Here is a 40,457-nt window from a genome sequence, read left to right as displayed (position 1 = left end):
CCTGAGCCAGGATCAAACTCTCCAATAAAGATGAATTTCGTCAGCGACGTTAGGCGCTGTGGAACTCATCGGGGTATTGAAAAGAGCGATAAGCTCATTTTGAATCTGACGATTCATTGTAAATCAAAAGTTACTATCCATTTGTTCAGTTTTCAAGGAACTTGTTCACCTTATCTTGCGACAACTTACGTCAACCAGACAGGAAATTTATCATATCATGTTAACTTAGTTTCTGTCAACAATCTTTTTCGTCATTCTTCAAAGCTACTCGATTATCTTCTGTTTGAAGCGACAAGAAATAATATATCATGCTGTCATTTTTTTAGCAAGTATTTTATTTAACTTTTATCATATTGCAAATTGCTTGAGTGTGAGTAATCGAAAACGAACGACTTTGGGCTTTGGAAGAAAAACAAGGGAAGTAACAGCTCCAAAAAGAACAAATTTGAAGTAAGTGATCCAAAAACTTTATAATAAGGTATCTTTAATTAGAAGGAAGTACTTCAAGGTTTTTAGCAGTTCCAACTGTGCAATAGCACGATCGCATTTACATGCCTCTTCCTACATCCATCTGAGATCCGCTTTTGAATTTTTGAATATCAATCTATTACGATTTTGCTTTTAGCCTAAGATTTCGTTTTCTAGTTCAAATCCGTGACTCGAGGTGATAACACTTGAAACAGTGGTTAAAAATGGTGCGTAAAGGTTATGGCAAAAAGCTCGTTTCCATTCATGCCTGGAATGCCTGGATCGTTGTGATCCTTGCTATTACTGGTCTCATATTAATCGGTGGCTTCTGGCGTGAAACTCTGGGTATCGGACGTGTTTGGTTAAAATGGTTACATATCGCCGTGGGCATCGCCATGCTTGTGCCTGTCGTGTATTACTTATTTTTAGCCAGTAAGCATTGGAAGCAACTTCGTAACAAGCCGTGGCAAAAAGCAAATACCATCATCGTTCTTGCACTTTTGATCGGATGGCTATTATCCGGCATCGTCTTATGGCAGTTCAAGCTGGTAGGTCCACGATGGTCCAATGCCGCGCTTCTGATACATGATTTGCTCACATGGGTTGGTCTACCGTATATCATCTACCACTCCATCACACGTACGCGTTGGTTAAAAGACCCTGCACGTCGTACGATCCAAACCAATGAAACACCCGTACAGAAACCAAGTATGAAAAATGCCGGCAGTCTACATACCAAGGAAGAGGAACTGGACACGGATAACATGCCAGCAGCCTCATCTGTTCTCCATGCAGACAAAGACTCTGGTAGAAATAACGTCCCAAACATGGAGAAACCGCAACCGGTATATACCCGTCGAGCCTTCATCCGTTCTGCTGTAGGCATAGGACTCGCCGTTACTCTTGGACCTACATTTGTATCATGGGTAGGTAAAAACCTCAAGTTTGATAATAGCATAGACAGCATGCTTGAAACTGACCCCAATCGGATGGTTCCACTTCCGCAACCTTCATCATCATCACTTCCGCCGATTGGCGGGGGTGCCGAGGGACACTTTCGCGTATATACGGTCACACCCATTCCATCCTTCTCCAATGCAAACTGGTCATTTCGGATAGATGGTCTTGTGGAACGTGCTCAAATCTGGAATTGGGAGCAGTTCGTCAAACTAGCACGCACCGTGCAAGTCAGTGATTTCCACTGCGTTACTGGCTGGTCCGTGTACAAGAATACATGGGAAGGCATTCCTCTGAAGCATTTTCTGGAGAACGCCGGTATAAAGCCTGGAGCGCACAGCGTCAAATTTTATTCCGGAGACGGGGTATATACCGATGCGATCACACTAGAGCAGGCACAAATGGATGATATTATGATTGCGGTCATGCATGACGGCAAACCTATCCCTGCCGATCTTGGTGGACCTGTACGACTCGTTATTCCGCAGATGTACGCCTACAAATCGGTCAAGTGGTTGAACCGTATTGAAGTCATCGACAGCGAGCATATCGGGTATTGGGAAGAACGAGGATACGACAAAGATGCATGGTTATCAGGTGCTTCTCAGCGTTTTCCAAATATAACGGGTTCATAACAGATCGCCAGCGTATACAAAAGAAGCCTCCTGACACGACATTTGCGTGTTTTGGGAGGCCTCTTTCTTTACAAGCTGCTTGTATCACGTACCTAATTAATGCCTATGACACGTGCTGACTCAAAGCTGTAGATATTAACGTTCTACGGATTCAGCAAGCGTACCAATTCGTCCTCATCTTCGATGGTCGGAATACCGAGATCATGAGCTTTCGTTAATTTGCTGCCTGCCTTCTCTCCAGCTATGACAAGGTCTGTTTTTTTCGATACACTCCCTGTGACCTTCGCACCAAGCGCTTCGAGTCTCTGCGTTGCTTCTTCACGCGTCAATTGATGCAGGGTTCCTGTAAGCACGACCGTTTTACCACTGAAGAAGGAATCCTCCACTATAACAGCTGGCGCTTCAGGTGCCTCTGCTTTCACACCCAGATTCAGCATCTTCTCAATAGCAGCTTGTGTGAACGGATCGGCAAAGAAATTCACAATGCTCTCCGCAACAATACCTCCTACATCGGGAAGTTCAACCAATTCCTCTACCGTAGCATTCATGATGGCATGTAGATCGCGGTAATGATCGGCCAGCATACGCGTGGTGGATTTGCCAGTGTTCGGGATACCCAAGGAATAGAGGAAAGAAGCCAGGTCTCGGTCTTTACTCTGCTCGAGCGCAGCAAGAAGGTTGTTTGCTTTCTTTTCGCCAAATCGCTCCAGCTTCACAAGATCATCGAACTGCAATGTATACAGATCAGCGGGTTCACGCACATTCAATTCGTCATATAACTGAATCGCTGTTTTCTCACTGAAGGTCTCAATGTCCATCGCGTCTCTGGAGGCAAAATGAGAGATACGAGCAACTGTCTGCGGTTTGCATGCCAGTTTGTTATTACAGAACAAGTGCGCTCCACGTTGCTCCAACGGGAATCCGCATGCCGGGCATTGCTCCGGATATTTGATCTCTTCGCCGTCATTTTCTTCGGTCACTTTGCCGAGAATCTCAGGAATGACATCATTGGAACGACGAATAAAGACACGTGAACCGAGCGCATATTTCAAATTTTTACGTTCAATATCGCCCACATTGTTGAGCGTGCAGTTCTGCACGGTAACTCCAGCGAGTTCAACCGGTTCTACTCGCGCCAGCGGCGTTACTTTACCCGTTCTGCCGACATTCCACACGACTTCGTTCAGTACTGTGGTTGTCTCTTCCGCTTCGAATTTATAAGCAACCGCCCAGCGTGGGAACTTGTCCGTGTAGCCTAACACTTCACGAGTCCGCATGTCCGTGAGCTTAATGACCGCTCCATCAATCAGGTAATCCAGTTGCCCCCGATTTTCCTGAATTGCTTCAAGTTGCTCCATAACGTCATCGAATTCATGGAAGTAGGTGAGGGATGGATTAACTTTAAAACGGTTCTCGCGCAAGAAATCCATCATTTCCTGATGGTTGGCAAATTGAATGTCATCGGAGTATCCAATGTTATAAAAATAAGCATTCAACCGACGCTCAGCGGTCGTTTTCGGATTCAGGTTACGCAGTGCTCCTGCGGCTGCATTCCGTGCATTTTTGAGTGGCTCGGCAGCCGTTTCGTTATATCGATTCAGTACAGAAAGGTTCATTATGCCCTCGCCCTGCACTTCAATCGTACCTCCGGTATACGGAATTTTGAGCGGAACAGATTTGATGGTTTTCACTTGTGCCAAAATGCCCTCGCCCACCGTTCCGTTTCCGCGCGTAGAAGCCTGCACCAACTCACCGTTGGTATATGTCAGGTTCAAGGTCAGTCCATCGAACTTCAGCTCAATGACATATCCCGGGTCGGGCAACGGATTATCCGGGTTTTTGCTGTTATAGTCATTCACCAGCTTTAATACACGTGTATTCCAATTGCGAAGCTGTTCAATGTTCTGCGCCTTGTCCAAACTCCATAATGGGGATAAATGACGATGCGGGGTAAATCCCTTGAGCAGTTCGCCCCCTACACGTTGTGTGGGAGAATCCGGTAATACCATACCGCTCTCCTGTTCCAGCGTAACCAGTTCATCGTATAAAAGGTCATACTCCTTATCACTGATCTGCGGCTGATCCATCGTGTAGTACTGATAGTTGTGCTGATTCAGCTCGGCAACGAGTTGCTCCATCCTGTGCATCGGGTCCATATCGGGCCATCCCTCCGTATAATTAATATATGTAGAACGAACATGCCTATTGCAACAAACGAACATAAAAGACTCTGTTTCCTGGCAGTTCGGTAAGATGCAATAGGCTATTTCATTCTTATTCCACTTTGGTAATCGGGGCAAATCCAGCGAGTAGACGTTTCACGCCAACCGGAGCCGGGAATGCAATCTGCAGTTCGGTATCATTACCGCTGCCTTTGACTGCAACGATGGTACCTGTCCCCCATTTGCCGTGTTGCACTTTGTCGCCTGCCTTAAATCCAGCCGCACTTTCGGATGAGGCCGATTTCGAAGCCGATGTTGGTGCCGCAAAGGTCGGACGAGAGGTACTCGTCGTTACCCGGGAAGTTGGCCCAGATGAAGCCGTTGCGGATGAACCACTTCGGCTTTGTTGTGCAAACAGCTTGGACGCACTTGCGGCACCGCCGAAATTGCTTCCACCGCTGGAGCCTAAACCGCGTCCTCCATAAGAACCTCCGCCTGTGCTGGTTCCACGGCGGTAACGGTCGCGTGCAATGGAAGTATCTTCTTTAAGCTCATCCGGGATTTCATCGAGAAAACGGGATGGCGGATTGGCCGTTGTACGCCCAAACAAGGTCCGCATCTGCGCACAAGAGAGGAATAACTGCTCCTCAGCCCGTGTAATCCCCACGTAAGCCAGACGACGTTCTTCTTCCAACTCTTCGTTATCCATAAAAGCCCGGCTGTGTGGGAAGACGCCTTCTTCCATACCCACGATAAAGACTACCGGGAATTCCAGACCTTTGGCACTGTGCATCGTCATCAACGTGACCGCATCGCTCTGATCCTCTTCATCATCGTTCATGCTGTCGATGTCTGCAATGAGTGCCAGATCGGTGAGAAACGAAACAAGCGTTTTGTCTTCATTGTTTTTCTCAAACTCCATCGTCACCGATAGAAACTCTTCGATATTTTCGAGCCTTGCGCGAGATTCAATCGTATTCTCCTTCTGCATCTCGTCACGATACTGGCTCATCTCCAGAATCTTCTCGGTCAGCTCAGTCACGGACAGATATTCAACCATCTGGTGCAGAGCAGCGATCATATCATAGAACTCCACCAGTGCATTACGCGTGCGACCAGCGAAGCCGAGATCATCAACCACTTGCAGTACACGGAAAATGGAGACCCCGCGTTCTCCAGCTGCTGCAGCCAGTTTGGCTACTGTAGTATCCCCGATGCTACGCTTCGGCACATTAATAATCCGGGTCAAACTGATATCATCATCCGGGTTGGACAGCAGGCGCAGATAAGCCAAAATGTCCTTGATCTCTTTCCGATCATAGAACTTGATGCCGCCGACAATCTGATACGGAATATCAGACTTGATCAAAATTTCCTCGATAACCCGGGACTGAGCATTGGTACGGTACAGAATCGCATGATGCTGATAGGATTTGCCATTCTTCACATTTTTACTAATCTCGGAGGTTACAAAATACCCCTCATCATGCTCGGAATCGGCACGGTATACCTTGATCTTTGATCCGCCTTCTTTATCCGTCCACAGCTTCTTCGGTTTACGGCCGGTATTCAGGCCGATGACTTCATTCGCTGCATTCAGAATGTTGGAAGTCGAACGATAATTCTGCTCGAGCAGGATCGTCTGCGCTTCCGGGTAATCTTTTTCAAAGTTAAGGATGTTGGTAATATCCGCCCCACGCCAGCGATAGATCGACTGGTCACTATCCCCTACGACGCAGATACGGTGGTGGCTGTCAGCCAGCATACGGCACAGCATGTACTGTGCACGGTTCGTATCCTGATACTCATCGACGTGAATGTATTGGAACTTCTTTTGGTAAAAATCGAGCACTTCCGGCACTTCTTTGAACAGTTGAATGGTTGCCATGATCAGGTCGTCGAAGTCGAGTGAGTTGTTGGCTCTGAGACGTTTCTGGTACATCGTATATACCTTGGCTACAATGCCTTCAAAATAGTCGCCCGCCTGTTTCTCGTATTGCTCTGGACTGATCAGTTCATTTTTGGCCGTGCTCATCATCGCCTGAACAGCTTTGGGTTCGAACTTTTTCGTATCGATGTTCTGATCTTTCATACAGCTACGAATAACAGATAACTGGTCGGATGAGTCCAAAATACTAAAGTTGGATGTAAAACCGATCCGTTCAATGTCGCGGCGCAAGATGCGCACACACATGGAGTGAAACGTGGATACCCAAATATCGCGGCCTTGAGATCCGCCTACCAGTTGGGATACCCGATCCTGCATCTCCCGAGCAGCTTTATTCGTAAACGTAATCGCCAAAATGCCCCACGGAGGTGCTTTCCGTGTTGCGATCAGATAGGCAATCCGGTGTGTCAGCACTCTGGTTTTGCCCGAGCCCGCACCAGCCATAATAAGCAATGGCCCATCCGTTGCCTCAACAGCTTGCCGCTGAGGCGTGTTCAGCCGTGCTACGGCGTCATGTATATTTACAGGTTGCATGCATGCATGCTCCTTTCGTTAGTTGGATATCGGTATAAGAGTACTAGGGGTTACACTGGTCACTCCGAGGACAGAGTAAGCTTTCAATCGCTGTTATTCCCGGATTTTTTAAAACTATTTCCTAGAGGTGAATATCCGGTAATAAAGGCGAACGCTCCGCTTCTCCAGCTTATCTCTGTCCTCTCCGTTCATGTGTAAACGTAGTCTGCTTATACTGTGTGGGTAGGGTAGGAAATTCAGAAAATCCGAAAGCAATATTACTTAAATGAAATGAAATCAATAAAGGGTCAAAGTTCTATTTTAACAGATTCTAAAGGAGATATGGGGGAATGGTAAACTAAACCGGTCAGGTGTTACTCCGATCGTCGTTCACTGCTTGTTACTTCGATCGTCTTTCACAGCTTGTACCGTTTCCAGTGCTTGGCTCAAATGGCTGTACACAATATTCCCAACAACAATGGTATCCGCAGCTTGGGCAGCTTGACTTGCTTTCTCTGCTGTATCGATTCCACCGCCATAAATGAGATGTGCTTTCTCCAATTGTCTGTGCGTCTCGCCAACCAGCTCCATATCCCCGAAAGTTCCGCTGTACTCCATATATATAATGGGCAGGTTCAGTAAACGTTCTCCAGCTTGAGCGTAAGCAGCCGCAGACTCTGTCGTCAGTTCCGTATCTGCTCCGGTTAACCTCGCCACAGTTGAGTCCGCATGAAGCACAATATACCCCTCGGTAATTAGCAAATCCCACGGGATCAAATAGCCATAGCGCTCGATAGCTTGCTGGTGATGTCCGATAATCCACCTGCTGTCCGTTGTGTTCAGCACCATCGGGATCAGATACCCGTCAAACCCAGGCACAACTGCTTCCAGATCGGATACTTCCAACACACATGGCAGTTCGTAGCGACGCACCCGGGACATCAAATCTACCGTATTATCATACGTAATACCTGATGATCCACCCACGATAATCGCATCCGTTCCAGACATGCATACCTGATCCAATGCCTCATCCGTAATTTCCCTGTCGGGGTCCAGCTTAAATACGTGTCTCCACTGCCTAATCATGTCTATCAACGAACATTCCTCCAGAGGTTCTTCTGCATCCTAAAAAGCTTGTAAACTAAGTCTAAGTCAGCAGACAGTAGGTGTCAATGTTCGTATAAAAGGCGAACAGAAAAAACACAGACTTTTTTGCTGTTTCCATCCCTAAAAAGTCTATGTCTTAAAATTTGATTCTCTTACAAATGTTTTTTAGCATATATTGAGTCTCTTCTGGGTCTTGAATGATTTAAGGTTTCCAAGCAAACCTTGTATTCATTTCTTCCATTTCCTGCTCTGTCAGGACATCGGAGTACACCCCATACACACCCCATTTTTCATAATTGGCCGCCTGCTGGGTATCATTAATGGTATGCACATAGGTGACTGCCCCGGCCTTCTTCAGCTTAGCGACAAAGTTCTGATTTACTTTATATTCCGGCATCGTTACAGCATCAATATCGTTATTTTGCACAAAATCAACAACTTGGCTCTCTGTATCTTGTGTAGCGTATAACGTGTAGATAATGGACGGGAAGTTGTAAACCTCCTTTACTTTTTCAAGCATAGGTTCATTATAAATCTGTACCACGACTCGGCTTAGAGCGGACGGATCATGCTTCTTTCCAGCATCCACCAACGATTGAAGTACCTTCTGGATATCTTCGTCCTTCTGTTCTTTGGTATCCGTTACGATATACATATCCGGGTACTTGGATAATACATTCATAATTCCATCGGCATCCATTGGCTGGTACATGCCAAGAATCGGTGTGTTCATGAATTCATCGTGAGTGAGTGCTCCGGCCTGCTTATGCTCTGGCAATTCCTCATCCTGTCCGAGCATTTTGCTCATGTTAGCTGTCCACTCATGTCTGGCTACAGCTACGCGATCCGAAGTGAGCATGAAATCTATTTCGAATACCCGTGTACCTTTTTCATAATTGGCAATCATCGCTTCATATGCGTTCGTGTAAGCTTGTTCCCGAATACTCCCCATGGCATGGGCGATTAATCGATAGTTTGCAAATCCATCACGTTGCTCCTCACTTTGACTGTCATGTGCCCAAAAGAGTGTACCCACAGTAACGAGCAACAGTATCAAAACGGCGGCAATACGTTTCATATCATTTACACATCCTTTGCAGACGTATTAGTTCGAATAGGATTGAGGTATCATTAATTTTTTTGATCGCATTTTATTCATATTAAAACCCTAAAAGGGATTAAAGCATGATTTTCCACCCTGTTTATGTTGCGCTAAGATGGGGGTAGTTGCACTACTACGGTACACGTTGTGTAATATTGCATTTTGGTAACTAACTACCCGAATTGGACATAAGCAAAACAAAAAAGCCGCCCGAAGGCGACTTTCATTGGTGTAAGACTAACATAAAACTCAATATGCATTTTTCAAACCATTGCGAATGGTTTCCCATATAATTTTAATATCAAATAATAAAGACCAGTTTTCAATATAAAAAATATCCTGTTCAATCCGATCCTCAATAGAGGTATCTCCACGTAACCCCTTACTCTGGGCTAATCCTGTAATGCCTGGGCGAACATGATGTTTAATCATATACTTAGGGATCTCATCCCGAAACTGGTTGACATAATACGGTCGTTCCGGTCTTGGACCCACCACGCTCATATGCCCAAACAACACATTGAAAAATTGAGGCAATTCATCTAAACTCGTACGTCTTATAAACGTTCCAAAGGCGGTACGACGTGGATCATTTTGAGTTGACCATCCTGTATCTTCAACACCTTCGGGCATCGCCTTCATAGAACGGAACTTATACATCATGAAATTACGTCTGTTAAGTCCGACACGCTCCTGTTTAAAGATAATCGGCCCTGCAGAGGTCAAACGCACCCCCAACGCTACAATGAGCATAATAGGCGATGTGAATACGATTGCTGCGAGCGAGAACACAATATCAAACGCACGTTTCATAAGACGATTAATGGTAATGTCGAGCGGAATATCACGCACATTAATCATCGGCATACCTGCAAAGTTATCAAAGTGAGGGCGTGCCGGCAGATAATCAAAGAAATCCGGAATAATCAGTGTGCGCACTCCAGCCTTCTCACACACATTGATAATATGCGAATATTTATCATGTGCATCCAGCGGTAAAGCCAGAATAACCTCATCTACATAGTGCGTAGACAAAAATTCTTCCAGTTCGTCGATTTTCCCTAAAATAGGGCTGTATCTCTTTTGTTCCACTTGATCCCAATGTCGATAATCATCCAGAAAACCCGTAACTTCATACCCGAGTTCAGGATAACTTTTGAGATTGTCATAGAAACGTTTCCCAAGCGAGCCTGCCCCAAGAATCAGCACGAACTGACGGTTGAAGCCTTTTTTGCGCAGGTGTTTTAATTGCAGCTTCACCATATAACGATACATCAACGTGAAGGACACGTTACCGATCATATACATCGCAAGATATGCGCGCGAGATATTTACTTCTTTGAAAAAGAACATCAGACTCATCAGCATGAAGAAGGCTATGCCGTGAGATTGGATTATTTTCCAAAGTTCATCAACAAAGCGCTTTTTGCGTTTAGGTACATAAAGTGAAGATAAAAGACCTGCCAATATAGCAAGCACCGCATATACCAGGCTCCACATCAAATACTTTTCTATAGGTAGCGGGCTCTGGTTTATCAAGAGATCACTCTCAAATTTCAACCACCACGCCAGCAAAAATGATACTTGAATAACACCGAAGTCCGATGCGATATACAATTGAGTTAAAAACCGTTGATTACGCCGAATCATGATTTCACCTCGGATGATACTTCGTTTTCCGTTCTCGTCGGTGTAACAGTTCTCTTCGAACGAGAAGGCAGAGATACCCAGCTGCGCAGGAGGGATAACGTAAACTTTAAAGATATGCCCATCCATACGGCTCCGTTCATCAATGGATTATATTTCTTTACGTAGTGCTTGCGGTGGAACACCCACATTGCTCTATGAAACTCATACGTAATTTTCAAAGGTTTGCGACGGGCACTACCACCCTTATAATGCACAATATATGTACGCGGATAGTAATAAATGCCCCATCCTGCCTCTTTGATACGATAACACCAGTCGATATCTTCACCATACATAAAAAACGTCTCGTCTAATCCACCAATCTGCTCAATGGTCTCACGACGTACCAACATAAAGGCACCAACCAGACAATCTACTGGATATTCATCGTCTGGACTAAGATGCCCCAATTGATATTGATTAAACTTCGGCCGATCCGGGAAAAGCCGTGAAAGCCCAAACGCATAGTAGAATGATGCAGATGGTGTGGGAAATCCTCTTTTGCAAGCTTTATCCAGTGAGCCGTCCGGAAGAATGACTTTACAACCGGAGGCCCCCATTTCGGGATGGCGATCCATAAAATAGACCATCGTATGGAGCGTATCTGGCTGAACGACCGTGTCAGAATTAAGGAGCAGAATGTAGCGTCCGCCGGCAATGTCCATTCCTTGATTATTGGCTACGGCAAAGCCGGTGTTGGCAGAGTTGGCGATCATCCGCACATTCGGATAAGCATGTTGAATGGCCTGAACCGAATCGTCCCGTGAAGCATTATCTACGACAATAATCTCATATTGGTAACAGGTCTGAGACGCATAAACTGATGCCAGACAATCCATTGTCAGTTGACGTGTATTGTAGTTAACGATGATGATGCTAACGTCAACCTTATCATTTTTATTTATATGTGATACTTCGCTTAGTGAAGCATCGGTTGTATGAATCATTTTGAAAAACTCCTGACTTCGTCTCATGTTTAACTATTGAAAGTATAGCATATGTTGGCATCAGAAGGGACTAAAAGTATATCCAAGATACAACTTCAAACCTTCTTCATTACATATATGAGTTTGAGAACAAGGTTATCCAGAGAGGCTTGGCGGTAGAAAGGCATATTCAGGGCATAACTGATTCTATTATGCAAACTACGATCCCTCTGATACAAAAAATGTTGTATGTCTTCTTGCTGTTGTGTAGATAACCGATCCTTATATATCTCAAAAAATGCACTCGCCTGTTTACTTAAAATAAAATGATTCTTTCCATTCATAAAACGATTCCATCTGTTCTTCCATTTTGTAAAAAGTTTATCATTGCTGCCACCAAGGACATTTCCTTGATGCTGTCGATACAATATCATCGGCTCCTTATCGAAGATTACTTCACCAAAAGAGGCAACGATAAGATATATCCACCAATCATGCATAATGATACTTGTTTGATCGGAGGGGAGATTCATTCTGAGATGCTCGAATGTAACTGAATTCAGAACCATGGTACAACCCACACAACAATTTTCGACCAAAGCATTGCGCATACTGAGGGGTTTCGGAGGAAGCTGTGGCCATATGTTTAAATGATTCAACTCTTGATCCACCATTTGGGTAGAAGAACAATACATCAGTGGAATATCAGATGACCTTGATTGAAGTTGTTCAACAGCCCTACTAAGTTTGTCCGGCTTCCACACATCGTCCTGATCACAAAAGGCGTAAAAATCATATTTGGGTTGCGTTAAACGCATCAGTTCAAAGAAGCTTCCGATTACACCTACATTCTCACCTTCAAAAACATGGATTCCGATCTCCTGGGGAATAGATTCAGCAAATTTATGGATTTTCAGGAGAGTTCCATCGGAAGACCCATCATCCCGGATGTAAATATCCATCTCGATGTGGCGTTGCGCGATCAAACTTTCAAGTTGTTCCTCAATATACTTTGCACCGTTATATGTAGAAAGCATGACACATACTTTAGATTGATTCACTCTGCACCTCAAATTTAAACTTTTCTTTTCATTATATACGAAAACTCCCGCCCGGAAATACAAGAGCGAGAGTTCATTATTGAGTAATAGATTTGTTTTGGTTATGACATAGAACGGATAAAATCACGTAAACCTTCCCGCCACGGGCGGAGATCTGTTAAACCGTTAGTTCGAATGGACATGTGATCCATTACTGAATTAACAGGTCTAGGAGCCGGCCTTGGGAACTGCTCTGTTGTACAAGGTTCCAATTCAGCTTGAATGGAAACCCCGACAACTGTTTGAGCTTCCTCAAATATAGCTTGGGTAAACTCATACCAAGTACAATCTCCACAGTTAGAAGCATGATATATCCCATACATCTCTGTTCCCATTAGTTCGATAAGGAACAAAGCCAAGTCCACAGTATGTGTGGGCGACCCTTTTTGATCATGAACAACCTGAAGTTTCGGTTTCTCCTGACCCAGCTTCAACATGGTTTTGACAAAATTATTACCGTGAAGGCCATACACCCAAGATGTTCGTACTACAAACCATTTAGAACATAATGATTGTACCAGCCACTCTCCGGCTCGTTTAGATTTGCCATACACGCTTTGAGGATTTGTATCATCGTATTCCTGATAAGGAGTAGCGGACTGACCATCGAAGACGTAATCTGTACTGATGTAAATCAGCTTGGCTCCGACTTTCTCTGCAGCTACAGCCACGTTACGTGTGCCTACTGCATTCACCTTGTATGCACCATCCGTATCGGTCTCTGCTGCATCCACCGCAGTATATGCTGCACAATGTATAATGACCTCTGGATGATATGAAGATATAACCTCGTTACATTGAGCTTGATTGGTTATATCCATCTGATCCCGATCACAAGCGAGAATGTCATGCCCCTCTTTTTCTAAAAGAAGCACTACATCCCGTCCAAGCTGGCCACTTGCACCTGTTACGAGAACCTTCATGCCTTATCGTCTCCTAAACGAGCTCCATACTGTTTCTCATAGTACTCCTGATAGGCACCAGATTGAATACGAGTCCACCAATCCTTGTTATCCAAATACCACTGAATTGTTTCCTTAATTCCTGTCTCGAAGTTATGCTTAGGCTTCCAGCCAAGCTCGGTCATCGTTTTGGTTGGGTCGATGCCATAACGCCGGTCATGTCCCAGACGATCCTGTACATATTGGATTAGAGACTCAGGTTTTCCTAGCTGCTCCAAGATGGTCTTCACAATGTGTATGTTCGTCCGCTCGTTGTTACCGCCAATATTATAGACTTCACCATTACGTCCCTTGTGAATAACAAGATCAATCGCACTGCAATGGTCCTCTACATAAAGCCAATCCCGAATGTTCAAGCCATCTCCGTATACAGGCAAAGCTTCATCATTCAGCGCACGTGAGATCATAAGCGGAATGAGCTTCTCCGGGAACTGAAGCGGGCCATAGTTGTTAGAGCAACGGGTAATATTTACAGGCAAACCAAAGGTTTCGTGGTAAGCACGCACCAGCATATCTCCCCCTGCTTTGGAAGCAGAGTAAGGGCTGTTTGGTTGAAGAGGAGTATCCTCTGTAAACAAACCGGTTGGACCTAAAGAACCATACACCTCATCCGTCGATACTTGAACGAACTTGGTGATATTGTGTTTTTTAGCCGCTTCGAGCAGTGCCTGGGTTCCATTCACATTCGTACGCACAAAAACATCTGGTTCCAGTATGCTGCGATCGACATGTGATTCTGCCGCGAAGTTAACAACAACGTCTACGCCTTGACCGATCAGGCGGTCCATCTCAGCAACATCCGTAATATCTGCTTTGATAAAGGTATGTCGCTTGTTACCCTCAAGAGATTTTAAATTCTCCAAATTCCCCGCATAGGTAAGTGCATCTACATTGACGATTTCATAGTCCGGGTACTGCTCCAACATATACATAACAAAATTACTTCCAATAAATCCGGCGCCGCCGGTAACGAGCAGTTTCACGGGCCCCCCCCATTACTTATCAAATATGCTTACTTTTAAGAAGAAGAGATAGTTTCAAGGAAAAATACCACCTAAGCATTCTAAAAAGTCAATTAAACATTTACAATCTACTTACCTACATCTTTCTTTTAAGAACTTTTCCATTTTTCTAAGAGCTTACAAAACTATATATATGCTGAACACAGACAATGTGTCCCCCCACATTCCAACAAAAGAAAATCTAAGCACAGGTACAAACTAACTTTATCAGTTCAGGGTTACTTGTTTATTGATGTTTTGAAGTATTTATCAAATTCAAATTTTAAGTTTCAAAAATCAATAAAAAAAGAACAATTCCAAAAAATAGGAATTGTTCTTTAATCGATTCATTTTTTTAAATTTTGATCGAATTTAATTTTGTAATTTACTGGAGGATATTGAAATGATAAATCCTTGGAAATAACTATCACTTGAAAATTTCCAACAATTTCTAACTGATGTTTGTTAACTGAAGCAAGGAATCCTGAATTTAAATAATTCGGGTTATTTAACGTATATGCTACTGAGTCCCTTTTAATACCACTTTGGGCCGGTATAACTCGATCTCCGATTTTAAGAAAAACCCTCCCTGCTGATTCATTACTATTAACATCAATAGCCCAACCTGAAATATTAACAAATTCACCATTGTCTAAAATTTCTAATTGATCCTGACTCGATACTATTTTGTTATCAAAATAATCTAACCATACGTTAGGATTAGCAGAAATATTGGATTTAACCGGCAACACAGAGAATTTGTTATATTCTTCATAATCTCCATACTTCTCATCTGATTGACTAAGGATATCCATAGAGTGCTCAAAGGTTCTCTCAACCGTTTCGTAAACAACCACATCAGGCCTAACAATATTCACTAGACTCTCAATCTTATCCACATTTTCGTTATGAACAAACACTAATTTAGAAAAACTTTCAGCCAGATCGGGAAGATTATATTGATATAGATAACTATCTCCGATGATCAATCCAACAGGTAAATCTTTTTTCTTATTAATATACTCGTGTGTAGTTTCACTGTATATTAAATTCAATTGTTGGAGTTCGTTTGAATCAGATTCAACAGCTGTTCTATCTTTTTTATAGATAAGGTTATAATCTTTTTCTGAAAATGGAACAGTATTGTATACTTTAGATTCTCTTTGATATGGACTTATTGTGAAATCTTCTAAAGAAAGTGAATCAATTTCAGGAATAAACTTTCTTATTTGTTTCATTAACTCCATATAGCCAATAAAAGATCCATAATAGTTCCAATGAGCGTTATCATAATTTTGAGAATATACTATTTCATTTTTTTTAGCTTTTAATAAAGCTTCTTTGGGAGTAAAAAAACTAAATTCTCCATTATCATTAAAATACTTTGATATCATCTCAGTTCTAGAAATATCTCCAACTTTTTTAATACTTTCTGGATAGTATTCGGGATATATTGTTTTCTTATCCATATTAAGCATAACAATGAAAGGAATATTCTTTTTATCTAGAAACTTATTCACTCGATTTAGAGATGTGTTCCATTCTTCAAGACGACCATCTGAGGGTAAGTTTAAATTCTGATAATCCTTAATAATTTCCGGAGTTACGTAATAAAGCCAATTATTCTTACCTACTAGAGTATCTGTCTTTGTTAACTTCTCGAACAATTGATATTCAGCTGCTGTATTTGCCATTACCAATTTATCTCTTAATCCTAGATTATCATTGAACCAGCTCTCGAATTGAGAAATAAAATGAGTGTTAATTTTTCCGTTAATAGATAAATCAGGGAAAGGGGCCAAAACTCTATTTTCTGCTGTAGAAACGAGTCCTGACGTTTTATTTACCGCTAACAAGGGGACAGAAATTATTAACATAAACATCGTTAATAGGAAAAAATTAACCAATCTAGAACGTTGTTTCATTAAAATTAACTCCTTAGAATCGGAAATAGATAAATGGATTATAAGTTAAAGTAGCAAGAAACATCATACACACTATTAATACAAATAGAGCATACATATTTTGAATTAGTAAACTTAAGCTACTATGAGCATTATAATCTCCGACTTTATCTCTTATATACTTTGTAATTGGTATAGTACAAATACATGCTAACACTAATGTAGTTAGAACCATAGAATCTGCAAAATACCATACGGTAAATCCAATATGATCTGATCTATCTACCCCAAACATAGTTTTCAGATAATTTATTGCATACTCTAAACTTGGAGAACGGAAAAGAACCCAGCCTACTAAGACTACAATCATAGAGTATAGCCAAAATATAATGTTTGGAATTTTAATATTCAGATTAAAATTTCTAAATAATCGCTCAATTATAATAAACGTTCCATGCCATAGTCCCCAAACTACAAAATTCCAAGCAGCTCCATGCCATAAACCAGTTACAATAAATACAACAAGTAAATTAATATATACATTTCCTTTTCTGTTTCCACCAAGAGGAATATATAAATAGTCCCTAAACCAGGAAGATAAAGAAATGTGCCACCTTCTCCAAAACTCAGTTATGCTTCTGGATATATAGGGAAAGTTAAAGTTCTCTTTGAACTTAAATCCAAACATTTGTGCCAGACCAATTGCCATATCTGAATATCCAGAGAAGTCATAATAAATCTGAAATGCATAACATATTGCTCCCAACCAAGCAATACTTAATGATATTTGATCATTTGGAAGCATAAATATGTTATCTGTCACTTGCCCCAGTGTGTTAGCGATTATAAGTTTTTTCCCTAAACCTAAAACAAAGCGTCTGACACCATACGCGAAGCTGTCTACTGTAACTTCTCTCTTCTCAATTTGATCATGAACATCAGCATATCTTACGATAGGCCCAGCAATTAACTGCGGAAATAACGATTTAAACAGAGCAAAATTTATAATATTTTTCTGTACTGAAACTCTCTGTAAGTAAACATCTATAATGTAGGATAATCCCTGAAAAGTGAAAAAGGAAATTCCGATTGGTAAGATGATCTCTCTCAAAGGAAACTCTGTTCCAGCTGCCCAATTTACACTAGTTATGAAAAAATCGAAATACTTAAAGTAAAACAATAATGCGCAATTCGCCCCCACTCCCAGCAACATTAAAACTTTACTCAATACTCCAACTTTCGAATTCTGAGCCCAGAATATGAGAAATCCAAAAATATAGTTAATTAGGATGGATATGATAATAATTGCAACAAATTTGGGCTCCCCCCAAGCATAGAACAATAAACTACTTAAAAGTAAGAACAAGTTCCTATATTCGACCCTAATTAGATAATAGCCCAAGAGTATAAGAGGTAAAAAGCAAAATAAAAATATGTTTGAACTAAATACCATTAAGCAAACCTCTTTCTTTATCTGACAAGTTTTTTAAACTTTTTCAGCATATCAATAGCTACAGGTGGTAAGTATCTTTTCAAAATTTGTTTAGTTTGATACTTTCTTGACACCTTCACACTTTTATTAATATTAGAAACCATTTCATAGTGGGCTGTGGGTCCAAATTTTGAGAAATAGGCCCTATTGATTTGTCTCAACATGTAATATAAATTTGTGGTTTCAATTCTTGCAAAGGTATCCGCCATCACCCAAGCAGGAAAATAACCCTCTTGTTGAGAAATGTAAGGATAAATCCGTTCAATGGCATGTAGCATCGTTCCATCAACATTGTTTGGTTCTTCTGGGAAATCTTCATATTTCCATTCGTATTCTAATAGAGGCTTCAGCGCTTGAGGCCTAAACCAAAACATAGTTCCCAGAGGAGAAATCGGCTCCTTGTGTCCTACCATATCAACTGTTAGGTTGAGTTTTTCAGATATTTTTTTGGTATTATCCAAATTTATGCTCCACTCATTCCCAATTGTGAAATAAAAATCTGCATGATTTGGTGGTGGTGGAGATAGGATCCCCAGTCGAGGATTTTCATTAAACGTCTCAATGATGTTATTTACAAAGTGACTGTTCTTCAACGTATTTTCAAAGCATTTATAAGAGAACGACTCTCCTTTAACGTAGGGATGTAATTGTTTTGTTTTTTTATCATGAGCAAAACAAACATAATCATAATTCATAAGATATTGTCGAACTCCTACTAATAGAGAGCTAACATCCCGTCCCCTATTTTTAATAACTATTACTTCAAGCTTAGAACATTTTAATGTCTTAAACTCCTCTAAGATCAACTTCTTATTTGCCTCACTTCCCGTAGTTACATAAACGTCCGTTTCTGGGGGCATTGATTTAGCATAATTTAAGCAATAACTGATTTTATCTTCAAAATAAATATGTAGCACTAAAGCAACTTTGCTTATGTGTGAATTCCCATTTGAAGATTTACTGGAAAGAATAAAATTATGGTTCATAGCATTTTTTATATCCGCTTGGTTATTAGTTCGCAGAATGTTATCCCATATCATGGAGGTATCGTAAGGAAGGTTAGCTTGAATGTATTCGTAAGCTTCCATTGTTTGTTCACCAGTTGTATTGTTTAGAAAATCGGATAAATCATGAAAAAAGCTTCTGCGCTTTATTATAGGACATTTTCTATTTTTGATTAACTCTAGAGGCATCATTAAAATAGGATGATAAGTGTATCCTTCCAAGTCAGAAGTATCAACATAGGTATTCCATGTATATCCTTTATCACTAAATTCTTTGGTGAAAATAGCCTCATGAAATCCAATTGCCTCTATATATGAGTTTACTGGGCGCATGTTATTCCAATACTTTTGAAACTCAGAACTAGTCAACATTTTATTTCTTACTGCTATAAAATGAGATTGAATATGTTCGGGAATATATCCATATTTTATCGTCCCAAATGGGTCATAAGTTACTTCATGAAATTTGGTTATTCCCCAAAAGTCAAGATCCTCACCTTCCATATCATGAAACATATCATTAAAGGATTCTAATGGTCCATACATTGTAGAGTTGAATAAAATCATTTCATCGTATTGAGAAATATGTTCCCAACCAAGATACTCTATTCCCTCTTTGTATGCCCAAACATCATATCCTTTATTTTCACGAACGATGAGATCTTCGGTAAGAAGTTCAAGCTTCATACGTCCATCAGGTGTTATTTTCCCATTACAAACAATGATCAAACGATTTAAGTGAATTTTAATATCATTAAGTAGATATGTTACGTAATCGTCAACTATTCCTGCTTCATCATAAAAAAAGAAAATGCCTAACCTTTTTGAATTCTTAGATAAAATCATTAGCTCCCCCTCGGCTTTCCTTACACAAACTGTCTATTAAAGTTCTCTACTATAGCTTTTATTTTTTCGTTATTGCCCCAAATAGCTGGTGAATCATACGGTCGGTCGGGATAAACACCATAATTCAATTCTATTTTTAAATTGTTATCTTGGATGAATTTCTCGACCACATCTCCCAAAGCAACTGGTTCCCCTGAACAACAATTTATAATTCCTCTGACTTCCGTTTGAAGCGACGTTAATGCAATTTGTTTTGCTAGTTTTTCTACTAAAATAAAGTCATACTTATTGCGTCCACTGTTGAAAGGGAACGATTTTTTCCCCTCTTTATTAGCTTGAATTAATTTTGAAAAAATAGACTTGCTTCTAACATCGTCCCCAAAAATATAGAAAGCTCGCAACCATTGAAACACAGTATCTTTATCTCTTAGATATATCTCTAAGGATTGACGCAGGGCATTTTTCGAAACACCATACATGGAATACGGATTTGTTGGTGTCTCCTCATCTATCTCTCCTTCATGGTAGCCAACTTCATGCATCGTACCCATTACTAATAAATGTTTCAGGCCTCCATCAACCATACTTTTCAGAAAATTAAAATGAGCATTTAAATTCTCTAAATGAGCAGGGGAGTTATGAACAAATCCATCCCTCCATGCTAGATGAATTAACACATCAGGCTTACCTAAATCTTGAAAAACACTGGACTTCCCATCGAAGATATTGTAATCAATCTGTTGAGCTCTAGAATCAATACTTGAGACATTTCGATCTATAGCTTTTACATTTAAACCCAAATCTAGCAATTCTCTCACCACGAAACTTCCAATGTATCCTCCAGCCCCAGTAACTAAAACTGTTTTCCCTGTCAATTGTTATCCCCCCCAAGATTATAGAGACTATTCGCATAGCTATTACAAACATCCTCTGAATTACCGTAACACATGACTTCGCCTTTATTAATCCACACTGCAGTTCTACAAACTTTTCTAACTTGTTCTATAGAATGAGAAACTAGAACCAAAGTAGTTCCATTCTGAGTCATTGCATTCATTCTCTTCTCACATTTTTCCTGAAAGAATTGATCACCGACTGAGAGAATTTCATCCACAATTAAAATATCCGGAGTCACAATTGTTGCTATAGAAAATCCAAGTCTTGCAATCATTCCTGAAGAGTAATTTTTTAATGGTACATCTACAAAGTCACCGAGCTCTGAGAAACTTATTATCTCATCAAATTTCTGAGTCATGATTTTCTTTGAATAACCTAGTACTGCCCCATTTAAAAATATATTCTCTCTTGCTGTTAATTCCATGTCAAAGCCAGTACCTAGCTCAATTAGTGGTGCAATGCTACCATTTACGACAACTTTACCATTGGTCGGTTTAAAGATCCCCGATATTATCTTTAAAAGCGTACTTTTACCCGAGCCATTGCCTCCTACAATAGCAAATGAATCCCCTTTTTCTATGCTAAATGTGACTTGATTCAAGGCAGAGAAGCTATCGTATTCAAGATTTTTTTTCTTAAGCATATTTATAATATATTCTTTTAAACTTGTAACTTTTTCTCTTTCAAGGTTGAACTCCATGGAGACATCTTTAACCTCAATTGCAAATTGTGACATTTTCAAATTCCCTCCATGTTTATACGTACAACACAAATTTATGCTGATATTTATAAAATACCGCTAACCCTATCACAAACGAACCGAGCGAAAACAACATACACATTACATTAGTTTGAACATCTGGAAATTGATTATATAATGTTATATCACGAAATGCTTTTACGAAATAATACATTGGGTTTGCATGAATAATAGTTTTTACATAATCAGGTAGAATAGAGATTGGATAAAAAATTGGTGTTAAATACATCCAGGCAGAAAGTATAACTGTGTATAAATGAAGCATGTCACGAAAAAATACAGCTAAAACTGATAGTATGAAACCAATACCTAGAGAGAATAAAAATACATAGAGTAAAGGTATAGGAAAAAAAAGAATCATAGCTGAAATTTTCACTTTAGTAATAACTAAAACAATAATAATTGCAAGTAAAGAGAATAATAGCGATATAAATGAAGATATCACTCTTGATATTGGAAAAATATATTTTGGGATATATACCTTCTTGATTAAAGACCCCGAATTAATAATTGAATTCATTGAAGTAGATGTAGCTTCAGAAAAAAAGCTGAATAAAATCTGTCCAGTCAACAAATAGACTGGAAAGTTGGGTATATCAAATCTGAAAAAATTAGAAAATACAGCAGTTAGAACAATCATCATTAACAAAGGATTTAACAAACTCCAGAAGTAACCAAGTACTGACTTTCTATACTTTATTTTCAGATCTCTTAGAACGAACTCCCATAAAAGTCCTTTGTAACGATCAAAATTCACCAAATATTTCATTATCAATCGTTCCTTCGTTAGATTTGCTTATATTTGCATTCAACTCTTTTAAATATCGATTTACTGCATCTTTCCAATGAGGTAATCTCGGTAATTTTGCATCATCTAAACTAGACTTTGACAGCCTCGAATTATAAGGTCTCTGTGCAATAGCAGAATACTCTTCAGAAGTAATTGATCTAACCTTAGTATTGATATTACTAGATTCAAAAACATAAGAAGCAAAATCAGCCCAACTACAAAACCCCTCATTTGTTATATGATATATACCATAATTATTAGTTTGGATGAGCTGTACAATTACCTCTGCTAAATCCTTTGTATACGTTGGTGAACCTATCTGATCTCCAACGACATTCACAAACTCATTTTCTGTTCCCAGTTTCAACATAGTTTTTATAAAATTATTCCCATTTATCCCAAAAGACCAAGAGGTTCTAACAATAAAGTATTTATCCAGATGACTCAATACTTTATTTTCACCATCTAGCTTCGATTGGCCGTAAACGGTTGTAGGATCTGTTAAAGAGTCCACCTCATATGGTTTTGTTCCTTCTCCAGCAAAAACATAATCGGTACTAATATAAACCAAAGAAGAACCTATCTCTTTACATATTTGGGAGATATTATCAGTTACATCAACATTAACCATTCGACATAGTTCTTTCTCATTTTCAGCCCTGTCAACACTTGTATACGCGGCACAATGAACAATAACATCAGGCAAATAAGAGCAAATATAATTTCTGGTTTTCTCAAAATTTCTTAAATCTAACTCACTTCGTCCAATCGCACAATGTTCAATCTTATTATTGAAGAGAGTTCTAATCATATCAAAACCTAATTGTCCATCAGTACCAGTAACTAGTATCTTCATCGACTGTATCTCCTGTTTCTAAGCATAGTTATTATGTTTATTGTTTAAAACCATAAGTCTGATATTTTTGGGTTGATATGTTATCTAACCATTCTTCATTTTGTAAATACCAATCAATTGTAGTTTTTATACCATCTTCAAACTTAATAATTGGCTCCCATCCAAGCTCATTTTTTATTTTACTAGCATCGATAGCATATCTGCGATCATGACCTAGTCTATCACTTACATATTGAATTTGATCAGCAGATTTCCCCAATTGTTGCAGTATCAATTCAACTATTTCAATATTAGTCTTTTCATTGTGCCCACCTACATTATACACCTCTCCACTTAGGCCTTTTTGTAAAACTAAATCTATTGCTTTACAGTGGTCCTCAACATATAACCAGTCTCTAACATTTAACCCATCACCATATACAGGTAGTTTTTCTCCGTTAAGAACTTTCGTTATCATTAAAGGAATCAACTTTTCTGGAAACTGAAAAGGCCCATAGTTATTTGAACAACGTGTGATGTTAACATTAAGGCCAAATGTTTCATGATAAGCTCTAACAAATAAATCAGCAGAAGCCTTACTTGCAGAATAAGGACTATTAGGTGCCAGGGGTGTCTCCTCTTCAAAATAACCCGTTTCACCTAATGAACCGTAGACTTCATCAGTAGAAACCTGTAAATATTTATAGTCTCCTTGATATGGTGAATCCAGCCAATATTTTTTACTGATATCCAATAAAACCTGAGTACCTTTTATATTTGTATCCAAAAATACACCTGGATTTTTGATACTTCTGTCCACATGAGATTCAGCAGCAAAGTTGATAAGATAGTTAGGTTTATGGGTCATGAAAATCTCATCAATTAATTCTCTATCACAAATGTCACCTTTAATAAAGAAATGATTCGCACTTTCCTCAATGCTTTTTAAATTTTCTAAATTACCTGCATAGGTAAGACTATCAAGATTAATAATTTTATAATTGGGGTACTTGTTCAACATGTAAATAACAAAGTTACTACCAATAAATCCAGCCCCACCAGTAACTATAATTGTCTGTTCATGCATATCTTGATTAGATTTTTTTTCCAATTCAACTAATCCTCCTAATTAATAATACATGTCATAAAGATGTTTTAAAAATTCAATTTTTGCTCACTCAAAAGCTTTAACTTCTTGTCTTTATCTGAGAGTAGTACCTCATCAATCCCATGTAATGGCCAATCCACCCCAATCTCAGGATCATTCCACAATATACCGCCATCGAACTCAGGATGATAAAGATTCGTACATTTATAAACAAATTCTGCTTCGTCTGAAAGCACTAAGAAACCATGTGCAAAACCCTCAGGTATATAGAATTGCTTTCTGTTCTCACCGGATAGCAATAAACCATACCATTCTTTATAAGTAGAAGAGGCCTTTCTTAAATCAACAGCTACATCGTAAACCTCACCCGAGAGCACTCTTACTAACTTTCCCTGAGGGAATTTTGTTTGAAAGTGTAGCCCTCTCAATACACCTTTTTTGGACTTGGACTGATTATCTTGTACAAAAGTCATATCAAGCCCACCATCTTCAAATGCTTTTTGGTTATAGCTTTCCATAAAATAACCTCTATGATCACCATATACCTTCGTCTCAATAATAACTAAATCCTTAATTGGTGTTTGAATAAAATTAAAATTGCTCATAAGATTTCTCCCTACTTTTATAGTCTAGTAAAGCCCTTCTGCAATATGCATTAGATACTGACCATAATCAGTTTTTAAAAGCGGTTGTGCGAGTCCAACTAATTGTTCTTTAGTTATATATCCCATTTTATAAGCAATCTCTTCAATACAGGCTATGTATAATCCCTGACGCTTCTGCATAGCCTCTACATAGTTACTCGCTTCTAACATACCATCATGAGTTCCGGTATCCATCCATGCCATTCCTCTACCAAGTAACTTTACGTTTAATTCCCCTCGTTGAAGATAAACATTGTTTACTTCCGTTATTTCCAGCTCTCCACGAGCTGATGGCTTGATACTCTTCGCTATTTCAATCACGCTATTATCATAGAAATATAGACCAGGTACAGCATAATTAGATTTTGGTTCTTCCGGTTTTTCCTCAATTGAAAGAACTTTCCCTTCATTGTTATGTTCAATAACCCCATAAGATTCAGGATTTTTCACAAAATAACCAAATATTAAAGCTCCTTCTTTTATACGAGAAGCTTCTGTCAAAATTTTTCCAAAACTTTGCCCAAAAAATATATTATCTCCAAGTATCAGAGCAACTGATTCCTTACCAATGAAAGATTCTCCAATAATAAAGGCTTCTGCTAACCCATTTGGCTGATCTTGAACAGCGTAGGTTAAACTTAATCCTAAATTAGAGCCATCTCCAAACAAATCTTTAAATACTTTTACATCTCTAGGAGTGGATATAATTAATATTTCTCTTATCCCAGCTAACATTAGAACTGAAAGTGGATAATAAATCATAGGCTTGTCATACACAGGTATTATTTGTTTAGAAATTGCTTTAGTAATAGGATATAGTCTGGTTCCTGAACCACCTGCTAAAATAATCCCCTTCATTTTTTTCCTACCCTTCTTGATTCTGTTATAGAATATAATAATTCAAATTTAATAGTGAGCTAATGAAATCGTTAAAATATTTCTTATACGATTTTTCAATGATTCGTTGTATATACAATAGTATATCCTATTCAGTATATGCTAAAATAATGTCGTATCTACAAGAAAAGGAGACTCAAACCTTGTCGAATCCAGTATACGGAAAACAAATGAAAACGTCGAGTAAAGTTACAGCCAATTCGGCATCGATTCTCCTATGGTCATTGTCCATAGGACTTATCTTATTTTTACTCTGGTCCGCGTTCCAAGTTGCGCTGTTTAATGGTCAATTGCTGCAGTTTGAGGCACCCATTTATTGGGCTGTTGCCATTACGACCCTCCTATTTATATTATGGGTGGCAATCTACTTTAAGCAGATGAAGTTAGACACACAGCAAGATTGGCTAAAAGTAGCCGTTATCTTACTTCCTCTTACCTATGTATTATCACTCATTAATGCAGCATCAGAATACTTGGCGAATAATATGATTCTCATCCAATGTATTTATGCCATGATTTTTGTGATGACGATGTACCTGCTTCAAAACAACAAAATCAATCATATCATACAATCTTCCTTAATAGGAATTGCATATGTTATTGTCGGATTTGGTTTGTTAAACTGGCTAGGAGCCTTTAGTTTTGCAGGTAAGTTAGTTGGATGGTTTTCCGCAGGCGTAATCAATGGTGTATACAACCAGGCGATTTGGAATGATTCCAATGGTGCCCGGCTTGCGTCCGTGTTTCAGTATCCCAATACATACGCAGCATTTCTAATGGCATTCCTTTTCATTTCCATCTTCAGCATGATTCGTTCCAAAAGAATATTCACACAACTGTTGCATGGCTTCATGCTTGTCCCCATTATCCTGTCATTGCTTCTGACGCTCTCGCGTACAGGACTTGTCATGTTGCCAATCGTATTTGTTATCCTATTGTTCTTGCTTAAACCAACCAAACAAATTCTATGGTTTATCTATTGTGCCGTATCGGCGATTGGCACTCTATTGGTTTTAAACCCGATTAACACTGCTGGAATTGAACTTCAAAAGCAATTCACAGGTTCTCTTGCAGCCAAGAGCTGGGCGATCCTTATTGGAGCCTCGCTTGTTGTTGCGTTGTTGTGTTGGGCGATTCAGCGTTTTGTAGCCCCTATGCTGGAAGCCAAGCTTCAATCTTGGTCAGCTCGCAAAGCATCCAGTGTATGGATTCCGCTAGGTTCTGTAGTTCTAACCGTTGTGATTGCTGTGCTTTTGCTCGGTACGGGCTTGCGTAACATTTTGCCGGACAGTATTAGCACACGACTTGAGAATATCAACTTCCAGCAACACAGTGTGCTTGAGCGTATCACATTCTACAAAGATGCCACGAAACTATTTGCTGATTATCCTGTAATCGGGGCAGGTGGCGGAGCATGGACTGCATTGTATGAAAAGTATCAGAACAATCCTTATGTCAGTGCCCAGGCACATAACTTTTTCATGCAATATCTTGTTGAGGTTGGCCTTGTTGGATTTCTAGTATTTATGGCGTTTATACTATATGTTTTCTATCAATATGTACGCTCGTATATCAGACGGAATGAAGAGGATCGCGAATCACATTTCATGTACTTTATTCTTTCCATGTCCATCCTCGTGCTCAGTCTTCTTGATTTCAACATGAGTTATGTCTTTATTGGAATGCTGGTATTCCTTGGTCTTGGAGGTATGAGTGCCGCGATTGAGCCTCAACCCACTCGTCGTTTAAAAATGGGCGAAGCTGCGGCACGCGGAGTGTATAGTATAATTGCAGGAATAGCGATCATTGTGCTTCTCATCGTTTCTGTTCGATTCCTACAAGCTAATCATTATGCGATTGAAGGTAATGAGCTCGCAAGGAGCAGTCAAGATTTCCGGCAAATCAAAGCTCCACTGGACAAGGATTTGTCCATCCGTAGCACACATCCGGATTCATTAATGCTTCTGGCGTCACTTTACCAACAAGGCTACACGCAAACGAAAGATGAGCAATTCTACACGGAAGCCGTACAACTGCTGCAACGCGGCCTCGAAGCAGAACCATATAATAAAGGTATGGTAAAACAACTCATTGGCATATATGAACTGAAAGGCGAAAATGACCAAGCATATGCACTACGAAAAGAATATGCAAACAACTATATTTGGGATATGGACTGGTACGAGCAATTGATCAGCCGTTCATTCGATCTGGGGTATCAGGCACTTGGACAAGGGGATACCACAAAAAAGAATGCCTATTTCACTTCTGGAATTGAGGCATATCAACATGTAGTCGATGGAGTGGAGCACCTTAAAACGCTTCCTAAAGGACAGCTTCAAGGTCAGCCATTCCAAGTCACCCCAACCATGATTCTTAATGCTGGGAAAATGAAGTATATGTCCAACGACCTTCCAGGAGCTACCGCTGTACTTCAAACGGGAATTGCGGAAGATCTGACGGATGCGACAAATCGTGAAATTGCTCGTTGGTACCTCGCTTCGCTCAAACGAGAATTTAAATTAGACGAGGCTCTATATAATAAACTGATTGCCATCTCCTCTAGTGAAGCAGACCAAATTAAACGAATTGCTGAATTAACTTTTAATTAGAATCATCCACACTTGTTGTTATGGTGTTATATAAAAAAGGTTTGCCTTATAAGGCAAACCTTTTTTCGTCTTGTCCATAGTAGAAACGCTCCAAAGAAATAGTGGATTGATAACTTAAGTAATGAATAAATTCGTTAATCAGTCTGATACCACGATATCTTTCAAATACTTCAGCAAATCCTCCCGCAGTTCAGGACGCTGTAGCGCATAATGGATGGACGTTTCAATAAAACCCAGTTTCTCACCCACATCATGGCGCAAGCCATCAAAATGATACGCGAGAATCTGTCTTTGCTCATTCAGACGGGATAAAGCATCGGTCAACTGAATCTCTCCGCCTACACCGGCAGACTGCCTGCCCAAGATTTCGAAAATGTCGGGAGTAAGAATATAACGGCCCATAATTGCCAGATTCGAAGGGGAATCTTCCGTTTTCGGCTTTTCAATCAAACGTCGCGCTCTGAAGACACGTTCATCCGTACGAGTTAGCAACTCTCCATCGATAATACCGTAACGGGATACTTCACTCCAATCGACAGGTTGCACGCCGACAATCGGAGACTGCAGTTCGTCGTAGACTTCAATCATCTGCTGCAAGCATGGGCGATCCGCTTCAACAATGTCGTCCCCGAGCAGGACGGCATACGGTTCATTGCCAATAAACTTGCGAGCACACCAGATCGCGTGACCAAGTCCTTTCGGTTCCTTTTGCCGGATATAATGGATATCAGCCATCTCGGAAGGTTTACGAACCTCGTTCAGCAGATCCCACTTCTGTTTGTCTGCGAGATTCTGTTCAAGTTCAAAGGAATAATCAAAGTGGTCCTCGATCGCCCGTTTCCCTTTCCCTGTCACGATAATAATATCTTCAATTCCGGAGGCAACAGCTTCCTCAATAATGTATTGAATGGTTGGCTTGTCCACAATGGGCAGCATTTCTTTCGGCATGGCCTTGGTGGCAGGCAGGAACCGGGTTCCCAGTCCGGCGGCTGGAATAATCGCTTTGCGGATACGTATAGGAAACACTCCTTTGGCTGGATCAAGATAGTATAGGGATAACACGATGAATGAGTTGGTAAAAGCGGTGCATTTCTCTATACATTACCACAATTTATTAACAATCAGTTGTATAAAAATCGAGTTTCCTCTACACCATTAACAACTCCCGAATATCCTGCTCGGATAATGTCGTTGATCCTCCATCGCCTGGTTCAATGACCTCGGAAATCAAATCCTTTTTCCGCTGTTGTAACTCCAAAATCTTCTCCTCAATCGTGCCCTCCGTCACAAGACGAATCACCTGAACCACTTGTTTCTGCCCCATCCGATGAGCTCGTCCAATCGCCTGTTCCTCCACCGCTGGATTCCACCACAGATCATATAATATGACGGTATCGGCTCCCGTCAGGTTCAGTCCGGTTCCGCCAGCCTTGAGCGAGATCAGAAAGAGTTCGGCTTCTCCCTCATTAAACCTGCGGCACATGTCTACACGACTTTGGGCAGGGGTTTGTCCATCCAGATAAAACAAGCTGTTGCCTTGTGCCGAAAGAGTCTGACGAATGAGGTTAAGCATGCTTGCAAACTGGGAGAAGATCAGAATGCGTTTGCCAGCGGCCAGACAGTCCTGCACGGTCTCCAGCAGTTGCTCCATTTTGCCTGAATCCCCTTGATATCCGTCCACAAATAGTGCCGGGTGACAACATAACTGACGCAGGCGAGTGATACCGGCCAAAATTTTGATCCGGTTTTTCTGGAAACCGTTGTCTTCCATGTCCTTAGTGGTCTCATCCTGAAGCTGAGAGAGGTAAGCTGCATACAGCTTTTTCTGTTCCACCGTCAGCTCAGAGCGTTGTACCGTCTCAATCCGATCTGGCAGTTCTTCCAGCACATCTTTCTTCAAGCGACGGAGAATGAACGGACGTACCATGCGCGAGATGCGCTCTGGCGGCAAGTCACGAAATCTTCTGTAGCTCGGGAACAGACCTGGAAATACGGCTTCAAAAATAGACCACAGTTCATCCAGCGAGTTCTCGACGGGTGTACCTGTCAGAGCAAAACGGCGCGGCGCCTGAATTTGTTTGACGGCTTGCGCCGTCTGGGACGATGCATTTTTGATCGCCTGTGCCTCGTCCAGAATCAGGGTATGAAAGGTTCTTCCCAAATACGTATCCAGATCACGTCGTAGCAACGGATACGATGTCACGATGACATCCGCCTTGTCCATATCCGCCAACATGCTGGCGCGTTCATCTTTTTGCCCTGCGGCAATTAAGACGTTCAGATGCGGAGCAAACCGTGCAAACTCATTCGCCCAGTTGTAAGTTAATGAAGCAGGCGCAACAACCAATACCGGCGGATGTGTCATTCGCGTGCGAATGGTCAGCCCGTCTTGTTGCGGGGTGTGCCATGTATCATCTATCGTTCCAGTGGCATTGGCCAAGTAAGCCTGCTGAGACCCATTCATGATCCAATCATTAGAGAAGGTGTTGTCTGTATCAGCTGGCAACCCTGCCTCTTGTCTCTGTTCATACACAGGTTTCTCCCGTAACGAAGCCGTGATGTAGGCGATGCTTTGCAGCGTTTTGCCCAGTCCCATATCATCGGCCAGGATGCCGCCAAATCGGTAATGTGCGAGCGTACGAAGCCACTGATACCCGCTTGCCTGGTAATCCCGCAACACGGGAGCCAGCGTCTGAGGTAACGTGAAGTCCATCCGGTCAGGATCGCGCAGATCATCGAGGAAACGTTTGAGCGAGCCTCCCCATTTCACATGACCCGAAACCTCGTCTCTGCCCGGAAGCTGCAACGCTCTCACAGCAGGCAACCGGATATGGCTGCTCTGGATATCCTTTGCTTCCAGTCCAAGCGCGTCAGCCATGTGAGCGAAGCTGCTCGCGCCGTCATTTTCAAGTGACAGAAAGACACCGCTTCGCAGGCGGAAGAAAGCTTTCTTTTCCACAATGCTACGCATTAGTTCTTGCAACTCCTGCTCGTCGACTCCCTCCATCTCGAAGGAAATCTCCAGCCAGTCCAGACCTCTCCCCAGATCAGCGCGAACCTTCGGCGATACCGGATACGTTGGCATCATCGCTTTCACAGCATTCGGCATATAGATATCGGCGAGCTTCTCAAGCTCGGGCAATAGGTGATACATCACATCATAGATGGCGTCCTCACGTTCGCTTGCCCAGACACTTCCCTCCCGCTCCAGAAAAGAACGATCCAGTCTCTCGATAAGATTGCGTTCCTTGAAGCGGTCACGGATCAAGATGACTTTCTTTTCTTCCTCGTTAATCAAATACTCTGCCAGCGGGTTAATGACCATGACGCCATAATCGAATTCCAGACGTGCCGTAATGCGTTCCCGGTAAAAGTCGATGTACAGCTTCGGTGACAACTCGGGTTCGGCAATTTGTTCGCGCACACGGGAATCAATCGACAGATGTCCGAGCGTCCGTAGCTCCGGTACAACATGCTGCACAAACTCATCCACCTGCTGTGACGAGATATCAATGCTTTCTTTAATGCCGTAGGATGTGAGCGCACTGTTCAGGTCCTCCAGACTTCTCATCTGCGTCGGTTCTAACATATAGAACTGCCCCTCGACGACTGCCGCATCATATGCCGGAAGCAGAATCAACTCACGCAGTCCTGACACCTCCAGCTGATACCCTTCATTCGCCCCCTCCGCGATCCGGTAAAATAGAGGCAATGCTCCCTCGCTTAGGGTTAACGGACCGTTTGCCAGTCCCGTGCCCTCCATCCGGCTATCTGCTTGCATAAGTAGCTCCAGCAGTGGCTTCCAGACAATGGGAGCGATCAGGATATCGCGACCGTCCGAAGCACCCAGATACCCCGAAATGGACTCACGGTATGCCTCTTCACTCTGTCTCATACGAATGAGCATGGAAAGGATAGCCTGATCTTCCGCCCGAAACACATGTAGCAGGGGATCATAATGAAACAGCTTGGTGAAGGACATGGGCTCTCCCTTTTCAATACAGTTCAGGAACTGCTTAACCTTCTGCACGACATAGAGTCGTTTGTTGCCCACTTTTATTTCGAGTGCCAGCTTGGCTCCACCTTTATGCACATGTACCAGCTTACAGATGAACTGTACCTGTAATTCTTCTCGCAGCATGGAGCGGGTAACCGGTGCTATGTATTTTGTCTCTCGTTCATGCGGCAATCTGCGATCCTTCGCAAACATGGATAAAATCTGGTCTGCCGTACGGTAGGACGGTTTATCCGCAGAGCGAACCCAGCCTGAGGCTGAACTCGGACGACCTGCCTGTGCAAAAGGGGAAGGGGACAACGTCTGCGGCTTATGCTGCTGCGATTGATGCGGATGCTCCGATTGATGACCTAGTGCTGTAGATATTGGAGATTCGATACTCGCACGATGGGACAGCGCTGATGGTTCAGAGGGGACATCCCTGTTCTCGCCTGATAGTGCGGATGTCGATGAAGAAGGCGTTGAAGTTGAATAAGGCCGCTCCCATGTCTCTTCTTCAACCAGTGTGCCTACTTTCGAAGCCGTTCCTCTGCCCCCCGACAATTCTTGTTCTTGTGCATCCTCACGTTCATGAATAGCAAGCAGGACAGCGGCGATATGTTTACAATAGTCATAATAATTGCCGTACGCCGGGCAATTGCAATAGGCTTCAATCTCTCCCGCATCGTCCAGATCCACCTTCACTTGGTAGGCTTCTGTCCCTCGAACAACAGCTTGATAATGACGTCCGTCTTCACTCACACCCAGCTTGCCAATTCTGCCAGACTGTTGATATTCTTCACCGCGTTTAAATGCCGTGACCCCGCACAGCAATTTGATATCCATCATCGTAAATGGAGCCACGCTTCACACCTCCTTGGCTACCGCTACCTCTTTTATAGAAAAAACCCCAAGAGCTCCGTGAAGCAGAGATTGGGGTTGCTCATTAAGTTGAAACACAGTTGTTTACACGTGCACTTCGATGACAGAATAACCTTCCAATCACTGTTATCCCCAGATTTTTTTGATTCCCTTTCCCAAAAGGGAAAATCCGGTGATAAGCGTAGGCTTCCGATGTAGCTTTCTTGCAGAAAGCTTTTAGGCGAACGCTTCGCTTTTTCAGGTTTTTTTCTGTCCTCTCCGTTTTTGTGTAACAAAATAGTTCAACTTATATAGCTTGTTGTTCCGTTTATTTCACCAGTTGACCGCGTGTAACGCCCAATTGGTTCGTTGCTTTCAGGGTTTTCCATACTTGTGTACCGCTGATCTCGCCGCGCAGTGCACGGTTGTACAGGTCAATAACTTCCTTCACCTGCTCCGGTGTCTCTTCCAGGAACTCTACCCGGTAGCGGGATACTCCCAGGTCCATAAAGTTAGTCAGATACTCTGCACCAGACTGTTCTACGGCATTATATACCGTGTTACGGCAACCTTCATCCACACGTACCGGATGAGACATCCCGATTCGGTCTTGCAAGGATGCCCGTTTTTCTTCGCAAGGACGTCCGCAGTTCGTATAGTCCGTTCCTTCACTCATAAACGTACAGTACACGCAGTGCTCCGTGTGGAACATCGGCAGATGCTGATGAATCACCACTTCGGTCTGACTTGTACGGGAGTTGCCGAGCAGATCAACCATCTGCTGAATGTTCAGGTCATATGACGGGGTGATCCAGTCGCAACCTGCTTCCAGGAACAATTCCACGGCCTTATGGTTGGCGATGTTCAAGGAGAAGTCACCGATCAGCTGTGGATGCTTCGCGTCCGGGTTCATTCTACGGTGACGCAGATAGAAGTACAGTGCGCCTGTGTTACGAACCAGTACCGCATCCGGCTCCAAACGCAGGATATTGTTGTGATAGCCGTTCTCGCCAGGCATGTGGATACGCGGCGTAGCCAGCGCGATTTTGCGGCCTGCGGCATGTACAGCTTCCACCGCTGCCGGGAACTGCTTGATGAACTCGAAGTCGGCGTAGATCATGCCGACGCCGGCTTCCAGCGCTGCCTCCACTTGTGGCAGGCTGCGGCACAGCGCGGTCAGCTCTGCTTGACCGCGAGCTACTGGCGATGCCGGTTGTACCGCATCGCCGTATACGTCCACCGCCCGTTTCACGTAGACGGGCGGTTTCGGGCGCTCGCCCGCGAGTTGTTCGACCGCCTGACGGCGAATATTGTTCAACTCGCGCATCGGGATAATGACGTCACCGTGCAGATTGACGTCCAGTTCCTCAAGCTGGAACACGGTGCCGCCGAGACGTCCGAATTGCTCCTCGAGCAATTCATGGGTCATCGGACGTTTCTGGGCAATGTCCAGTTCCATCTCCGAATCCACGCGCACGGTCGTTCCCTTCTGCACGTCGGTCCACCACGTGCTGAGCGGTTGGCCCGGGCTGCCGATGACTTTCACTTTGACCGGGAAGACACGGTACGGTTTGTCGGTTTCAAAGCTTTGACGCAGACGTTTGTCGAGCGCAGGGTCATTCGTTTTCCATACCTTATCGCCGACTTTTACGCGGCGCAAGTCTACATCGCTACGGCCTGGCACGATGTCCACGATCCAGCCTTCGCCGGCTTCGCCTTCGATCTTCACACCTTTGCGGCGTACATCATATACACGTCCGCCTTCTTCTTTTTTCGTTGGATCACCAGCGTCAAATACAATACCGTCTCCGCGCTTCACGGGTGCATCCAGTTTCAGCACAACACCATCACGCAGCACTTGATCTACACGACCCAGGTAAACGCCACGGCTTTTCGGGAACGTCCCGTCTACCAGCTGTTTGTTGTTCGTGCCGTCCAGGAAACCATGTGTGAATCCACGCGAGAAGCTCTGTTGCAGCTCACGGATTTCTTCCTTGCTTGTCCGTGTATTGTCACCGTCAAAATAACGGTCAATGGCTTTACGATATTTACTAACTACGTTCGCTACGTACTCTGGCGTTTTAAGTCGACCTTCGATTTTGAAAGACGTTACGCCTGCTTCAATCAATTCCGGCATGATATCAATGGCTGCCAGGTCTTTGGGAGACAACAGATATGCCACATCCCCCATCGGCTGGTGAACACCATCCACCATCAGATCGTACGGCAGACGGCACGCCTGCGCACATTCTCCACGGTTCGCGGAGCGTCCGCCCCACATTTCGGAAGTCAGACACTGACCCGAATAGGACACGCAGAGTGCACCATGCACGAATACTTCCATCGGAAGTTTCGCTTGATCACCAATCTTTTGAATCTGTTTCAGATTGTTTTCCCGTCCAAGTACGACACGTTCCATGTCAAACGGCTTCGTAAACTCTACCGCTTCAGGCGACGTAATCGTCATCTGCGTGGAACCGTGAATCGGAAAGTCCGGCGAAATCTCACGAATCATTTTGACCAGACCCAGATCCTGTACGATCACAGCATCCACACCCGCATCTACGCAGGCATCGATGAGTTCTTTGGCATCTTTCAACTCATTTTCAAAGATCAATATATTAAAGGTCAGGAACCCTTTTACCCCGTAACTGTGCAAAAACGCCATAATCTCCGGTAGCTCGTCCATACGGAAATTGTTCGCTCGTGCCCGTGCATTGAATTTTTCGACCCCGAAGAAAATCGCATCCGCCCCGTTGGCTACCGCCGAACGCATGCAATCCCAGTCCCCAGCAGGTGCCAGAAGCTCAACGTCTTCTCTTCGTATTGTTGCTGTTTTCATGTAGATCCTCCCCATACCGGCCTCAGCCAGTGTTCTTCCCTTGGTACCTGTATTTCGGTACGCCTGCATTGCTGTCAACGTCAAGTATCACTATATCTATACATTATGTCTGTATTGCCTGAAATCCAGGCCTACAGTCTCTCTATTTCTCAAATCAGCAGTAATAACTCCTGAACTAGTATAGTGTACCACTTCTGCACCGACTCTTCTACGGTTTCCTGAAAAAACCGTTTGTCATTTTCATCATTTTTCCATAGAGATTCCACTCATTCTCAACATATTTACACCTTATGCCATTCATTGTGAAGTCACAGCTAAAGAAAAAACCGGAAGGTTCTTTACCCCTCCGGCAATTGCTACACATCTATATTCTTATTTAATAAAAGTAAATGAGTTCACTGCTTTTTCCAGCATGGCCGCTTGCACTTGCGTACGGTTCGCATCGTTCAGACCACTCGTGATCGTATACGTGATTCCATCCTTTTCAAACACAATCTGACGACCTGTATACGGCACACCCTTATCCACTTCATGGTACGTGAAGGAGAATGCCGGTACACCTGCAAAGGTCAGTTGCTCGCTACGGATCAGATTAAAGCTTTTGCGCGTTTTGGCTGCCTCTGCATAGGCCTCTCTCAGCTGACTAACCGTCATCTCAATCGACTTGTCCTCTGTAGCTGCAATGGAGAAGCTGCCACCCGTGAAGGTATAAACGACTGGTGAGCTTTCAAACCGATCACTATACGGCGTCCAGTAGCGCGGAATATCCACGCTGTAATGATAGTTTTTGGACGTACGCGTGATCGTTTTCATTTTATCTGTCAGATATGGATCTTCATCCAGCTGACCGAAATTATCTTTTACCGTGTCAAAATCAATCTCTACACTCTTCATAATTCGTTCAAACCATGCTCGGTCTGCGGCCTGTCCTTCAGGGAACGTATACTCCGCGTAGTAACGATACCCGTTCTTCTGCAAAAGCACATCATATTCCGTCTGCCATCCTGACCCGAAGTTATAACGGAATTCATTCACCTCGGCAGTTTCGCCAGAGATTTCCGTTTTAAATGAACCAATTTGCTGATAACTCTCGGCTGTAAAGGTTTCACGCATCCACTTCTCGAGCTGATCACTCCAGTCCTTCACCGTTGCACCGGACTTGGCTGAAGTCACTCGAAGTTGCAAATAAGCACCGTCTTTATCTTTATAAACCATATTATTATTGTCCATGGACCAGCCCGCTGGAACCTTTAATTCAATTCCGTAATCATCATTCCATGCCGCACGCATGTCGTCCTCCACCGTGGAAAGATCCTTAATGGTTCGATCTGACTGCGAATAGCTTGGTTCAAAAGAGTTGAGCAATGAAGCATGTTTGCCCAGATCTTTATAATTAATCGCCTCATAATCCGCCAAATAGACATCATATTGACGACCGTCATGAATGTACTGGCGTAACTCCCACAACACGCCATCCGCATCTTTGACGACAACTCTTGCATAAGGATTGTTCCCTTTAGATACCGCTTCACGGTCCAGTACCGTATCTCCTGCCTGTTTGGCCACCTGCACGAGTTGTGTTAGCAAGTCATCCGCATCCAGCACCACATTCTGGTCACTCACATACACTTCGAGAAAATAACTTTCATCCGTAGCGCCAAAGGTCATCATGCGTTCCTGTTCATTCGTTTGCAACACCAGAAGATCAGCTGGATAATGAATCGACCAGCCATAATAGCTGTTGCCAATTCTCGTTTTCCCTTTGTCCAGGTCGATGCCGTCCTCATCCACACCCTCACCCGTTTGAAGCAAACGAATGACGATCTCTCCCGAACTGTTCGGCGCAATCGTTGCACCGATTCCTGCCGCAACCGGGCGAAGAGGAACCATTAACACACCATTCACCATTTTGGGGGCAGTCCCCATCTCCACTTTGGCACCGTCAATCCATGCGATGGAACTGTCTATTCTCAAGACCACAACGTGTGGACCTTCCTTGATTTTGATGACATCATTTTTCTCCAGCCGCACTTCACTGCCAAAGGCTTTTTTGAATACGCCGACAGGCACCAATGTCACGCCTTTAATCGTGAGGGGTTTCGTGATGTTTTGTTTCTTGCCATTCATAAAAGCACTTGTACTTCCTGCTTTGACACGCAGCTCATTGGTGATCAAATCATCAGCTGCCCATACTGGCAGAGCTGTGCTTGCCAGCAACATCCCTGCTAATACACCCGTGCTCAGCACGCGTAACCATGACTTCTTCATTCCGTTCATTCGTCCTCTCTCAATTCGGGTTGCTTGCCGGGCTTATTGTTCTTCATCCGTTAAAAGCGAATCATCGGACTGCTCCTCAAGAGAAGCTCGATCCACAAGTGTCAATGTGCGGGTAACGATGTCTCCGTCCGTTTGCACCAGCAACTTTACCTTTTGTCCAGGTAAGTAGGCTTTGAGTAGCTCATTGATATCGACTACCGAAGATACTCGTTTGCCCGCAACGCTGTAGATGGCATCCCCTTCCTTGATCTTGGCTTTCTTCGCTTCCGGACTCAGTACGCTCGTAACCGTCAATGGATCTTCCGCAGGCAGACCTACAATGGCCGACCAACTCTCTTCAAGCTGTAATCCGAGACTTGCCCGTTTGATCGTTCCATATTTAAAAAATTGATTGATGACAAAATTCACAGTGTCTACAGGAATAGAGAAACCCATGCTCTCGATCCCCACTGCAGAGAATTTCATGGAGTTAATACCGACGACTTCTCCCTTCAAGTTCACAAGCGGCCCTCCGCTGTTCCCGGGGTTAATCGCCGTGTCTGTTTGAATTAAGCGATAGGACGCTTCCACGCCACGGTTCAGACCGCTGATCACGCCAACCGTAGCTGAGTTGCGCAATGAAAAGGAGATTGGCGTACCGATCGCAATCACCGTTTCGCCCACAACCGCTTGCGAAGCTTTAGCAAAGACCGCAGGTTTGAGTGCTTTGGCGTTAATTTTAATCAGCGCAAGATCACTTAACGGATCACTGAACGATTCTGTAATGTTATATGTATTTCCATCCGTCGTGACAACGACCGGATCGACCAACTGATCAACCACGTGCGCGTTCGTCACAATCCATCCATTAGCGCGAATGATAACGCCTGTGCCATGTGCCAGATTATAACGATCGTTTGCCGATCCGTTCTGGTTTTCCGTCGTTTTACCTATAATCCCAACCACAGACGGAGATACCTTCTCAATCACTTTGGGAATGGCTTCGCTTCCCTTATACGTGTATGTGCCTGATTTGGCATCGTATTGTCCGCTACCTCCGAACATCTTGACCAAATCTTTCGTATTCACATACACCTGGCCGTCGATCACCTTGGCTTGTATGCCTGTCTTGGTTGTCGCTGCACCAGCCGTCGCCGTCATCACACCAATGGAGAGCACAACAACCATCATTATGGCTGTTGCCCGTTTTACTAACCTTTTCATGATTTCACCTGACCCTCTCTACTCTATACATCCTTCTTGCGCGACTGGACAGCCGATTCCTGGCCGAATCTATCTTCTCTCTCATCTGCAATATCGGTATCCTTCAATGTATCATACAAATTATGGCTATACAATCGTTTTAATTTTCGCTATTTTTCGACATAATAAGACTCTCTCAAATTCCTCACTTCGGAGAATACAGACATGAAAAAACACCTCCCATATTCATCATGGAAAGTGTTCGAAATTGCTATTGCGTGGTCGTATTTCTGTGCATCTTAGTATTGCTATTAACCAAACCAACCTGTGATCATCGCGTAGTCTGTCATCAAAAATACCAGCAGACTGACAACTGTAAACCCGATAGCAAACAAATTTTTCTTCGGTGCCCGAAGGAGCCGAACCAATCCGATAAAAATCAGGATCGTAAACAAGATCACAAAAATATCAAATGCATTAAAATTCGATGTACTCGCTGTGGCAGCCTCTGCAAGCAGCATGGATAGACAGACCTCCTCACCATAGTTGAACAACCAACACATACCCTAAACTCTTCCTCTATGTTATCTGTACCCTGTTAGTAATGCAAGCCCTATCATCCAGAAAAATGAAAAAAATCCAGATTGACCGATTTGCTCGCAAAAGCTTACCCCGTCTAATATGTAAACACTTTCATTGAACATTCTTATTAACAGCTAATGGATGACAGGTACGGGTAACAGACAAATTGTAAAAAGAGCCCGGGTAGATGCCAAAGCCAGGCAGCATCGTAGCCGCCCAGCTCTAACGATCACCAGGAAGCTTATTTGGGCGATTATCACCTGTTTCAAAATCTAACGATCATGAGAAGCGCTATTTCACTCGAAATCGTCAAAAAACAGTCTATCTCTCGCTTTCTCGATGAAATAACGTTGCTGG

At 42.6% G+C, this 40,457-nt stretch carries 27 protein-coding genes; 2 read left to right on the top strand and 25 right to left on the bottom strand.

The genetic code is table 11. From position 1 onward, the window contains the following. The first annotated feature begins 674 nt into the window (after window positions 1-674). The gene (locus Q9R46_RS28390; protein ID WP_311282606.1) at window positions 675-2,060 is read left to right on the top strand and encodes a molybdopterin-dependent oxidoreductase; all 1,386 of its coding nucleotides are present in this window, start codon (window positions 675-677) and stop codon (window positions 2,058-2,060) included. A gap of 143 nt (window positions 2,061-2,203) precedes the next feature. Here Q9R46_RS28390 and ligA read toward each other — a convergent pair whose 3' ends face one another. The 19 genes from ligA to rfbA all read right to left on the bottom strand — a co-directional run bounded on the left by ligA (window position 2,204) and on the right by rfbA (window position 25,711). Then, a complete protein-coding gene (gene ligA, locus Q9R46_RS28385) occupies window positions 2,204-4,216 on the bottom strand; it encodes an NAD-dependent DNA ligase LigA (RefSeq protein WP_311282605.1) in 2,013 nt (670 codons plus the stop codon). Between the two features lie 118 nt (window positions 4,217-4,334). Continuing rightward, complete coding sequence (pcrA, locus tag Q9R46_RS28380; protein ID WP_311282604.1) at window positions 4,335-6,704, bottom strand: DNA helicase PcrA; 2,370 nt, start codon at window positions 6,702-6,704, stop codon at window positions 4,335-4,337. Between the two features lie 369 nt (window positions 6,705-7,073). Beyond that, a complete protein-coding gene (gene pcrB, locus Q9R46_RS28375; RefSeq protein WP_311282603.1) occupies window positions 7,074-7,781 on the bottom strand; it encodes a heptaprenylglyceryl phosphate synthase in 708 nt (235 codons plus the stop codon). Window positions 7,782-7,995: 214 nt separating this feature from the next. Continuing rightward, a complete protein-coding gene (locus tag Q9R46_RS28370; protein ID WP_311282602.1) occupies window positions 7,996-8,871 on the bottom strand; it encodes a phosphatidylinositol-specific phospholipase C/glycerophosphodiester phosphodiesterase family protein in 876 nt (291 codons plus the stop codon). A gap of 273 nt (window positions 8,872-9,144) precedes the next feature. Beyond that, the gene (locus Q9R46_RS28365; protein ID WP_311282601.1) at window positions 9,145-10,545 is read right to left on the bottom strand and encodes an undecaprenyl-phosphate glucose phosphotransferase; all 1,401 of its coding nucleotides are present in this window, start codon (window positions 10,543-10,545) and stop codon (window positions 9,145-9,147) included. Beyond that, a complete protein-coding gene (locus Q9R46_RS28360; RefSeq protein WP_311282600.1) occupies window positions 10,542-11,531 on the bottom strand; it encodes a glycosyltransferase family 2 protein in 990 nt (329 codons plus the stop codon). Before Q9R46_RS28360 ends, Q9R46_RS28365 begins: the two co-directional genes overlap by 4 nt. A 95-nt stretch (window positions 11,532-11,626) precedes the next feature. Further along, entirely contained in the window at window positions 11,627-12,571 is a 945-nt protein-coding gene (locus Q9R46_RS28355) for a glycosyltransferase family 2 protein (RefSeq protein WP_311282599.1), read from the bottom strand. Between the two features lie 101 nt (window positions 12,572-12,672). Beyond that, a complete protein-coding gene (rfbD, locus tag Q9R46_RS28350; protein WP_311282598.1) occupies window positions 12,673-13,533 on the bottom strand; it encodes a dTDP-4-dehydrorhamnose reductase in 861 nt (286 codons plus the stop codon). Next, window positions 13,530-14,555 (bottom strand): dTDP-glucose 4,6-dehydratase, encoded by a 1,026-nt coding sequence (gene rfbB / locus Q9R46_RS28345; RefSeq protein ID WP_311282597.1) that lies wholly within the window; start codon window positions 14,553-14,555, stop codon window positions 13,530-13,532. Before rfbB (Q9R46_RS28345) ends, rfbD (Q9R46_RS28350) begins: the two co-directional genes overlap by 4 nt. A gap of 365 nt (window positions 14,556-14,920) precedes the next feature. Next, on the bottom strand, window positions 14,921-16,498 hold the full coding sequence (locus Q9R46_RS28340) for an alginate O-acetyltransferase AlgX-related protein (protein ID WP_311282596.1): 1,578 nt from the start codon (window positions 16,496-16,498) through the stop codon (window positions 14,921-14,923). 13 nt (window positions 16,499-16,511) lie between these two features. Next, a complete protein-coding gene (locus tag Q9R46_RS28335) occupies window positions 16,512-17,705 on the bottom strand; it encodes an MBOAT family O-acyltransferase (RefSeq protein WP_397386430.1) in 1,194 nt (397 codons plus the stop codon). A 242-nt stretch (window positions 17,706-17,947) separates the two neighbouring features. Next, window positions 17,948-19,819, bottom strand: coding sequence for a rhamnan synthesis F family protein (locus Q9R46_RS28330; protein WP_311282594.1), 1,872 nt, complete (start codon window positions 19,817-19,819; stop codon window positions 17,948-17,950). Between the two features lie 20 nt (window positions 19,820-19,839). Then, window positions 19,840-20,694, bottom strand: coding sequence for an NAD-dependent epimerase/dehydratase family protein (locus Q9R46_RS28325; protein ID WP_311282593.1), 855 nt, complete (start codon window positions 20,692-20,694; stop codon window positions 19,840-19,842). Beyond that, window positions 20,691-21,452: an ABC transporter ATP-binding protein gene (locus Q9R46_RS28320; RefSeq protein WP_311282592.1), complete on the bottom strand. Its 762-nt coding sequence runs from the start codon at window positions 21,450-21,452 to the stop codon at window positions 20,691-20,693. The genes Q9R46_RS28325 and Q9R46_RS28320 overlap by 4 nt, the downstream gene beginning before the upstream one ends. A 19-nt stretch (window positions 21,453-21,471) precedes the next feature. Continuing rightward, entirely contained in the window at window positions 21,472-22,245 is a 774-nt protein-coding gene (locus Q9R46_RS28315; protein ID WP_311282591.1) for an ABC transporter permease, read from the bottom strand. Continuing rightward, the gene (gene rfbD, locus Q9R46_RS28310) at window positions 22,223-23,122 is read right to left on the bottom strand and encodes a dTDP-4-dehydrorhamnose reductase (protein WP_311282590.1); all 900 of its coding nucleotides are present in this window, start codon (window positions 23,120-23,122) and stop codon (window positions 22,223-22,225) included. The genes Q9R46_RS28315 and rfbD (Q9R46_RS28310) overlap by 23 nt, the downstream gene beginning before the upstream one ends. Before the next feature lie 37 nt (window positions 23,123-23,159). Next, entirely contained in the window at window positions 23,160-24,188 is a 1,029-nt protein-coding gene (gene rfbB / locus Q9R46_RS28305; RefSeq protein ID WP_311282608.1) for a dTDP-glucose 4,6-dehydratase, read from the bottom strand. Between the two features lie 68 nt (window positions 24,189-24,256). After that, on the bottom strand, window positions 24,257-24,814 hold the full coding sequence (gene rfbC, locus Q9R46_RS28300; RefSeq protein ID WP_311282589.1) for a dTDP-4-dehydrorhamnose 3,5-epimerase: 558 nt from the start codon (window positions 24,812-24,814) through the stop codon (window positions 24,257-24,259). Between the two features lie 24 nt (window positions 24,815-24,838). After that, the gene (rfbA, locus tag Q9R46_RS28295; protein WP_311282588.1) at window positions 24,839-25,711 is read right to left on the bottom strand and encodes a glucose-1-phosphate thymidylyltransferase RfbA; all 873 of its coding nucleotides are present in this window, start codon (window positions 25,709-25,711) and stop codon (window positions 24,839-24,841) included. 182 nt (window positions 25,712-25,893) lie between these two features. Between rfbA and Q9R46_RS28290 the strand changes: the two genes are divergently transcribed. Further along, complete coding sequence (locus Q9R46_RS28290) at window positions 25,894-28,362, top strand: O-antigen ligase family protein (RefSeq protein ID WP_311282587.1); 2,469 nt, start codon at window positions 25,894-25,896, stop codon at window positions 28,360-28,362. Between the two features lie 138 nt (window positions 28,363-28,500). On the opposite strand, the gene galU is transcribed toward Q9R46_RS28290, so the two are convergent. The 6 genes from galU to Q9R46_RS28260 all read right to left on the bottom strand — a co-directional run bounded on the left by galU (window position 28,501) and on the right by Q9R46_RS28260 (window position 40,039). After that, a complete protein-coding gene (gene galU / locus Q9R46_RS28285) occupies window positions 28,501-29,379 on the bottom strand; it encodes a UTP--glucose-1-phosphate uridylyltransferase GalU (RefSeq protein ID WP_311282607.1) in 879 nt (292 codons plus the stop codon). 130 nt (window positions 29,380-29,509) lie between these two features. After that, window positions 29,510-33,220, bottom strand: a complete 3,711-nt coding sequence (locus tag Q9R46_RS28280) for a DEAD/DEAH box helicase (protein ID WP_311282586.1) — start codon at window positions 33,218-33,220, stop codon at window positions 29,510-29,512. A gap of 325 nt (window positions 33,221-33,545) precedes the next feature. Beyond that, window positions 33,546-36,059, bottom strand: a complete 2,514-nt coding sequence (locus Q9R46_RS28275; RefSeq protein ID WP_154984696.1) for a U32 family peptidase — start codon at window positions 36,057-36,059, stop codon at window positions 33,546-33,548. A gap of 372 nt (window positions 36,060-36,431) precedes the next feature. Further along, window positions 36,432-38,327 carry a stalk domain-containing protein gene (locus Q9R46_RS28270; protein WP_311282585.1) on the bottom strand — a complete coding sequence of 632 codons (1,896 nt, stop codon included), beginning with the start codon at window positions 38,325-38,327 and terminating at the stop codon, window positions 36,432-36,434. Window positions 38,328-38,369: 42 nt separating this feature from the next. Beyond that, window positions 38,370-39,539, bottom strand: coding sequence for a S1C family serine protease (locus Q9R46_RS28265; RefSeq protein WP_311282584.1), 1,170 nt, complete (start codon window positions 39,537-39,539; stop codon window positions 38,370-38,372). Between the two features lie 290 nt (window positions 39,540-39,829). Continuing rightward, window positions 39,830-40,039: a hypothetical protein gene (locus Q9R46_RS28260; protein ID WP_090923015.1), complete on the bottom strand. Its 210-nt coding sequence runs from the start codon at window positions 40,037-40,039 to the stop codon at window positions 39,830-39,832. Window positions 40,040-40,457: the final 418 nt, after the last annotated feature.

The sequence above is a fragment of the Paenibacillus sp. RRE4 genome (genome assembly GCF_031844205.1).
Taxonomy (GTDB): domain Bacteria; phylum Bacillota; class Bacilli; order Paenibacillales; family Paenibacillaceae; genus Paenibacillus; species Paenibacillus xylanexedens_B.
The sequence above is the reverse complement of the archived record's forward strand: the minus strand, read 5'-3'. Positions and strand labels throughout refer to the sequence as shown.

What these genes read in the sequence shown, in the direction of transcription:
- Q9R46_RS28360 (WP_311282600.1), bottom strand. Translation starts at nt 11,531, where the DNA reads ATGATTCATACAACCGATGCTTCACTAAGCGAAGTATCACATATAAAT.
- Q9R46_RS28265 (WP_311282584.1), bottom strand. Translation starts at nt 39,539, where the DNA reads ATGAAAAGGTTAGTAAAACGGGCAACAGCCATAATGATGGTTGTTGTG.
- rfbA (WP_311282588.1), bottom strand. Translation starts at nt 25,711, where the DNA reads ATGAAGGGGATTATTTTAGCAGGTGGTTCAGGAACCAGACTATATCCT.
- Q9R46_RS28320 (WP_311282592.1), bottom strand. Translation starts at nt 21,452, where the DNA reads ATGTCACAATTTGCAATTGAGGTTAAAGATGTCTCCATGGAGTTCAAC.
- Q9R46_RS28275 (WP_154984696.1), bottom strand. Translation starts at nt 36,059, where the DNA reads ATGAAAACAGCAACAATACGAAGAGAAGACGTTGAGCTTCTGGCACCT.
- Q9R46_RS28330 (WP_311282594.1), bottom strand. Translation starts at nt 19,819, where the DNA reads ATGATTTTATCTAAGAATTCAAAAAGGTTAGGCATTTTCTTTTTTTAT.
- pcrA (WP_311282604.1), bottom strand. Translation starts at nt 6,704, where the DNA reads ATGCAACCTGTAAATATACATGACGCCGTAGCACGGCTGAACACGCCT.
- Q9R46_RS28365 (WP_311282601.1), bottom strand. Translation starts at nt 10,545, where the DNA reads ATGATTCGGCGTAATCAACGGTTTTTAACTCAATTGTATATCGCATCG.
- rfbD (WP_311282590.1), bottom strand. Translation starts at nt 23,122, where the DNA reads ATGAAGATACTAGTTACTGGTACTGATGGACAATTAGGTTTTGATATG.
- Q9R46_RS28270 (WP_311282585.1), bottom strand. Translation starts at nt 38,327, where the DNA reads ATGAAGAAGTCATGGTTACGCGTGCTGAGCACGGGTGTATTAGCAGGG.
- rfbB (WP_311282608.1), bottom strand. Translation starts at nt 24,188, where the DNA reads ATGCATGAACAGACAATTATAGTTACTGGTGGGGCTGGATTTATTGGT.
- Q9R46_RS28315 (WP_311282591.1), bottom strand. Translation starts at nt 22,245, where the DNA reads ATGAAATATTTGGTGAATTTTGATCGTTACAAAGGACTTTTATGGGAG.
- rfbC (WP_311282589.1), bottom strand. Translation starts at nt 24,814, where the DNA reads ATGAGCAATTTTAATTTTATTCAAACACCAATTAAGGATTTAGTTATT.
- Q9R46_RS28260 (WP_090923015.1), bottom strand. Translation starts at nt 40,039, where the DNA reads ATGCTGCTTGCAGAGGCTGCCACAGCGAGTACATCGAATTTTAATGCA.
- Q9R46_RS28370 (WP_311282602.1), bottom strand. Translation starts at nt 8,871, where the DNA reads ATGAAACGTATTGCCGCCGTTTTGATACTGTTGCTCGTTACTGTGGGT.
- ligA (WP_311282605.1), bottom strand. Translation starts at nt 4,216, where the DNA reads ATGGACCCGATGCACAGGATGGAGCAACTCGTTGCCGAGCTGAATCAG.
- rfbD (WP_311282598.1), bottom strand. Translation starts at nt 13,533, where the DNA reads ATGAAGGTTCTCGTAACAGGTGCAAGTGGCCAGCTTGGACGGGATGTA.
- Q9R46_RS28340 (WP_311282596.1), bottom strand. Translation starts at nt 16,498, where the DNA reads ATGAAACAACGTTCTAGATTGGTTAATTTTTTCCTATTAACGATGTTT.